Origin of the sequence: Achromobacter sp. GD03932 (genome assembly GCF_029839485.1) — a bacterium.
Lineage (GTDB): Bacteria > Pseudomonadota > Gammaproteobacteria > Burkholderiales > Burkholderiaceae_B > Achromobacter > Achromobacter bronchisepticus_A.
The window spans coordinates 222,467-280,137 of the sequence record NZ_JAOCAT010000003.1; the positions used below are offsets into that span (position 1 = coordinate 222,467).

At 66.0% G+C, this 57,671-nt stretch carries 48 protein-coding genes (2 of these 48 running past the window's edge); 32 read left to right on the forward strand and 16 right to left on the reverse strand.

What is annotated here, in order from left to right; translation table 11 throughout:
• On the reverse strand, positions 1-787 hold the 5' portion of the coding sequence (locus N5C88_RS04390) for an HlyD family efflux transporter periplasmic adaptor subunit (RefSeq protein WP_280014749.1). 713 nt of this gene lie to the left of the window's left edge; 787 of the gene's 1,500 nt are visible here — the first part of the coding sequence; it begins with the start codon at positions 785-787; the stop codon falls past the left edge of the window.
• A gap of 7 nt (positions 788-794) precedes the next feature.
• On the reverse strand, positions 795-2,369 hold the full coding sequence (locus tag N5C88_RS04395; RefSeq protein ID WP_124260357.1) for a TolC family protein: 1,575 nt from the start codon (positions 2,367-2,369) through the stop codon (positions 795-797).
• A 124-nt stretch (positions 2,370-2,493) separates the two neighbouring features.
• Here N5C88_RS04395 and N5C88_RS04400 point away from each other — a divergent pair, with 124 nt between their 5' ends.
• The gene (locus tag N5C88_RS04400; protein WP_118932237.1) at positions 2,494-3,084 is read left to right on the forward strand and encodes a hypothetical protein; all 591 of its coding nucleotides are present in this window, start codon (positions 2,494-2,496) and stop codon (positions 3,082-3,084) included.
• A 63-nt stretch (positions 3,085-3,147) separates the two neighbouring features.
• Here N5C88_RS04400 and N5C88_RS04405 read toward each other — a convergent pair whose 3' ends face one another.
• From N5C88_RS04405 to N5C88_RS04420, 4 genes are all read right to left on the reverse strand, one after another.
• Positions 3,148-3,588 carry a flagellar protein FlhE gene (locus N5C88_RS04405; RefSeq protein ID WP_165867815.1) on the reverse strand — a complete coding sequence of 147 codons (441 nt, stop codon included), beginning with the start codon at positions 3,586-3,588 and terminating at the stop codon, positions 3,148-3,150.
• A gap of 1,064 nt (positions 3,589-4,652) precedes the next feature.
• Positions 4,653-5,930 (reverse strand): TRAP transporter large permease, encoded by a 1,278-nt coding sequence (locus tag N5C88_RS04410; RefSeq protein WP_118932239.1) that lies wholly within the window; start codon positions 5,928-5,930, stop codon positions 4,653-4,655.
• A 34-nt stretch (positions 5,931-5,964) separates the two neighbouring features.
• On the reverse strand, positions 5,965-6,465 hold the full coding sequence (locus tag N5C88_RS04415; RefSeq protein ID WP_059380439.1) for a TRAP transporter small permease: 501 nt from the start codon (positions 6,463-6,465) through the stop codon (positions 5,965-5,967).
• Positions 6,466-6,568: 103 nt separating this feature from the next.
• A complete protein-coding gene (locus N5C88_RS04420; RefSeq protein ID WP_059380438.1) occupies positions 6,569-7,543 on the reverse strand; it encodes a TRAP transporter substrate-binding protein in 975 nt (324 codons plus the stop codon).
• A gap of 103 nt (positions 7,544-7,646) precedes the next feature.
• On the opposite strand from N5C88_RS04420, the gene N5C88_RS04425 reads away from it, so the two are divergent.
• The 9 genes from N5C88_RS04425 (at position 7,647) to N5C88_RS04465 (ending at position 16,512) form a co-directional block, all read left to right on the forward strand.
• A complete protein-coding gene (locus N5C88_RS04425; protein ID WP_118932240.1) occupies positions 7,647-10,178 on the forward strand; it encodes an FtsX-like permease family protein in 2,532 nt (843 codons plus the stop codon).
• Positions 10,178-10,600 carry a group II truncated hemoglobin gene (locus N5C88_RS04430; RefSeq protein ID WP_059380436.1) on the forward strand — a complete coding sequence of 141 codons (423 nt, stop codon included), beginning with the start codon at positions 10,178-10,180 and terminating at the stop codon, positions 10,598-10,600. The genes N5C88_RS04425 and N5C88_RS04430 overlap by 1 nt, the downstream gene beginning before the upstream one ends.
• Positions 10,590-11,327, forward strand: coding sequence for a 3-deoxy-D-manno-octulosonic acid kinase (locus N5C88_RS04435; RefSeq protein ID WP_118932241.1), 738 nt, complete (start codon positions 10,590-10,592; stop codon positions 11,325-11,327). Before N5C88_RS04430 ends, N5C88_RS04435 begins: the two co-directional genes overlap by 11 nt.
• 144 nt (positions 11,328-11,471) lie before the next feature.
• Positions 11,472-12,575: a polyamine ABC transporter substrate-binding protein gene (locus tag N5C88_RS04440; protein WP_059380435.1), complete on the forward strand. Its 1,104-nt coding sequence runs from the start codon at positions 11,472-11,474 to the stop codon at positions 12,573-12,575.
• Between the two features lie 6 nt (positions 12,576-12,581).
• Positions 12,582-13,709 (forward strand): polyamine ABC transporter ATP-binding protein, encoded by a 1,128-nt coding sequence (gene potA, locus N5C88_RS04445; RefSeq protein ID WP_059380434.1) that lies wholly within the window; start codon positions 12,582-12,584, stop codon positions 13,707-13,709.
• Positions 13,706-14,626: an ABC transporter permease subunit gene (locus N5C88_RS04450; RefSeq protein ID WP_059380433.1), complete on the forward strand. Its 921-nt coding sequence runs from the start codon at positions 13,706-13,708 to the stop codon at positions 14,624-14,626. The genes potA and N5C88_RS04450 overlap by 4 nt, the downstream gene beginning before the upstream one ends.
• Positions 14,623-15,432 (forward strand): ABC transporter permease subunit, encoded by an 810-nt coding sequence (locus tag N5C88_RS04455; RefSeq protein WP_042792726.1) that lies wholly within the window; start codon positions 14,623-14,625, stop codon positions 15,430-15,432. The genes N5C88_RS04450 and N5C88_RS04455 overlap by 4 nt, the downstream gene beginning before the upstream one ends.
• Positions 15,429-15,785: an arsenate reductase gene (locus tag N5C88_RS04460; protein ID WP_059380432.1), complete on the forward strand. Its 357-nt coding sequence runs from the start codon at positions 15,429-15,431 to the stop codon at positions 15,783-15,785. Before N5C88_RS04455 ends, N5C88_RS04460 begins: the two co-directional genes overlap by 4 nt.
• Positions 15,786-15,798: 13 nt before the next feature.
• Positions 15,799-16,512, forward strand: a complete 714-nt coding sequence (locus N5C88_RS04465) for a DNA-3-methyladenine glycosylase (protein ID WP_118932262.1) — start codon at positions 15,799-15,801, stop codon at positions 16,510-16,512.
• Positions 16,513-16,552: 40 nt separating this feature from the next.
• Here N5C88_RS04465 and N5C88_RS04470 read toward each other — a convergent pair whose 3' ends face one another.
• Entirely contained in the window at positions 16,553-17,251 is a 699-nt protein-coding gene (locus tag N5C88_RS04470) for a PhoP regulatory network YrbL family protein (RefSeq protein WP_118932242.1), read from the reverse strand.
• 131 nt (positions 17,252-17,382) lie between these two features.
• Between N5C88_RS04470 and rmuC the strand changes: the two genes are divergently transcribed.
• From rmuC to phoU, 5 genes are all read left to right on the forward strand, one after another.
• Positions 17,383-18,762: a DNA recombination protein RmuC gene (rmuC, locus tag N5C88_RS04475; RefSeq protein WP_059380430.1), complete on the forward strand. Its 1,380-nt coding sequence runs from the start codon at positions 17,383-17,385 to the stop codon at positions 18,760-18,762.
• Positions 18,763-18,868: 106 nt separating this feature from the next.
• A complete protein-coding gene (locus N5C88_RS04480; protein WP_280014750.1) occupies positions 18,869-20,398 on the forward strand; it encodes an amidase in 1,530 nt (509 codons plus the stop codon).
• 64 nt (positions 20,399-20,462) lie between these two features.
• On the forward strand, positions 20,463-22,124 hold the full coding sequence (locus tag N5C88_RS04485) for an isovaleryl-CoA dehydrogenase (protein ID WP_280014751.1): 1,662 nt from the start codon (positions 20,463-20,465) through the stop codon (positions 22,122-22,124).
• Between the two features lie 37 nt (positions 22,125-22,161).
• Positions 22,162-22,842 carry a ribose-5-phosphate isomerase RpiA gene (gene rpiA / locus N5C88_RS04490; RefSeq protein WP_059380427.1) on the forward strand — a complete coding sequence of 227 codons (681 nt, stop codon included), beginning with the start codon at positions 22,162-22,164 and terminating at the stop codon, positions 22,840-22,842.
• Positions 22,843-23,015: 173 nt separating this feature from the next.
• On the forward strand, positions 23,016-23,735 hold the full coding sequence (gene phoU / locus N5C88_RS04495; RefSeq protein WP_054451167.1) for a phosphate signaling complex protein PhoU: 720 nt from the start codon (positions 23,016-23,018) through the stop codon (positions 23,733-23,735).
• 37 nt (positions 23,736-23,772) lie between these two features.
• On the opposite strand, the gene N5C88_RS04500 is transcribed toward phoU, so the two are convergent.
• The 3 genes from N5C88_RS04500 to argA form a co-directional block, all read right to left on the reverse strand.
• Entirely contained in the window at positions 23,773-25,713 is a 1,941-nt protein-coding gene (locus N5C88_RS04500) for a phospholipase C, phosphocholine-specific (protein ID WP_280014752.1), read from the reverse strand.
• A gap of 146 nt (positions 25,714-25,859) precedes the next feature.
• On the reverse strand, positions 25,860-26,132 hold the full coding sequence (locus tag N5C88_RS04505; RefSeq protein ID WP_059380425.1) for an oxidative damage protection protein: 273 nt from the start codon (positions 26,130-26,132) through the stop codon (positions 25,860-25,862).
• Positions 26,133-26,228: 96 nt separating this feature from the next.
• A complete protein-coding gene (gene argA, locus N5C88_RS04510; RefSeq protein ID WP_054451170.1) occupies positions 26,229-27,587 on the reverse strand; it encodes an amino-acid N-acetyltransferase in 1,359 nt (452 codons plus the stop codon).
• Positions 27,588-27,803: 216 nt separating this feature from the next.
• Between argA and hrpA the strand changes: the two genes are divergently transcribed.
• The 3 genes from hrpA (at position 27,804) to N5C88_RS04525 (ending at position 34,905) form a co-directional block, all read left to right on the forward strand.
• Positions 27,804-31,733 (forward strand): ATP-dependent RNA helicase HrpA, encoded by a 3,930-nt coding sequence (gene hrpA / locus N5C88_RS04515; protein WP_280014753.1) that lies wholly within the window; start codon positions 27,804-27,806, stop codon positions 31,731-31,733.
• Positions 31,734-31,863: 130 nt separating this feature from the next.
• Positions 31,864-33,597, forward strand: a complete 1,734-nt coding sequence (locus N5C88_RS04520; protein ID WP_280014754.1) for an ABC transporter permease subunit — start codon at positions 31,864-31,866, stop codon at positions 33,595-33,597.
• A 12-nt stretch (positions 33,598-33,609) separates the two neighbouring features.
• The gene (locus N5C88_RS04525) at positions 33,610-34,905 is read left to right on the forward strand and encodes an AAA-associated domain-containing protein (protein ID WP_251877109.1); all 1,296 of its coding nucleotides are present in this window, start codon (positions 33,610-33,612) and stop codon (positions 34,903-34,905) included.
• A gap of 51 nt (positions 34,906-34,956) precedes the next feature.
• On the opposite strand, the gene lpxO is transcribed toward N5C88_RS04525, so the two are convergent.
• The gene (gene lpxO, locus N5C88_RS04530) at positions 34,957-35,856 is read right to left on the reverse strand and encodes a lipid A hydroxylase LpxO (protein WP_059380421.1); all 900 of its coding nucleotides are present in this window, start codon (positions 35,854-35,856) and stop codon (positions 34,957-34,959) included.
• 140 nt (positions 35,857-35,996) lie between these two features.
• Here lpxO and dnaE point away from each other — a divergent pair, with 140 nt between their 5' ends.
• From dnaE to N5C88_RS04565, 7 genes are read left to right on the forward strand one after another with little or no spacing between them, the layout of a single operon-like run.
• On the forward strand, positions 35,997-39,491 hold the full coding sequence (dnaE, locus tag N5C88_RS04535) for a DNA polymerase III subunit alpha (protein WP_059380420.1): 3,495 nt from the start codon (positions 35,997-35,999) through the stop codon (positions 39,489-39,491).
• Positions 39,491-40,591, forward strand: a complete 1,101-nt coding sequence (locus tag N5C88_RS04540; RefSeq protein WP_059380419.1) for a glycosyltransferase family 4 protein — start codon at positions 39,491-39,493, stop codon at positions 40,589-40,591. Before dnaE ends, N5C88_RS04540 begins: the two co-directional genes overlap by 1 nt.
• Positions 40,588-41,436 (forward strand): polysaccharide deacetylase family protein, encoded by an 849-nt coding sequence (locus N5C88_RS04545; RefSeq protein ID WP_118932248.1) that lies wholly within the window; start codon positions 40,588-40,590, stop codon positions 41,434-41,436. The genes N5C88_RS04540 and N5C88_RS04545 overlap by 4 nt, the downstream gene beginning before the upstream one ends.
• A complete protein-coding gene (locus tag N5C88_RS04550; RefSeq protein ID WP_059380417.1) occupies positions 41,433-42,185 on the forward strand; it encodes a glycosyltransferase family 2 protein in 753 nt (250 codons plus the stop codon). Before N5C88_RS04545 ends, N5C88_RS04550 begins: the two co-directional genes overlap by 4 nt.
• Positions 42,182-43,291 carry a glycosyltransferase family 4 protein gene (locus tag N5C88_RS04555; RefSeq protein ID WP_059380416.1) on the forward strand — a complete coding sequence of 370 codons (1,110 nt, stop codon included), beginning with the start codon at positions 42,182-42,184 and terminating at the stop codon, positions 43,289-43,291. Before N5C88_RS04550 ends, N5C88_RS04555 begins: the two co-directional genes overlap by 4 nt.
• Positions 43,292-43,315: 24 nt before the next feature.
• On the forward strand, positions 43,316-44,041 hold the full coding sequence (locus tag N5C88_RS04560) for a polysaccharide deacetylase family protein (RefSeq protein ID WP_280014755.1): 726 nt from the start codon (positions 43,316-43,318) through the stop codon (positions 44,039-44,041).
• Positions 44,016-45,164, forward strand: a complete 1,149-nt coding sequence (locus N5C88_RS04565; protein WP_280014756.1) for a glycosyltransferase family 4 protein — start codon at positions 44,016-44,018, stop codon at positions 45,162-45,164. The genes N5C88_RS04560 and N5C88_RS04565 overlap by 26 nt, the downstream gene beginning before the upstream one ends.
• Positions 45,165-45,194: 30 nt before the next feature.
• Here N5C88_RS04565 and N5C88_RS04570 read toward each other — a convergent pair whose 3' ends face one another.
• From N5C88_RS04570 to N5C88_RS04580, 3 genes are read right to left on the reverse strand one after another with little or no spacing between them, the layout of a single operon-like run.
• Positions 45,195-45,485: a YkgJ family cysteine cluster protein gene (locus N5C88_RS04570; protein WP_059380414.1), complete on the reverse strand. Its 291-nt coding sequence runs from the start codon at positions 45,483-45,485 to the stop codon at positions 45,195-45,197.
• Positions 45,476-46,240: a YdcF family protein gene (locus tag N5C88_RS04575; RefSeq protein WP_059380413.1), complete on the reverse strand. Its 765-nt coding sequence runs from the start codon at positions 46,238-46,240 to the stop codon at positions 45,476-45,478. The genes N5C88_RS04570 and N5C88_RS04575 overlap by 10 nt, the downstream gene beginning before the upstream one ends.
• A gap of 20 nt (positions 46,241-46,260) precedes the next feature.
• Complete coding sequence (locus N5C88_RS04580) at positions 46,261-47,229, reverse strand: glycosyltransferase family 9 protein (RefSeq protein ID WP_118932251.1); 969 nt, start codon at positions 47,227-47,229, stop codon at positions 46,261-46,263.
• A 107-nt stretch (positions 47,230-47,336) separates the two neighbouring features.
• Between N5C88_RS04580 and msbA the strand changes: the two genes are divergently transcribed.
• The 4 genes from msbA to N5C88_RS04600 all read left to right on the forward strand — a co-directional run bounded on the left by msbA (position 47,337) and on the right by N5C88_RS04600 (position 53,045).
• The gene (gene msbA / locus N5C88_RS04585; protein WP_059380411.1) at positions 47,337-49,112 is read left to right on the forward strand and encodes a lipid A export permease/ATP-binding protein MsbA; all 1,776 of its coding nucleotides are present in this window, start codon (positions 47,337-47,339) and stop codon (positions 49,110-49,112) included.
• Between the two features lie 171 nt (positions 49,113-49,283).
• Complete coding sequence (locus N5C88_RS04590; protein ID WP_118932252.1) at positions 49,284-51,089, forward strand: monovalent cation:proton antiporter-2 (CPA2) family protein; 1,806 nt, start codon at positions 49,284-49,286, stop codon at positions 51,087-51,089.
• A gap of 223 nt (positions 51,090-51,312) precedes the next feature.
• Positions 51,313-51,441, forward strand: a complete 129-nt coding sequence (locus N5C88_RS04595) for a hypothetical protein (RefSeq protein ID WP_262422092.1) — start codon at positions 51,313-51,315, stop codon at positions 51,439-51,441.
• Positions 51,442-51,572: 131 nt separating this feature from the next.
• Complete coding sequence (locus tag N5C88_RS04600) at positions 51,573-53,045, forward strand: sensor domain-containing diguanylate cyclase (RefSeq protein ID WP_165867816.1); 1,473 nt, start codon at positions 51,573-51,575, stop codon at positions 53,043-53,045.
• A 67-nt stretch (positions 53,046-53,112) separates the two neighbouring features.
• On the opposite strand, the gene N5C88_RS04605 is transcribed toward N5C88_RS04600, so the two are convergent.
• Together N5C88_RS04605 and N5C88_RS04610 are read right to left on the reverse strand one after the other, a co-directional pair.
• Positions 53,113-53,814 carry a DUF3053 domain-containing protein gene (locus N5C88_RS04605; protein ID WP_118932254.1) on the reverse strand — a complete coding sequence of 234 codons (702 nt, stop codon included), beginning with the start codon at positions 53,812-53,814 and terminating at the stop codon, positions 53,113-53,115.
• Positions 53,815-54,007: 193 nt separating this feature from the next.
• Positions 54,008-54,901 (reverse strand): LysR family transcriptional regulator, encoded by an 894-nt coding sequence (locus tag N5C88_RS04610; protein ID WP_118932255.1) that lies wholly within the window; start codon positions 54,899-54,901, stop codon positions 54,008-54,010.
• Between the two features lie 219 nt (positions 54,902-55,120).
• Between N5C88_RS04610 and N5C88_RS04615 the strand changes: the two genes are divergently transcribed.
• The 3 genes in view from N5C88_RS04615 to N5C88_RS04625 are tightly spaced (at most 56 nt apart) and all read left to right on the forward strand, a layout consistent with a single transcriptional unit that may run on beyond the window.
• Positions 55,121-55,660, forward strand: a complete 540-nt coding sequence (locus tag N5C88_RS04615) for a TRAP transporter small permease (RefSeq protein ID WP_280014758.1) — start codon at positions 55,121-55,123, stop codon at positions 55,658-55,660.
• Positions 55,657-56,928 carry a TRAP transporter large permease gene (locus tag N5C88_RS04620; RefSeq protein ID WP_118932257.1) on the forward strand — a complete coding sequence of 424 codons (1,272 nt, stop codon included), beginning with the start codon at positions 55,657-55,659 and terminating at the stop codon, positions 56,926-56,928. The genes N5C88_RS04615 and N5C88_RS04620 overlap by 4 nt, the downstream gene beginning before the upstream one ends.
• Before the next feature lie 56 nt (positions 56,929-56,984).
• Positions 56,985-57,671 carry the 5' portion of a TRAP transporter substrate-binding protein gene (locus N5C88_RS04625; protein WP_059380407.1) on the forward strand. Its footprint extends 306 nt past the window's final position, so the window shows 687 of its 993 coding nt (coding positions 1-687); the start codon lies at positions 56,985-56,987; the stop codon falls past the right edge of the window.

The following is a 57,671-nucleotide window of genomic DNA, read 5'->3' on the forward strand; positions in this document are numbered from 1 at the left end:
GAGCCACCACGAACGTGCGTCTCGCCCGCGAGACTTCGGCGCCACTGTCCCAGTGCTCAAGTTCCTGCATGGTCTTGGCGGCCTTGAGCATCGTCACCCTGGCTTCTTGGACGCGTTGGTTCAAGTCGGTTGGGTCCAGTATCAGCAGCAACTGATCTTGCTCGACTTCCGTGTCGAACGAGAAGTGCCTTTCCTTGATGACGCCATCGAAGGGGGCCGAAACGCCGAGCGTTTCGTTGGCCTCGATGGTGCCGATGACGGAAATGTAGGCCCGGGTGGTGGGTGCCATGATTGGCGTCATCGAAGCCGACGCGGCTGCACTCGCTCCAGATGAGGCCGTCGGCGGAGCCGCGCCGGGGCCAAACGTTTTCCCAAGCAGCACAGCGACCAAGAGGGCCGCCGAGCTACCGGCGGCCAGCCTGGGAATTTTGGTGCGCCCCGCGCGCCGCGCTGCGGCTGCGGGTGCGACCGAGGGGAGCGGGGTATCGAGCAGAATCAACCAACGGCCATCAGCTTCGGGGCCGGGAAGCCGTTCGCATTGCACGTACAGCCGTGTGGCGTGATGGTGTCTTTCTCGAGCACTGCCGCCGCGCGGCGGTGTGCCGAACCGTGAGATCAACGTGCTCGCGGACGTTTCGTCAGCGATATCGAGCAATGCCGTAACGGCCGGCTGGCCGATGAGCGATACACTCGGTAGCCGCAGAAGCACCTCCGCCTCGGTGTTGAGTGATTCGATGATGCCGACGGCGCTCACGACTACGAGGCCGACCTGCCGGGCTGACGGCATGGACTCTTCAGTTCTCATAACCATTGGTCTGGATGATGGGGATGCTCCAGACGTCGAGGGTCTTGCCCATGCGTTCGTCCAGTTCGGTGAGCGTGTTCAGGTACGTGATCTGCGCATTGAGGCGGGCGCTCTCGGCATTGCGCAGGTCGTTCTCGAAGGACAGCACCTGGAAGTTCGACGATTGGCCGACCTGTAGCTTTTCCTTCTCCGCCTCAAGCTTCTGCCGGGACAAGTTGCGGGCCTTGATCGAGAGTTCCAGCTGGCGCCATCGGGTTTGGACATTGCGCGTGGCATCGCGGATGCGGTGCTCCACCGTTTGACGCGTTTCAAGCAACTTGAGTTCTTGGGTGTGCAGATCCACGGAGGCGCGCACCTCGGATTGCTTGATGGAGCGGTCCCCTAAGGGGATGGTGAGCTGCAGGCCCGCGTAGCTGCCGTCGGTCCGGGCGCCGGACGCCTGAATGTCCATGGCTCCCAACGACGCGCCGCTGCTCCGGGCCTGGGTTCTGGTGGCCACCAGCGACAAATCCCACAGCTGCTGGTTCTTGGCATAGTCCAGACTGATCTTGGCCCGTTCGACCAGGATTTTCATGGAGAGGTAGTCGGGCTGAAGCGTGAGCGCCGTTTCCAGGGCGCGCGTCGGGTCGGTAGGACGCCAGTCCACGCTGGTTGGAGCGGTCGCGTATAGAGGTGTGCGCGGCTCCAGAGCAAGCAACGCTACAAGGGCCAGCCGGGCCGTGTCGATCTGGTTCTCCGCTTCTTCCAGCGCTACTTCTCGATTCGCGACTTCGGCCTGCGTTTGCAGGATCTCCACCTTGGCCATGCGTCCTGCCGCAATCAGCGCGCGGTTGACCTCGTACAGGTCTTTGTTGCGTGCCAGGGCTGCTTCGGCGATCACCTTCTGTTCCTGGGCGCGCAGGAGCTCGCGGTAGGCGTAGATCACCTGCGCGACGGTTTGGGAGAGCGTTGCCTTGAGTGCTAGTCGGCTGATTTCATCATCGAGGCGCGCGATGCGGACTGATGCCGTGTTCGCATCGATTCCTGCGTTTTTCAGCAGGGGCTGGCTCAGCGTGACCGATGTAGACGAAGGTGTGCCCGCGGTGCTCCTGCCCTGGACATTGGCGATAGATACGGTCGCCCCGGTCGGCAAGGTGAGCGATGCGTTGGTGTTCAGGTCTTTCGCGTTGCTGGAGGTACCGTTGACTTTGCTCGTCAATGCGGACGTGGTGAGCAGCAGTTTCGGGTAGAACTTCCCTTCGCTGACGTAGAGGTCGAATTTCTGGCTGATGCGCTGGACGTAGGCGCTTTTCACCAACCTGTTGTCCCTCACCGCCAGCGCGATGGCTTCTTCCAGCGGAAACGCGAACGCACTTTGCCGCTGTTTGGCTTGGTACTCGGAATAAAGAACATCCGCACCGAACGCGGCGTCGCACGTCAAAAGAAGCAATCCGGTCAGCGCGGCCGTGAGGTAACGCCGAGGGTTCAGTGGCTTGCTCTGAGAACGCGTGTGCGTAGGATGGAAAAAGTCAGAAAAGTCCCATTTTTCGCTCGCTTTTTGGACTAAAGGCTCGCGATCCTTCAATCTAGCATCAGGCGATAAGTTAAGACGCTGTTCTATCAACGTAGCTTTCCGTGGCGTAGGCGCCAAGAAGATTAGGAAAAAATACTTCAAGGCTCGCCACTTTCTGTATTGATTGGAGATGTGAATGAATATTCAGTCTGGCTTTAGCGTTCTTTCGTTCCAAGGCGCAGATCGAGTGGGCTTTTCGAAGCTGAGTTCCACTACGACGAAATCAACGCCGGTGGACGTGGCGGGGTTTCAGGGACTCTTTCAGGGATTCAATTCTTCGACCACACAAGTGGGCATTTCCGATGCGGCTCGAAAGCGCTCGAGCCAGGAGGGAGCCGCGACGCAGGGCCGCACGGCGATTCAGGAAAAGTGGTTGAATTCCGCAGCTTCCGACCCGCAATACGCTGAACAGTTCGCGTATGACATGGTGAACATACCCAGCACGATCTGGTACGACATACGCGACCAGCTTGCACCGGGAAGAGGGGGGGAGCCGCTGAATAAGCTCTCTTCCGGGCGCATCATCGACGAAGCCTTCAAGGAGAATTTTTCCAAGGAGGCTGCCGTGATCGACGCGCAGCGCAAGGCGATATACGACTCCGAGAAGGCAAAGGGTACTCCTGCGGCTCAGATTCTTGCCAAGCTCTTTGACCATACGAACTCGCAATCCGAAGACTACCTTGAGGCTAGTGGCTGGCTCACACCGGCGGGCCGAAAGGCCGCGTAGTTGCAGATTCATCATTCACGGCGAGCCGGGGTGAGACCCATTGCCCGCTCGCCGATTACCGGATCAGTCGTCGTACATCACCGACACGTTGGCGGTGCCATCACCCATCAGGGGTGACATCGTGCCATTGCCACCGACGCGTGCATGGAAGCGGACCGGCGTGTTGGCCTTGACGCCTTTGCCTTTGAAGCTGACCGAGCCCGAGCCCCTGGAGGTCACGTCAGTGCAGTTGGTGCCGTTGTTGTCGCACAGCAGCACTTGAAAGCCGGTCGGGCGCGGAAAGCGATAGCCGTAGCTGTAGTACACCGTGGTGATGGTTGCAGTGCTCGGAGGGCTCCCGACCACGGGCGGTGCCACGGTGTACCAGTGGTTCTTGCTGTAGATGGTCGGCATGACCGCGGAACTCGAGTAGGCGCCCGCGGCCATGGCGTTCTGGGCGAACGCCGCGAGTGTCAGGGAGGCGACAGCCAGCAGTGCTGGCGCAGCACGTTTCTTGAATCTCATAAGACGACTCCAGTGCTTGATACTGAGTTGATGGAACAGGTGTGAGCAGATCTGGACGAATCTCTCCCGCAACCCGGCCATGTCAATTCGTGAATTCTTTCTCGTGCGAAAGATGACATGGCGAACGCAGGCTATCTGATAGACATCAGCTGCACATCTCCAAAAAAGACTAGGTGCATGACCGGCGACGCCGTGAGTCGGGGTTTCAGAGCGGCTAACACGGGCTTCGTCAGAGCTTTCTGCAGAACAGTTTTGCTTACTGCCCAATGGCACGACGACCCGCCAGTTAGCAAAGAGCTTTGGTGACAGCTACGCGAGCTGACGACTGAGAGCGCAAGCTCCGGCCGGAATGCACTTTGTCGCGTTGGTCCGAGCAGACCTGGAAGGCGTTGGACGGGGCGTCGCTCTCAGTGCCACGCGGCCAATATCGTCGCCGAATCGATCACGAGGCTGGGTCTGAGGGCCACTCCGGCCAAGGCGCGGCGCTGAGTCGACGAGCTGCTGGAACTGGTGAGCCTGTCCACCAGCGACGGCGCATCTCGGTCTTCAAGCGCCAAGACGGAGTTGGCCAAGAATCGTCATTTCAACTTCGCCGCCGGATGGGTGGCGCGCGCGAACGGATCTTGATGCGTAAACGGCTGCTTGCCGCGCGCCACCCATCACCGCCCACCCACCAGATGCTGGTGACATTAGCAAACAGCTCTCCGCATTCGCGCAAGCGCAGACAGCCACGACGCCCACCAACACGTATGCTGCTTGCGGCCGCCCGCGCGGCCGCAAGCAGCGGGTGACGCAAGACTCGCCACCAACCACAGCTCTAGCAGCGCAACAGGCCAAGAATCCGGTAGCTCGCCGGTGCGGGCGCCTGAGGGGCAAGCAACCTCGATGCGCCCGACGGAATCCGAAGGAGTCGCCGAAGGCGAGGACGAGGATGAGGCAGGGGCAGTCCGGAGCGAACGCTCCGGACCGCAATCGTGGGCGCTCGCCCCTCAGGCGTCCGCGCCGGCGAGCGGCCTACGAAGAAGCCCTGACGCCCGCCACTACAACAGAACCTGCAAACAGACTTACTTCGCGTAGACCAGATCCCGCAATCCCAGCGACAACCCCGGCCAATAAGTAATGATCATCAGGCAAACAATCACCACCCCCACAAACGGAATCAACGGCTTGATCAACCTCTCCAACGGCAACTTCGCCACCGCGCAAGCCGCGAAGAGATTCACCCCGAATGGCGGCGTAATCATCCCGAGCGCCAGGTTCACCACCATGATGATCCCGAAGTGCACCGGCTCCACGCCGAACTTCAGCGCCACCGGCAGCAGCAAGGGCGCCAGCACCACGATGGAGGCCGAGGTTTCGATGAACATGCCGATTATGAACAGCGCCGCGTTCACGCCCATCAGGAAGGTGAACTTGGTGTCGAAGATCTGCGCCAGCCACACGCCCAGCGCGTCCGGAATGCCCGCGCGGTTGAGCAGGAAGCTGAAGATGCCGGCGTTGGCGATCACGAACATGATCACCGCCGTCGACACCACCGACTTGTGCAGCGTGGCGGACAGCTGCTTGAAGCTTAGGCGGCGGTAGATGAACTTGCCCACCACCACGGCGTACATTACGGCCACCACCGACGCTTCGGTCGGCGTGAAGATGCCGCCGTAAATGCCGCCCAGGATGATGACCGGCATCATCAGCGCCAGCCAGGCGTTCTTGAACGCGGGCCACAGCGGCAGGCGGCCTTCGCCGTCGCGCTTGCCCAGGTTGTTGCGCTTGGCGTAGAACCAGACGTAGAACATCAGCGCCACGCCGATCAGGATGCCAGGCATGACGCCGGCGATGAACAGTTCGCCGGTCGAGGTGTCGGTGGACACCGCGAACAGGATCATCGGGATGGACGGCGGGATGATCACGCCCAGTTCCGCCGCGCTGGCCTGCAATGAGGCGGCGAAGGGCGCCGGGTAACCGTGCCGGATCATGGCGGGAATCAGGATCGCGCCCACCGCGAAGGTGGTGGCCACGCTGGAGCCGGCCACTGCGGCGAAGATCATGCAGGTCAACACGCAGGTGCAGGCCAGGCCGCCCTGGATGCCGCCCACCACGCTCTTGGCGAACTCCACCATGCGTTCGGAGATGCCGCCCGCTTCCATCAGGTTGCCGGCCAGGATGAAGAAGGGAATGGCGACCAGCGGGTACTTGTCCAGCGCGGCGAAGAGTTGCTGCGCCACCACCACCCAGGGCAGGCCGGCAGCGCCGACTCCCGCCAGGCTGGCCAGGCCGATCGACACGGCGACCGGCACGGACAGCCCGAAGAAAATCAGCATCGAGACAATCATTAATTGGGACATGGCGATATCTGCTGCGTATGTTCGATGGGGGGGCTCAGCCTTGCGCGTCGTTGCGCACCGGCACCTCGTCTTCCTCGCCGGCGCACCAGCGGGCCAGCACGGCGATGGCGGCGAGGGTGGCGCCCACGGGGATGGCCAGGTAGATCCAGGAAATCGAAATGTCCAGGCTCGGCACGGTCTGGAAGCGCACGCGGTAGGTCATGTTGCCGCCGATCCAGGCCAGAAAGCCGAGGAATCCGGCGCAGATCAGGCCGATCACCGCTTCGAGCACGCGGCGGCGCGTGCCGCCCAGCAGGTTGCGCAGCAGCTCCACGCTGATCATGGCGCCGTGACGGAAGGCCAGGGCCACGCCCAGCAGCACGGTCCAGATCAGGAGGGCGCGGGTCAGCACCTCGCTCCAGTCGGCGGGGGAGTGCAGCACGAAGCGCGCGATGACTTGGTAGAAGGCGGCGGCTGCGGCGGCCACCAGCAGCAATTGGGCAAGGACCGAGACCAGTTTGAACAGGCCGCGGTCGAAGGCGCAGAGCAAACGCATGATGAATCCCGTTGGCGTTGTACGCAAAGGATGGGAACGAAAGCGGCGGGACCGGGATCCCGCCGCCATGGGCGCTTCGCCCCGGATCGGGGCGGGGGCCCGCTTACTTGGTGTCGCGGATCGCGTCGATCAGCTTCTTGTCGAACTTCTTGTAGTACTCGGGGTAGGCGGGCTCGACGGCGGCGGCGAAGGCGGCGCGGTCCACTTCGGACACCTGCATGCCTTCCTTCTTCAGCTGTTCGACACCCGTCTTCTCGATGTTGTCCACGTAGGCGCGCATGGCCTGGGCGGATTCCTTGCCGGCCTTGTCGAAGTTGGCCTTGTCCGCGGCCGACAGGCCCTCGTACACGTTGGCCGACATCAGCACCAGGGCCGGGCCATAGACGTGGCCGGTCAAGGACAGGTACTTCTGCATCTGCGACAGCTTGGCGGAGGTGATCACCGACAGCGGGTTTTCCTGGCCGTCGATGGTGCCTTGCTGCAGGGCGGTGGCGACTTCAGGCCAGGCCATGGGGGTCGGCAGAATGCCGATCTGGCGGAAGGCGGTGATGTGGATCGGGTTTTCCGTGGTGCGGATCTTCAGGCCCTTGGCGTCGGCCGGAGTCTTGACCGGGCGGACGTTGTTGGTCAGGTGGCGAAAGCCCTGTTCGCCCCAGGCCAGGGCGATGATGCCGCGGCTGGGGAACTTTGCCAGCATATCTTGTCCGATCTTGCTGTCGAGCACGTTGCGGGCGTGCGGCAAGTCGCGCAGCAGGAAGGGGATGTCGAAGACACCCGTTTCAGGCACGAAGTTCAGCGTGGCGCCGGTGGACACGATGGCCAGGTCGATGGTGCCGATCTGCAGGCCTTCGATCACTTCGCGTTCGCCGCCCAGCGCGCTGTTGGCGAATTGCTGTACTTTGTATTTCCCGCCGGTGGACGCTTCGATGGACTTGGCCAGCGCGTCGGCGCCAGCGCCGTAGTGCGAGGACGTGGACAGCGCGTAGGCCATCTTCAGAGTGTTCTGCGCCACGGCGGGCAGGGCGGTTGCGGCCGTGCAGGCGGCCAGAATCGTGGCGGCAAGCCAGGATTTACGCATCGTCTTCTCCAGGTTTTGAGTATCTTTATGGGTGGCTTCGCCTCCCGCCCCGGGATGATATCGGGATTCGGCCCCGATCTAGGCCGTTGGTTAACATTGTGGAATGATGGATTTCCCTGATACGTCACGGGCCAGGCGCCCAGGTTTTTGGTCCACCTTGCGCCAGGGCGCCAGGATGATGATGCGCGACGCCCGCGCCGGGGAACTGCGGCTGCTGGTGCTGGCGCTGGTCGTGGCGGTGGCCGCGGTGACCAGCGTCGGCTTCCTGGCGGACCGGGTCGGCCGGGCGCTGGAGCGCGACGCCGGGCAGATGCTGGGCGCCGACCTGGTGCTGGACGCCGACGAGCCGGTGCCTGCCGCCTTCATGGACCAGGCCCGCGAACGCGGGCTGGCCGTGTCCAGCACCTGGCAGTTCCCGTCCATGGTCGGGGCCGGCGACGGCGCCCAGCTGGCCGCGCTGAAAGCGGTGGAGCCGGGCTATCCGCTGCGCGGCGCCCTGCGCGTGGCGGGCGCGCCGTTCGAACCCGACGCCCCGACGCGCGACATTCCGCCTGAAGGGGCGGTCTGGGTGGACGCCCAATTGCTGTCCCTGCTGAACCTGAAGGTGGGCGGCACGCTCAACGTGGGCGACGCCCACCTGCGGGTGGACCGCGTCATCACCTATGAGCCGGACCGCGGCATGCAATTCGTCAACGTGGCGCCGCGGGTGCTGCTGCGCGCCAGCGATCTGCCCGCCACCGGCCTGATCGCGCCGGGCAGCCGCATCGGCTACGCCATGCTCGTTGCGGGCCAGCCCGACGCCGTGGCCGGCTACGCGACGTGGCTCAAGCAGAACCTGAAGCGCGGCCAGAAGGTTGCCACCCTGGAGTCCGGCCGGCCCGAAGTGCGCCGCACGCTGGACCGGGCGCAGCGCTTCCTGTCCCTGGTCGCGCTGCTGGCGGTGCTGATATCGGCCGTGGCCGTGGCCCTGGCCGCCGGCCGCTACATGACGCGCCACCGTGACGGCATCGCCGTCATGCGCTGCCTGGGGGCGGTGCAGTCGCAAGTGTCGCGCATGCTGACGCTGGAGTTCACCCTGGTCGGCCTGTTCTCGTCGGCCGCGGGCTGCCTGCTGGGTTATGCGGTGCACCAGGTGCTGGTGATGCTGCTGGGTTCGCTGATCGATACCAGCCTGCCCGCGCCTTCGGCCATCCCGGCCTTGCAGGGGCTGCTGACCGGCCTCTTGCTGTTGCTGGGTTTTGCCCTGCCGGCGCTGGCCCAGCTGCGCCATGTGCCGCCGGCCCGGGTGCTGCGCCGCGACGCCGACGCGCTCAGCGCGCGCAGCGCCCTGGGCTATGTGCTGGGGGCCGCGGGCTTCGCGCTGCTGATCTGGTGGTTTGCCGGCGACGCCAAGCTGGGCGGCGTGGTGGCGGGCGGCTTTTTAGGAGCCTTCGCCGTATTCGCGCTGGTGGCCTGGCTCTGCATCCTGGGCCTGGCGCGGGTGCGCCGGCTGGCTGCCGGCCTGCCGGCGCTGCGTTTCGCGCTGGCTGGCGTGGTGCGCCGGCGCGCCGCCACCATCACCCAGGTGTGCGCCCTGGCGGTGGGCCTGATGGCGCTGCTGTTGCTGACCATGACGCGCACCGATCTGATCCAGGGCTGGCAGCGGACCCTGCCGCCGGATGCGCCCAACCGTTTCCTCATCAACGTGCAGCCGGACCAGCGCCAGGCCGTGACCGACGCGCTTACCCGAGAAGGCCTGGGCCGCGTCACGCTGGCGCCGATGGTGCGCGGGCGGCTGATTGCCATCAACGGCAAGCCCGTGGGGCCGGACGACTACGAGGAGCCCCGCGCCAAGCGACTGGTGGACCGCGAGTTCAACCTGTCCTATGGCGATGAATTGCCGTCCTCCAACCGCATCGAGCAGGGCCGCTGGCTGGAACCCGGCGCGGCCGAGGTGTCGCTGGAGTCGGGCCTGGCCAAGACGCTGGGCCTGGCGCTGGGCGACAAGATGACCTTCGACGTGGCGGGCCAGCAGGTCGAAGTGGCCGTCACCAGCACCCGCCGGGTCGATTGGGATACGATGCGCGTCAATTTTTTCGCCATCCTGACGCCCGCCGCGTTGGCCGACATGCCCCAGAGCTGGATCACTTCGTTCTATCTGCCGCCCGAAAAGGCCTCGGTCCTGCCCGCGCTGGTGCGTGAGTTCCCGAACCTGACGGTGTTCGACGTGGGCGCCATCCTGCAGCAGCTGCAGTCCGTGCTGAACGAGGTGGGCAAGGCCGTGCAGCTGCTGTTCCTGTTCACCCTGGCCGCCGGCGTGCTGGTGCTGTCCGCGGCGCTGACGGCCACACGCGACGAGCGCATGCGCGAAGCCGCGGTGCTGCGTGCGCTGGGCGCAACCCGCAGCCAGCTTGCGCGCTCCCAGCGCATCGAGCTGTGGGCCGTGGGCGGCCTGGCGGGCCTGCTGGCGGCGGCGGGCGCCACCGCGATCGCTTGGGCTTTGTCAACGCAGGTATTTGATTTCACGATTACTCTCAGCCTCTGGCCCTGGCTGGCGGGCATCGCCGCGGGCATGCTGGGCGCATGGGCCGGCGGCGCCCTGGCCCTGCGCGGCGTGTTGCGCACCCCGCCCCTGGTCACCCTACGAGAAACCTGATGCCGACGCGCGTCCATACGATTACCGAACCCGTGGAAAACTCCAGCAGCATTTTTGACCTACTTGGCGGCGAGCCGGGCGTGCGCGCCCTGGTGGACCGCTTTTATGACCTCATGGACATGGAGCCCGACCTGAAGGAGCTGCGGGCCGCCCATGGCCCCAGCCTGGACCAGGCGCGCGACAAGCTGTTCTGGTTTCTTTGCGGCTACTTCGGCGGTCCGGACCACTATATAGAACGTTTCGGCCATCCGCGGCTGCGCGCCAGGCACCTGCCGTTCTCGATCGGCGAGGTCGAGCGCGACCAGTGGGTCATCTGCATCGGCCGGGCCATGGAAGACCAGGGGATCGAACCGGCCCTGGTCGAACGCCTGCTGCAGTCCTTCTACGGCGTGGCCGACTGGATGCGCAACCGTGAAGGCTGAAGGCGATTCCCGATCCGGCGAACGGCGCCTGGCCTGGTCCGGCCCCCTGGGCGGCGCCATGCTGAGCGATCCCTCGCGGCTGGCCGAGGCCGGCCCGGACCTGTTCAACCCGGCGCACTACGGCGACCGGGCGCGGCCGGTGGATGCCGGCGGGCGCCAGGCGGCGTGGTTCGTGCAGGGGGCGGGCTGGCAGGGCGTGCTGCGCCGCTACCGCCGCGGCGGGATGATCGCGCGCATCAGCCGCGACGCCTATCTCTGGAATGGCGAGGCCCGCACCCGCAGCTTCCGCGAATACCGCCTGCTGGCCGCCATGCGCGCCCAAGGCCTGGCGGTGCCCGCGCCGCTGGCCGCCGCCTACTGGCGGCAAGGCCCGATCTACCGCGCCGCCATCGTGGTCGAGCGCATCCCCGGCGTGCGGCCGCTGGCCCACATGCTGGCCGAGCCGGTCTGGCAGGCGGCGGCCGAGGCCATCGTGCGCATGCACCGGGCCGGCGTCTGGCATGCCGACCTCAATGCCTTCAACATCCTGGTGGGGGGCGACGGCCGCGTCTGGCTGATCGATTTCGATCGCGGCACGCAAGGTTCCCTGTCGGACCGCCAGCGCGAGGCCAACCTGGAACGCCTGCGCCGTTCGCTGCGCAAGGTGGCTGGGGAAGAGGGCGAGCGCTTCTGGCTGCGCCTGCGCGACAGCTACTGGACGGCCTGGGGCGTGGGAATCCAGCCCTGATCCGGGCGGCGGCGGCCAATTGCCGCCATCGGGCCCAAATCGCGCCAATTACCCGGCAAAGTTGGGCAGGTGATCGCTAAAAAGCTTTATCATTTCGCCTTTTGGTACTCCTGTCACATACGGCATAACGCAAGGGGGCTGGTGATGAAACTACGGGCGGGTATGCGCTTGGCGCTTGGAACGATGCTGGTCATGGCGGCCTCGTCGGCGGCGGTGGCGCAGAACAAGGTCGTCAACGTCTACAACTGGGCTGAATACACGGCTCCGGACACGATTCCCGGTTTTGAAAAGGAAACCGGCATCAAGGTCCGCTATGACGTCTACGACAGCAACGACACCCTGCAGGCCAAGCTGTTGGCCGGCAAGTCGGGTTACGACGTCGTTGTCCCGTCCACGCATTACGCCTCGCGCCAGATCGAAGCCGGCCTGTTCCAGAAGCTGGACAAGTCCAAGATCCCGAACTGGAAGTACCTGGATCCCGAAATCATGGCGCTGGTCGCCACCGTCGATCCCGGCAACGAATACGCCATTCCCTGGGGCTACGGCACCAACGGCCTGGGCTACAACGTCACCAAGGTCAAGCAGATCATGGGCGACGGCGTGGACCTGGCCAACTGGGACATGATCTTCAAGCCCGAGAACGCCGCCAAGCTGAAAGAGTGCGGCATCTCCATGCTGGACGAAGCCGCGCAGGTGTTCCCCGCCGTGCTCAAGTACCTGGGCAAGGACCCCAACAGCACCAACGCGGACGACTACAAGGCCGCGCTGGACGTGCTGATGAAGATCCGCCCGTACATCCGCCAGTTCAGCTCGTCGGGCTATATCGACGAGCTGGCCGTGGGCGACCTGTGCATGGTCTACGGCTTTTCCGGCGACGTGATGATCGCCCGCAAGCGCGCCCAGGACGCCAAGAAGTCCTACGAAGTGAACTACTTCATTCCGAAGGGCGGCGCGCCCGCGTGGTTCGACCTGATGGTCATCCCCAAGGATGCGCCGCATCCCGAAGAGGCGCTGGCCTTCATCAACTACATCGAAACGCCCAAGGTGCACGCGGCCATCACCAACACCATGTTCTACCCCAACGCCAACAAAGAGGCGCGGCAGTACGTGGTCAAGGACGTGGCCGACAACCCCATGATCTACCCGCCGGCGGACGTCTCCAAGACCCTGTATGTGATCAAGGCGCTGCCCTTGAACATCCAACGCCTGCAAAACCGGATGTGGTCCGAGCTGAAGTCTGGAAGATAAGTCATCATGAGCGATAGCCGTTACTCGGCGCAGCATTCGGCCGATCCGGACGAGTTCGTCCGGATCTCCGATGTCGTAAAGATCTTCGGCGATGTGGTCGCCGTCCGTTCCGTCAATCTCTCGGTCAAGCGCAACGAGATCTTCGCCCTGCTCGGCAGTTCGGGCAGCGGCAAGTCCACCTTGCTGCGCATGCTGGCGGGCTTCGAGGAAGCCACCTCGGGCCAGATCTTCCTGGATGGCGAGGACATCACGCACGTGCCGCCGTACCGCCGGCCCGTGAACATGATGTTCCAGTCCTACGCGCTGTTCCCGCACATGACGGTCGAGGCCAACGTGGCCTTCGGCCTGAAGCAGGAAGGCGTGGATCGGGCCGAGATCCACGACCGCGTGTTCGAAGCCCTGGACCTGGTCCAGATGGCCGGCTATTCGCGCCGCAAGCCCAACCAGCTGTCGGGCGGCCAGCAGCAGCGCGTGGCGCTGGCGCGCAGCCTGGTCAAGCGGCCCAAGCTGCTGCTGCTGGACGAGCCCATGTCCGCGTTGGACAAGCAGATCCGCCAGAAGACCCAGATCGAACTCGTGAAGATCCTGGAGCAGGTCGGCGTGACCTGCATCATGGTCACGCACGACCAGGAAGAAGCCATGACCATGGCCCATCGCCTGGCCGTCATGACCGAAGGCCAGATCGTCCAATGCGGCACGCCGCAGGACGTCTACGCCTTCCCGAATTCCCGCTTCGTCGCCAGCTTCATCGGTTCGACCAACATGTTCACCGGCACCATCGTGGTTGATGAACCCGACCATGTCGCCATCGAGTGCGGCGAGCTGACCCGTCCGCTCTTCGTCAACCACGGCGTGAGCGAACCGCTCGGCATGGAAGTGCACGTCTCCATCCGCCCTGAACGGTTGGTGGTGTCGCGCGAGCAGCCCGAAGCCGAGTACAACTGGGCCCACGGCATGGTCAGCCACATGGCCTGGATGGGCAGCTACGCGCTCTATCAGATCCGCCTGGATTCCGGCAAGACGGTCGAGGCCAGCGTGCCCAGCCAGCTGCTGGCCGCGATGGACGCGCCCGGCATCGACGAAGAGATCTTCGTCAGCTGGGACGCCGACAGCGCCACGGTGCTGGCGTCATGATCCGCTTTTCGCCCCGCGACTGGTTGCCGTCGGGCCGGGCGCTGGCGGTGGTGCCGCCGTTCGCCTGGCTGGTGCTGTTCCTGCTGGTGCCGTTCCTGCTGGTCCTGAAGATCAGTTTCGCCGAGCTGAAGTTCGGCATTCCGCCGTATACGTCGCTGGCGGAATTCAAGGACGAGGCGGTGCAGTTCAGCCTGCATCTGCGCGGCTACATCCTGCTGTTCACGGACAGCCTGTACTTCGCCACGTATCTGAATTCGGTGAAGATTGCCGCCATCACCACGCTCTTCTGCGTGCTGATCGGCTATCCCATCGCCTATTACATCGCGCGTTCGTCGCCGGCGGTGCGCAACCTGCTGCTCCTGGGCGTGATCCTGCCGTTCTGGACCTCGCTGCTGCTGCGCGTATACGCCTGGGTCGGCATCCTGCGCAACGACGGGCTGCTCAACAACCTGCTGCAGAGCCTGGGCATCATTTCCAGTCCGCTGGAAATCTACCGCACCGACGTCGCCGTCTACATCGGCATGGTTTACGCCTACCTGCCGTTCTTCATCCTGCCGCTGTATGCCACGCTGGTGAAGATGGACCTGCGCCTGCTCGAAGCCGCCTACGACCTGGGCGCCAAGCCCTGGCAGGCGTTCTGGCAGATCACCGTGCCGCTGTCGCGCCAGGGCGTGATCGCGGGCGCCATGCTGGTGTTCATCCCGGCGGTGGGCGAGTACGTGATCCCCGAAATGCTGGGCGGCGCCAACACGCTCATGATGGGCCGCGTGATGTGGAATGAATTCTTCAACAACGCCGACTGGCCCATGGCCTCGGCCGTGACCTGCGTGATGGTGCTGTTGCTGCTGGTGCCCCTGGTGTATTTCCAATACAACCAGGTCAAGCAGCAGGAACAGGCGAGCGGAGGCCGCAAATGAACGGGCCCAACAAGACTTTGCGCGCCGTCGTGCTGGGGCTGGGGTACTTCTTCCTGTACGTGCCCATCATCAGCCTGATGGTGTTCTCGTTCAACGAGTCGCCCACCGTCACGTCCTGGACCGGCTTCTCGTTCCGCTGGTATCACTCGCTGTTCAACGACGACGCGCTGCTGCGCGCGGCCTGGCTGTCGTTCCGCATCGCCGCCATGACCGCCACCGCCGCCGTCATCATCGGCACCTGGGCCGGCTATGTGCTGGGCCGCATGGGGCGCTTCCGCGGCTTCGCCCTGTATGTGGGCATGCTGAGCGCGCCGCTGGTCATCCCCGAAGTGGTGCTGGGCATCTCGCTCCTGCTGATGTTCGTGGAACTGCGCGGCAGCCTGGGCTGGCCCGCCGAAAACGGCATCTTCACGATCTGGGTCGGCCACGTGACCCTGTGCATGGCCTTCGTCGCGGTCGTCATCCAGACCCGCATCCGCGACCTGGACCGCTCGCTGGAAGAGGCCGCGCTGGACCTGGGCGCCACGCCCATGACCGTGTTCTTCAAGATCACGCTGCCGCTGATCGCGCCGGCGCTGGCCTCGGCCTGGCTGTTGTCCTTCACCCTGTCGCTGGACGACGTGGTGCTGGCTTCGTTCCTGTCCGGCCCCAGCTCCAGCACGCTGCCCATGGAAGTTTTCTCGCGCGTGCGCCTGGGCTTGAAACCCGAAATCAATGCGCTGGCGACGCTCTTCATCCTGGCGGTCGGCACTTGCGTGATCCTGGCCAACCGCATGCAATGGCGCAAGGAGTCCGAACCCAAATGAAGCAAACCACCCTGTACGGCCTGACGAAGTGCAGCACCTGCGTCAAGGCGCGCGACTGGCTGACCGCGCATGGCGTTGCCCATGCGTTCGTGGACTACCGCGACAATCCGGTGCCGGCCGCCACGCTGAAGTCCTGGGCTGACCAGGTCGGCGGCTGGGAAAAGCTGGTCAACCGCACGTCCATGACCTGGCGCAACCTGCCGGAAGAGCGCAAGACGGCGCACACCGATGCGCAGTGGAGCCAGTTGATCGCCGAGTATCCGGCGCTGGTGCGCCGCCCGGTTACGGTCACGCCCGATGGCGAGGTGAGCGTTGGCTTCAGCGAAAAGCGCTACGGCGAACGTTTCGCCTGAGGTCCAGGCCGGCCTGGCGCCGGGCGCGCCCGGCCGGGCCTTGCCCGACGCCTTCTTCGACCGCGACGCCGCGCAGCTGGCGCGCGAGTTGCCGGGCAAGGTGATCCGCCACCGCGTGGGCGACCTGTGGCTGTCGGCCCGCATCATCGAGACCGAGGCCTATTACCTGGAAGAGAAGGGCAGTCATGCGTCGCTGGGCTACACCCACAAGCGGCGCGCCCTGTTCATGGACGGCGGCACGGTCTACATGTATTACGCCCGCGGCGGGGATTCGCTGAACTTCAGCGCCGGCGGGCCGGGCAACGCCGTGCTGATCAAATCCGCCTATCCCTGGACGGACGCGCTGTCCGGTCCGCAGGCGCTGGCCCGCATGCTGCAGTTGAACCCGGATGCACAGGGGCGGCCGCGGCCGGTCTCGGGCCTGTGCGCCGGCCAGACGCTGCTGTGCCGGGCGTTGGGCCTGAAGGTGCCGGATTGGGATGCACGCGGTTTCGACCCGCAGGCGCTGTACGTGGAGGATGTGGGCGAGTCGCCCGAGGCCCTGATCTGCACCACGCGCCTGGGCATTCCGCTAGGGCGGGACGAACACTTGCACTACCGTTTTGTGGATCCTGCTTATGCGGCCTTCTGCACGCGCAATCCCTTGCGCCGCGGACAGCGCGCCGGCCACGACTACGTATGGGTAGACCGCCAGGGCGTGGTGTTGCCGCAGGCGCCGCAGGCGTAGCCGACCAGCCCGCGCCCCGGCCGCGCTTGCGTAAGGCGCCTCAGAACCCGCCAGTGGCGATGCGTTCGGCCAGGGCCGCGCGCATGCGCGTGTACTTGCGGTGGATGCGCCGGCTGTTCAGGCGCTTGCTCCAGGCATAGATCGGAATCAGGGGCAGCCCGCCGAAGCCGTCGATCAGGTACAGGCCTTGCTTGCCGTCGGCATTCAGGCCACAGGCGATGTTGCTGGCGGAGATGTCGTGCAGGACCACGTGGGCATCGGCCAAGTCCTGGAAGAATTCGTCCAGCTGCGCGCTGAGGGCGTCGTCCAGCTTGCCCTGCTTGGCCAGATCCGTCACGGTGGGAGCAATATTGCCGTTGGTATCGCAGATTTTCTCGACGACCAGCCCCAAGCCCAGCGTGGTTTGGGCCACGCCGAGTATGCGCGCCATGGGCACCTGCCAGACGCCGGAGGGGCGGGTGGTGGTGGTGACGTACTCGGAAATTTCGGTCAGGTAGACGCGGTACGCGCTTTCACGCTGGTACTGCTTGTACCAGCGCTTGAACGGGCGCGATTCCAGGTACACCGCGCGGGCGCGCATATCCATGACCTTGACGAGCAAGGACGGCATGTTGGGGTGCTGGAATATGTGCCTGTCGTGTCCCGAGGCGAGCGGCGTGGCGGCGTTCAGGTCCAGCGGGCCGAAGACGGACTGGAATGAAGCCGCGGCGAGACAGGGGGTGGGATCTGGGGGGGTCAAGGGGGAGCAAACCTGTTTGAATGCCCCAAAGTTTAATCCCTTGTTTCCGTTTTACTTGCCCGGCAGTGGTCGATCCTAGCGGGATTCGCCCTGAACGACGGGGGCCGCATCCTACAATCCCGGCTTTGGAGATGCATCTTTTGAACGACATACATCTGCTTTGGATCGCCGCAGGCGGCGCCGTTCTGGCCTTTCTGGCGGCGTTGCTGGCCTGGCTGCGCCCGCCCGCGCAGGACGCCCGGCTCGATGCGCTGCTGGAAAGCCTGGAACGCACCGAGCGCGCGCTGCGCTCCGACATCGCTGAAGGCCAGCGCGGCCTGCGCAGCGAATTCGCGGACTCCACGCGCGCCCTGCGGGTGGAGCTGTCGCAGTCGCATGGCGACCTGCGCGCCGGCTTGTCGCGCGATGCCCAGGCCGCGCGCGCCGAGTCGGCGGAATCCCTGACGCGCTTTGCAGCGGGCTTCTCCGAGCAACTGCAAGGCCTCATCCAGATCAACGAGCGGCGCCTGATGGAAGTGCGCGCCACGGTGGATCAGCGGCTGCAATCGTTGCAAACCGACAACAGCGCCAAGCTCGACGAAATGCGCCGCACCGTGGATGAAAAACTCCACGCCACGCTGGAGCAGCGCCTGGGCGAGTCCTTCAAGCTGGTGTCGGACCGCCTGGAGGCCGTGCACAAGGGCCTGGGGGAAATGCAGGCGCTGGCGGCGGGCGTGGGCGACCTGAAGCGGGTGCTGACCAACGTGAAGTCGCGCGGCACCTGGGGCGAGGTGCAGCTGGCCAGGCTGATCGAGGACAACATGACGCCGGACCAGTACGCCAGCAACATCAAGCCCGTGCCGGGCAGCGATGCGGTGGTGGAGTTCGCCATCCGCCTGCCGGGGCGCGGCGATGGCGGCGAACCCGTCTGGCTGCCGATCGACGCCAAGTTCCCCAAGGAAGAGTACGAGCGCCTCATGGACGCGCAGGAAGCCGCCGACATCGAAGGCGTGAAGAACGCCGGTGCCGCGCTGGGCCGGGCCGTCGAGCTGCAGGCGCGCCTGATCGCAGGCAAGTACGTCGCGCCGCCGCACACCACCGACTTCGCCATCATGTTCCTGCCCACCGAAAGCCTGTACGCCGAGGTGCTGCGCCGCCCGGGCCTGCTGGACAAGCTGCATGACCTGCGCGTCAACGTGGCCGGTCCCAGCAACCTGGCGGCGCTGCTGAACAGCCTGCAGATGGGGTTCCGCACGCTGGCGATCGAACAGCGCTCGTCCGAGGTCTGGCAGGTGCTGCGCGCGGTCAAGACGGAGTTCGGCAAGTTCGGCGAATCCCTGGCCAGCGTCAAGAAGACGCTGGACACCGCCAGCAACAAGATCGGGCAGACGGAAGTGCGCACCCGCGCCATGCTCAAGAACCTGAAGGCCGTCGAGGCGCTCCCCGAAGCCGACGCCCGGCTGCTGCTGGGCGCGGCGGACGAGGGCGGCCCCGGGGATGACGACGAAGACCAGGCTGCGGGCCAGAACTGATCCGGCCGCGGCGGCATCGCAGGGGCGTGAGCTTGTTGCCCGCTGCGACTGCCGATATCCTGGCGCTAGCGGCAATCCGCCGTCAGCTACCTGGAGCATTGCAAGCATGAGCACCGCTGAACGCCATGATTCCTCCACCCTGGACGCGACGGCGCTGGGCGCCGATATCGCACAAGGGGCCACCACTGCGCTTGCTGCGATGCAGCAGGCGGTGGATCGGGTGGCGGCCCGCAATCCCTCGATCAACGCGGCCTGCGGCATGCAGGCGGAAATCGGCCTGCGCCTGGCGCAGTCGCTGGACGAGGAGCTGGGCGGCCTGTCGCAGGAACAGCGCTTGACGCAATTGCAGAAGCGGCCGTTCCTGGGCGTGCCCACCTTGCTCAAGGATCTGGGTACCGCGGCGTTGGGCCTGCCCAGCGCCATGGGGTCGGTGCTGTATGGCCAGGTGGAATGGAACGTCGACGCCGAGATCGTCAAGCGCTACCGTCGTGCCGGCCTGATTCCGTTCGGCCGCACGACCAGCGCGGAACTGGGCCTGAGCCCCACAACCGAATCGCCGGTCTACGGACCAGCCACGCAGAATCCCTGGAAGGCGGGCCATAGCGCGGGCGGGTCCAGCGGCGGCGCGGGCGCCGCGCTGGCCAGCGGTATGGTGCGCATCGCCCATGGCAGCGACGGCGGCGGGTCCATCCGCATTCCCTCGTCCTGCTGCGGCGTGCTGGGCCTGAAACCTTCGCGCGGCCTGATGCCGCTGGGTCCGCTGAAGGGCGAAGGCTGGGGCGGCCTGGCCACCGAACACATGATGACCCTGTCGGTGCGCGACTGCGCCGCGTCGCTGGATATCAGCGCCGGCGCCGACGTGGGCGCGCCATATGCCGCGCCGGCGCTGCCGAAGGATTCCTATCGCGCCGTGGTGGCGCGCGTGGCCGCCGATCCGCAATCGGCTGCGCGGCGCCGCATCGCCTTCGTCAACACCACCTACGAGGGCGAGGCCATCCATCCTGAAGTGGCGGCCGTCGTGGACGAGGCCGCGCGCCTCTTCGCCTCGCTGGGCCATGAGTTGGCGCCTGCCGCGCCGCCGGTGGGATCCGAGGAGGTGCTGTCGCCCATGCTGCCGCTGATCGCGAGCGCGGCGGCCAACGCCATCGATGCCTTCGTGGCCGCGCGCGGCCGCCGCCTGGCCGCCGACGAACTGCAGCCGACCACGCTGGGCGCGCGCGAGTACGCCCGCGCCATCTCCGGCGCGCAGTACGTGGCCTGCGTCGATACCTGCCACGAGATCACGCGCCGGGTCGGCCGCTTCCTGGAGCGCGACGGCACGCAAGGCTACGACCTGTTCCTCAGCCCTGTGCTGGCGCAGCCGCCGGCGGCCATCGGCCGCTACGCCATGGACAACGCCGACTACCTGGCCTACCGTTTGGGCAAGAAGGGCGTCATCGGCTATTCGCCTTTTGCGCCTTTGGCCAATCTGACGGGCATGCCCGCCATCTCCATCCCCTTCGGCATGTCGTCCGATGGCCTGCCCATCGGCATCCAGCTGATGGGGCCGCTAGGCAGCGAGGTGCTGTTGCTGGAACTGGCAGCGCAGGTCGAAGCGCTGCGGCCCTGGGCCCTGGTGGCGCCAATGGCCAGATAGGGCGGAAGGGGCAGACCGCGCCGCGGGCGGGCGGCGCATCAGTGGACCGATCCAGGGAGCAGCCATGTCATCGTTCGCGACGCATACCGTATCCAACCAGGTGCCGCCCCTGGAGGACTACTCCTTGTACGAGACCGATCCGGCCTTGCGCGAGGCGGTGCGGCGCGAAGGCGCGCAAGCCTGGGAGCCGGAACTGGCGGCGCACGGCGCCTGGCTGGGCCGCGCGCAGACGCTGGAAGCCGGCGCGCAGGCCAACCGCTGCACGCCGCGCCTGGTCAGCTACGACCGCGGCGGCCATCGCATCGACCGCGTCGAGTTCCATCCGTCCTGGAATCTGCTGATGGGCGGCATCATGGCGCGCGGCCTGCACAGCCGCGCCTGGGCCCAACCCGAGCCGGGCGCGCAGGTGGCGCGGGCCGCGGCCTATGTCATGCAGGGGCAGGTCGAGGCGGGCAGCTTGTGTCCCACCACCATGACTTTTGCCGCCGTGCCGCTGTTGCAGCGCGAGCCTGCGGGCGTCGTGGACTTTGGCGGGCAGTGGCTGAACGCCTTGTATTCCCGCGAGTTCGACGGCGCCGACGCGCCGCTGGCCGCCAAGCGCTCGGCCCTGATAGGCATGGGCCTGACCGAAAAACAAGGCGGTTCTGACCTGCGCGCCGTCACCACGCGCGCCACGCCGCTGGGCGCGCCCGGCCGCGGCCGCGCCTATTTGCTGGTCGGCCATAAATGGTTTTTCTCGGTGCCGCAGGCCGACGCGCATCTGGTGCTGGCGCAGACCGACGAAGGGCTCAGCTGCTTTTTCGTGCCGCGCTGGATACCGGACGGGCCGCGCAATGCCGTGCGCGTGCGCCGGCTGAAGGACAAGCTCGGCAATCGCAGCAACGCCAGCGCCGAGGTCGAATTCGAGGATGCCTGGGGCGTCATGGTGGGCGAACCGGGCCGCGGCCTGGCCGTGTTGCTGGAGATGGCCGCCACCACCCGGCTGGATTGCGTGCTGGGCAGCGCGGCGCTGCTGCGGCAGGCGCTGGTGCAGTCGGCGCATCATGCGCGCCATCGCCACGCCTTCGGCAAGCCCCTGATCGGGCAGCCGCTGATGCGCAACGTGCTGGCCGACCTGGCGCTTGAAAGCGAGGCGGCCATGATGCTGGGGCTGCGGCTGGCGCGCGCCGTGGACGAGCGGGCCGACGCCGAGGCGCGCGCCCTGGTCCGCGTGGGCACGCCCGCCGCCAAGCTTTGGGTCTGCAAGCGCGCCATCGCCGCGGTGGCCGAATGCATGGAGGTCTGGGGCGGCAACGGCTACGTGGACGACGGCCCCATGCCCCGGCTTTACCGCGAAACGCCGGTCAACTCCATCTGGGAGGGATCCGGCAACGTCATGGCGCTGGACGTGTTGCGCGCCTTGCAGCGCGAGGCCGGGGCGCTGCCCGCGCTGGAGCGCGAGTTCGCGCAGGCGGCGGGCCAGTACCAGGATTTCGACGACGCGCTGGCGCGCTGGCGGACCCTGCTGGCCGACGGCGCCCAGGCCGAGTTCCAGGCGCGCCGCATCGCCGCCGGCCTGGCGCGGCTGTGGCAGGCTGCCTTGCTGATCCAGCATGCGCCCGCGCCGGTGGCGCAGGCTTTCGTCGCCAGCCGCCTGATCGCGGGTGGCGGCGTGTTCGGCGAACTGGCCGCGGGCGCGGATGCGCAGGCCATCCTGGCGCGGGCGTGGCCCGCCGCCGCGTGCTAAATTTCCTGGCTCGACAAACCTTCCCGCATTTCTCGCCATGCTTTCCCAGCAAGAACTCAAGCAGCAAGCCGCAGACGCGGCCCTGGAATTCGTTGAACAGGTCGCAGGACCCGACGCCATCATCGGCGTAGGCACGGGCTCCACGGCTGATCTTTTCATCGACGGCCTGGCCCGTTTCAAGGGCCGGATCGGCGGCACGGTGGCCAGTTCCGAGCGCAGCGCCGCCCGGCTTGCCGGACACGGGCTGAAGGTGCTGGACCTGAACGACATCACCAGCATGCCGATCTACGTGGACGGCGCCGACGAGATCGACGCCAACCTGCACATGATCAAGGGCGGCGGCGGCGCGCTGACGCGCGAGAAGATCGTGGCTTCGGTGGCCGAGCGCTTCATCTGCATCGCCGACGAGTCCAAGCTGGTGCAGACCATGGGCAAGTTCCCGCTGCCTGTCGAAGTCATCCCGATGGCGCGCGCATCCGTGGCGCGCGCCCTGGCGGCGCTGGGCGGCCAGCCCAAGCTGCGCGAGGGATTCGTCACCGATAACGGCAACGTCATCCTGGACGTGTCCGGCCTGTCCATCACCGACGCTCCGGGCCTGGAAGCCCGGGTCAACAATCTGGCGGGCGTGGTGACCTGCGGCCTGTTCGCGATCGCGGGCGCCGACGTGGCCCTGCTGGCCACGCAAAACGGCATCCGCCGCCTGGACCGCCGCGCCTGAGTCCGCTGCCGACGCTTCCCGGCGTCGCCCCGGCCGGCCCGCCTTGTGGCGGCCGGGGTCCGTGTTCATAATCCTGTCACACTTGGGTCATAACCTTGCGGGTTGTGCAGGCCCAACTCGTAATATCCTTTTTTCAGGGCAGTGCAATGAGACCAAACACGCAGGGAGCCCGGATGTCGGAGCATACAAACAAGCAGTTCGATGCGGACCTGGAGAGTGTCCGTTCGCAGTTCCTGCAAATGGGCGGCCTGGTGGAAGCCATGATCCAGGAGGCCATCGACGCGCTCGCCAGCGGCGACATTTCGCTGGTCGAGAAAGTCCGTGAGCGGGAGAAGGAAGTCAACCGCCACGAAGTCGAAATCGACGAGAGCATCAGCCGCATCCTGGCGCGCCACCAGCCTACCGCCATCGACCTGCGCATGCTGATGGCCGTGTCCAAGATGCTGACCGACATGGAGCGTTCGGGCGATGAGGCCGAGAAGGTCGCCACCGTCGCGCGTCGCATCCACGAAGCCGAACTGCGCCATATCCCGGTGATCGAACTGCGCCACATGGCCGCCAATGTGCGCACCATGCTGCATCAGGCGCTGGACGCGTTCGCCCGCCTTGACCCCATCCAGGCCGCCGCCGTGGTGCGCAGCGACAAGGAAGTGGACAAGGAATGGAAGGGCGCGCTGCGCCACCTGATCACTTACATGATCGAAGATCCGCGCACCATTTCGCGCGCCATCGACATGATCTTCATCGCCCGCGCGCTGGAGCGCATCGGCGACCATGCCAAGAACATGTCCGAGCGCGTGATCTACATGGTCAAGGGCGCCGACGTGCGCCACACCGGCGTGAAGAACACCGAGCGCCTGGCGCGCGGCGAAGAAGAAGACACGGAAGAGTAACTACCGGATGCCCGGCGGCCCCCCCGGTCGCCAGGCCTCATTCCAGGGGCAGCGACGCCCCTGCTTCCAGCCGCGGGTCCGGCAGGCCGGCTTTGCCGGCATCGATGCGGCCCGCCAGCCTGCGGCCGAAGGCCGGCATGGCGGGCGCGCTGATCTCCAGGTCGTACCATCCCTGGCAACCGCCATAGGCAAGCTCCAGCGAGCCGTCCGCCTGCACGTGCGCCATGGCGCACCAGCCGTCGCCCATGCGCGACTCCACTTTCACTGGCTGCGGTATTCCCGCGCGATTGACGAGACGCAGGCTCAGGCCCGTCGCCGTCGCCGCCACTTGCGCTTCCAGCGTTCCGGCATCGCGCGCATCGCCGCGGAACCGCCGGTGCAGACCGTCGGGGCCCAACAGCCACAAGTCATAGGCGCCGCCTGCGTGCAGGCGCCAGCCGTCGTCCAGCCGCGCGCCCGCGCTCACGGTGTAGCGGCGCGGCGCGTGTTCCAGCGCGTGGCGGTCGTAGACATGCAGCACCGCGGCCGCGGCGCCGGGGTTGCGCAGGGTCAGCCGGTAATGCCCGCCGTCGGCGGCCATGCGCCCCTGCACGTCCAGCGCATAGGGCAGGGCGCAAGCCTGGCGCCGGCCTTCGGCGTGCGCACCGCGGGCGGCAGTGAAGTCGAAGGCCGAAGTCAGGTCGCCGGCGATCTCGCGCCGCCATGCGCTGATGTTGGGTTCAAGCACGCCGAAGCGCGCTTCCAGGAAACGGATCACCGAAGTGTGGTCGAACACCTGGGAATTGACCCAGCCGCCGCGGCTCCAGGGCGATACCACCAGCATCGGCACGCGCGGCCCCAAGCCGAACCCGCGGCCGTGCAGGCCGGCAGGGTCGTCAGGCGTGGCGGCGCTGGGGCCGTGGCGAGTATCGTGGTATTCGCCGTCCAGCTCGACCGTGGACAGGCCGCCCGACTGGCCGTCGGGCGCGCGGGCGGGCGGCGCGGGCGGCGGCATGTGGTCGAAGAAGCAGTCGTTCTCGTCGTACGTGACGAAGAACACGCAGCGGCTCCATACCTCCGGATTGCGCGTCAGGATCTCCAGCACGCGTTCCGTGTAGGCGCCGCCCCGCACGGGGGAGGAGACCTCGGGATGCTCGGAGTCGGCCGTGGGCGCGATGATCCACGACACCTGCGGCAGCGTGCCGCGGGCGACGTCGCGCGCCAGCTCGTCCAGCGTGCAGGTCGACAGGCCGCGGTCGCGCAGGGGCGCGTCGCCGGCGGCGTCGGCATGCTGCCGGCGGTATTGCTGGAAGCCGGCCAGCGGATTGTCGTGGTAGTTGTCCGCCATGTCCTGGTAGATGCGCCAGTCCACGCCGGCATGCTGCAGGCGTTCGGGGTAGGTGGTCCAGGCGTAGCCTTCGCCGGCCGGTCCCAGGCGGTCGTAGGTGTTGACCAGGGCCGGGCCGCCGGCCTGGCCTTGCGGATCATTGGTGCCGGTCCACAGGAACAGGCGGTTGGGATTGGTGCCTGCGTGGATCGAGCAGTGATACGCGTCGCACAGGGTGAAAGCGTTTGCCAGCGCGGTCTGGAACGGTATTTCCGCGCCGCGATAGGCGCCCATGCCGAGCCGGCTCTTGGCGGGCAGCCATTGATCCATGCGGCCGTCGTTCCAGGCGCGCTGCGCGTCGTCCCAGGTATGCGGCGTGATGTAGCCCACCCGCGCATCGCTGGCGTATTCCGCTTGCAGCGCATAGGGACGGACCCGGGCCGCGCCGTCGGCCTGCGTCAGCACGTCGCCCGCCAGCGTGGGCGCGGGATGCGGATCGGCGAACCCGCGCACGCCCGGCAAGGTACCGAAATAATGGTCGAAGGACCGGTTTTCCTGCATCAGGATCACCACGTGCTGCACGTCCTGCAGCGTACCCGTGCGGCGGTCGGGCGCGATGCCGAGCGCGCGTTCGATGGGCGAGGAGGGGGACAGGCGCGATTCTTCTTTCATGACAGCGATGATACGGCCAGCAATACTTGAATCTTAAGGCCGGCGCCAAGGCGGACGCTGGCGCCGGAAATGAACAGCCCCTCGCGGGCGAGGGGCTGTATCGGGTCGGCCGCCATCTGGTGGCGGCCGGAAAGGGCGCGACCGGATCAGGCCGAGGGCGGAACGTAACCCTGGGCTTCGACGGCGCCGTCTTCGAACAGGAAGCGCTCCATCTGTTCTTTCAGGTACTTGCGCGCACGGGCGTCCGCCAGGTTCAGGCGGTTTTCATTGACCAGGCGCGTTTGGATGCCCTTCCATTCTTCCCAAGCTTCCTTGGAAATGCTCTGCCAGATCTTGGTGCCGAGTTCGCCGGGGTAGGGGGGGAAATCCAGCCCTTCGGCTTCACGCTTCAGTTTTACACAGTTGACGATACGGGCCATGGTTCGCTGCCGGAAGAAATGAGTAATCCCGCATTTTAACGGGCTTGGCGCCGTGACGGCGACTAAGCCCTGCGGACCCTGCGGGTAGCCCGGTTGTTACAGCTTCTTGATGAAGACCAGGCTGTTGCGTGAACGGTTGTAATTGTGCTGCTTTTCGCGCGGCAGGTCGGCGATGCCGCCCTGCACGAAACCGCGCTTCATGAACCAGTGCGAGGTTCGCGTCGTCAGCACGAACAGGCGCTTGGCGCCGACGGCGCGTGCGCGCGATTCCATGTGGCGCAGCAGGATCTCGCCTTCGCCCGAACCTTGCCATTCCGGATGCACGATCAGGCAGGCCATTTCGGCCATCTGCTCTTCGGGGAAACTGTGCAGGGCCGCGCAGCCGTAGATGACGCCGTCGTGCTCCAGCACGGTGAAGTTTTCCACGTCGCGCTCGACCACGCTGCGCGGGCGCGGCACCAGGGTGCCGTCCGCTTCCAGCGGTTCGATCAGGCTGAGGATGGCGCCCACGTCGTCGATGGTGGCGGCGCGCAGATCGTCCAGCGTGTCTTCCACCACCATGGTGCCCACGCCGTCGTGGGTGAAGATTTCCAGCAGCACGCTGCCGTCCAGGGCGAACGGCAGCAGGTGGGCGCGGGCCACGCCGCGTTTGACCGCCAGCGAGGCGTACTGCAGGAAGGCGTGGGTCTCTTCGTCGAGTTCGCCGCCGGCCAGCAGCGCGTCGGCATCCACGCGGGCCAGTTCGGTGTCCAGCGTGCCGTCGTCGTTCAGCACGCCCTGCGAGCTGGACAGGAAGATCAGTTTTTCAGCGCGCAGCGCCACGGCGACGCTGGTGGCCAGGTCTTCCATGGCCAGGTTGAAGGCGTCGCCGGTGGGCGAGAAGCCGAGCGGCGACAGCAGCACCACGGACGAGCCCTTCTCGATGGCGAACTTGAGCGCGTCGATGTCGATCTTGCGCACCTGGCCGGTGTGCTTGTAGTCCACCCCATCCAGCACGCCGGTCGGGCGGGCGGTGACGAAGTTGCCGGAGATCACGCGGATATGGGCGTGCGACATGGGCGTGTTGGGCAGCCCCTGGCTGAAGGCGGCCTCGATGTCCAGGCGGATCTCGCCGGCGGCTTCCTTGGCGCATTCCAGCGCGGCGGCGTCGGTGGGCGACAGGCCGCGGTCGAATTGCTGGGTAAAGCCCTTCAGGCGCAGCTGCTCATTGACCTGCGGACGCGAGCCGTGCACCAGCACCAGGCGGATGCCCAGCGAGGACAGCAGCGACAGGTCTTGCACCAGCGCGTTCAGCGCGCCGGCCTGCACCAGTTCACCGCCGAACGCCACCACGAACGTCTTGCCTCGGAACGCATGCACATAAGGCGCCACTTCTCGGAACCATCGGACGAACTGGGCGGGTGCGAATTCTGGGGCTTCGAGGGCGGAGACGGTGTCTGGTTCCAGGTCGGGCATGATGGGTGGAAGGATTCCTGAGAGTAAGCAAAAACGCGGCGCAGTGCCGCGCCATAGCGCCGTCGGGCGACGGCGTGGCGAAATTATATGACCGTCGCGCCCCGGCGCAGGCGGAAAAGAGTGCCAATTTGGTGCCGGATTTTCCGGTTTGCGCCCGCGGCGCCAGCAGGAGACCCGCGGAAATTTATAATGCCGGGCTAACCGGACTAATCGTACATGCCTGAATCCTCCAGCCCGCGTGCGCCCAAGGCCGCGGACGCGGCGGCTCCAGCGGCAGCGGCGGACGCGCAGAACGCGCGCCGCGCGCCGCGTCCCGAGCGGCCCATACCCGTGGTCACCTACCCCGAAGACCTGCCCGTCAGTGCGCGGCGCCAGGAGATCGCGCGCGCCATCGCCAGCCACCAGGTGGTGATCGTCAGCGGCGAAACCGGCTCGGGCAAGACCACCCAGCTGCCCAAGATCTGCCTGGAACTGGGCCGCGGCCGCCAGAAGATGATCGGCCACACCCAGCCGCGCCGCCTGGCCGCGACCTCGGTGGCCAAGCGCATCGCGGAAGAGCTGAACACGCCCATGGGCGAGGTGGTGGGCTACCAGGTGCGCTTCAACGACCGCACCGGCCCCAACGCGTCCATCAAGCTGATGACGGACGGCATCCTGCTGGCCGAGTCGCAGCGCGATCCGCTCTTGCGCCGCTACGACACCATCATCATCGACGAGGCGCACGAGCGCAGCCTGAACATCGATTTCCTGCTGGGCTACCTGAAGCAGCTGCTGCCGCGCCGCCCGGATCTGAAAATCATCATCACCTCGGCCACCATCGACGCCGAGCGTTTCGCCCGGCACTTTGCCGCGTCCGAGGACAAGCTGGCGCCCGTCATCGAGGTGTCCGGCCGGCTGTATCCCGTCGAGGTCCGCTACCGCCCCGTGCGCGAGGAACTGGCGGAAGACGAAGCCGCGCCGGCCAAGCCCGGCCGCGACCGCGAGCGCATGTCCGGCGATGAAGAGCGCGACCTGATCGACGCCATCGTGGACGCCGTGGACGAATGCGCGCGGCACGGCCCCGGTGATGTGCTGGTGTTCCTGCCCGGCGAGCGCGAGATCCGCGAATCCGCCGAGGCGCTGCGCAAGCGCCATCCGGCCGGCACCGAGGTCTTGCCGCTGTACGCGCGCCTGTCGCAGGCCGAGCAGGAGCAGATCTTTCATCCGCGCACCAATGCGCGGCGCATCGTGCTGGCCACCAACGTGGCGGAAACCTCGCTGACCGTGCCGGGCATCCGCTTCGTGGTCGACAGCGGGCTGGCGCGCATCAAGCGCTATTCCTGGCGCAACAAGGTCGAGCAGCTGCGCATCGAGCCGATCAGCCGCGCCTCGGCCAACCAGCGCGCCGGCCGTTGCGGCCGGGTGGGGCCGGGCGTCTGCATCCGGCTCTACGACGAGCTGGACTTCAACAACCGGGCGCCGTTCACGGATCCGGAAGTGCTGCGCTCGTCGCTGGCCTCGGTCATCCTGCGGATGAAGTCGCTGAAGCTGGACGACATCGAGCAGTTCCCCTTCGTCGAGGCGCCGCCGGGCCGCGCGGTGGCCGACGGCTACCACCTGCTGCAGGAGCTGGGCGCGATCGAACTGGCGTCGGCCTCGGACGACGACACGGATGCTTCGCGCACCGGCTCGTCCTTCGTGCTGACGCGCACGGGCCACGAGCTGGCCAAGCTGCCGGTGGACCCGCGCATCGGCCGCATGATCCTGGCCGCGCGTGAACACCAGTGCCTGGCCGAGATGCTGATCATTGCCTCGGCCCTGTCGGTGCAGGACGCGCGCGACCGGCCCATGCAGGAGCGCGAGGCCGCCGAGGCGGCGCACGCCAAGTTCGCCGACGACAAGTCCGAGTTCATCTCCTTCTTGAAGCTGTGGCGCTGGTATGGCGAGCAGGTGCAGCACAAGGCCTCGCAGCGCAAGCTGGTGGCCCTGCTGCGCCAGAATTTCCTGTCGCCGATCCGGCTGCGCGAATGGCACGACGTGCACACCCAGCTGGCCGCGCTGGTCGGTGAGCAGGGCTGGCGCCTGAACCAGACCGAGGCCACCTACGAGCAGCTGCACATGGCGCTGCTGTCGGGCCTGTTGGGCAATATCGGCTTCAAGAGCGACGAAGGCGGCCACTACCAGGGCGCGCGCGAGATCCGTTTCCATATCCACCCGGGTTCGCGGCTGGTGAAAAAGGCGGGGCGCTGGATCGTGGCGGCCGAACTGGTCGAGACCACCCGCCTGTACGCGCGCTGCGTGGCGCGCATCGATCCGGTGTGGCTGGAAAAGGTCGGCGCGCATCTGATCCGCAAGAACTGGTCCGATCCGCGATGGGAAAAGAAGGCCGGGCAAGTGGTGGCCAATGAACGGGCCACGCTGTACGGGCTGACCATTTACACCGGCCGGCGCATTCAGTACGGCCGGGTCAATCCGACCCAGGCGCGCGAGCTGTTCATCCGCCAGGCTTTGGTGCCGGGCGAGATCGACACGCGGCTGGCTTTCGTGGCGCACAACCGCAAGCTGATCGCGGGCATCGAAAAGCTGGAACATCAGACCCGCCGCCCGGACATCCTGGTCGACGACGAGCTGATCCACGCCTTCTACGACCGCCAGCTGCCGGCCGACATTTCGCAGACGGCGACGCTGGAAAAGTGGGTGTCGGGGCTGGACAAGGCGGCCGCCGCCAAGCTGCTGCTGACGCGCGACGAGCTGATGCGCCACGAAGCCGCGGGCGTCACGACCGACGTCTTCCCCAAGAAGGTGGAATGGCAGGGCGTGTCGATGGCGCTGGATTACCACTTCGAACCGGGTTCGCCGCGCGACGGCGTGACCCTGTCGGTGCCGCTGTTCGCGCTCAATCAGATCGATCCGGCGCGCTGCGAATGGCTGGTGCCTGGCATGCTCAAGGAAAAGGTGCACCTGCTCTTGAAGTCGCTGCCGCAGAAGCTGCGCCGCCATTGCGTGCCGCTGCCGGATTACGCCGCGGGCTTCTACGACCGCTGGTTCGAACGCCAGGCCGATCCCCAGCAGGGGCTGGTGGAGGCGATCATCGCCGACATGTGGGACCAGGTGCAGATCCGCCCCGCCGCGGCGGACTTCAAGCTGGAGACCCTGCCAGCCCACCTGTTCATGAATTTCCGCGTGGTGGACGAGCACGGCCGCATGCTGGCGGCGGGACGCAACCTGGCGCATCTGCGCGCCGAATTCGGCAAGCAGGCGCAGGCCACGTTCCAGCAGTTGGCGGCCAGCGACACCCAGGTGGCCCAGGCGCTGGCGCATGAGAACCTGACTGCCTGGTCTTTCGGCCCCTTGCCGGAGATCATGGAGATCAAGCGGCGCGGGCAGTCGGTGATCGGCTATCCGGCGCTGGTGGACCGCGGCGCGCATTGCGACCTGGACGTGTTCGACGATCCGGACGAAGCGCGCAAGCACCATCGCGCGGGCTTGCTCAGGCTGTTCCGGCTGGGGCTGCGCGAACAGGTGAAATTCCTGGAAAAGAACCTGGCGGACCTGACCAAGATCAGCATGCTCTACATGACGCTGGGGACGCAGGAAGAGCTGCGCGACCAGATCATCGATTGCGCGCTGGGGCAGGCCTGCCTGGCCGACCCCTGGCCGGTCAACGAGCAGCAGTTCGAAGCCCGGCGGGCCGAGGGCAAGGGCCGGCTGGGCCTCCTGGCGCAGGAAGTGGCGCGCTTGGCGGGGGCGGTGCTGACGGAGTGGGCTGCGGTGCAGCGCAAGCTGCCGCAGGCCAAGCCGCACGCTTCGGCCTATGCGGACCTGCAGGCCCAGTTGGGGGCGCTGATGCCGAAGTGGTTCATCCGCGACACCCCGTACGCCCAGCTGGCGCATTTCCCGCGCTACCTGAAGGCGGTGCTGGCGCGCATCGACAAGCTGCGCGCCGATCCGGCGCGCGACGCCAAACTGGTGGCCGAGATGGCGCCGCTGCTGACGCAGTACCAGCGGGCCAGATCCGCGCTGAAGGGGGCGCCCGACCCCCGCCTGGACGAGTTCCGCTGGCTGCTGGAGGAACTGCGCGTGGCGCTGTTCGCGCAGGAGCTGCGCACGCCCATGCCGGTCTCGGTGAAGCGGCTGATGAAAAGCTGGGAATCCCTGAAGCGTTGACCGCGGCGGGACGGCGCGAGCCGTCCCGTATTACTGCAGGATTTCAGGTCGTTTTCCGTTCAGAGACGCGTCATCTGGTTATGCTTCAATGCGCGGGCCTTCCCTCGCCGCTCCCAGGAGCATAGCCGCCATGTTCGAGCTCTTCAGCACGCGTACCCGCCCGGGCGCGTCGTCCCGGTCGACCCCGAACCGCTGGGACTGGGCTTTGCTGCCCCTGGTGCTGGCCGTGCTGGCGCTGATGGCCTATGGCGCCTCCCAGATGAGCCGCCCCTTCGCCGTCGGGGAAGATCTCCCGATCTCGCTAGACCCGGTCTACCTGCCGTATTACCTGTTGCGCACCATCCTGCGGATGTTCACGGCGCTGGCCTTCTCGCTGCTGTTCAGCTTCGTCTTCGCCGCCATCGCCGCCAAGTACCGGGCGGCGGAGAAGGCGATGATTCCGATGCTGGACATACTGCAATCCGTCCCCATCCTGGGCTTCCAGGCCATCGCGATCGCCCCGTTCATCGCCCTGTTCCCGGGCAATCTGCTTGGGGTCGAATGCGCGGCCATCTTTGCCATCTTCACCTCCCAGGCCTGGAACATGGCGTTCAGCCTGTACCAATCCATGCGCACGGTGCCCTCCGAGCTGAGCGAGGCGGCGCGCATTTTCCGCTTGTCCGGCTGGCAGCGGTTCTGGCGGCTGGAGCTGCCATACGCCACGCCCGGCCTGCTTTGGAACATGATGATGTCGATGTCCGGCGGCTGGTTCTTCCTGGTTGCCGCCGAGGCCATTTCGGTGGCGGGGCAGGACATCAAGCTGCCCGGCATCGGTTCCTATATCGCGGTGGCGATCGACGCGGAAAACGGCCGCGCCATCGCCTGGGCCATCGGCGCCATGATGGCGGGCATCCTGCTGTACGACCAGTTGTTCTTCCGGCCGCTGCTGGCCTGGGCCGACAAGTTCCGCTTCGAGGAGTCGCAGGGCGATGCCGCCCAGCAGTCCTGGCTGCTGGACTGGACCCGCCGCAGCCGCTGGATGAAGGCGCTGTCCAACGCCTTCTGGGCGCGCATGCGGCGCGCGCTGGGCTGGTTCAGCGTGCCGTACGACGGCACCTCGATCCGCGCCCGCGCCAAGACGCCCGATCCGCGCTGGACGCGGGCCTGGGATGCGCTGCTGGCGGCCGGCGCGCTGCTGGCCACGTACAAACTGGTGCGCTTCGTCCACGAGGACGTGGGTTGGGGCGAAGTGCTGCACGTGCTCGGGCTGGGAGGCATCACCCTGGTGCGCGTCATGCTGCTGATCACGCTGGCCTCGGCGGTCTGGGTGCCGATCGCCGTCTGGATCGGGCTGCGGCCCAAATACTCGCAGCGGGTCCAGGCGGTGGCGCAGTTCCTGGCCGCCTTTCCGGTGAACCTGCTGTTTCCGGCGGTGGTGTTCGTGATGTTGGCGTTGAAGCTCAACCCCAACATCTGGCTGAGTCCGCTGATCATCTTCGGCACCCAGTGGTACATCCTGTTCAATGTGGTGGCCGGGGCCTCGACCATCCCCAACGAACTGCGGTTGGCGGCGGGCAACCTGGGGCTCAAGGGCTGGCTGTTGTGGCGCCGGGTCTACCTGCCCGCGGTCTTTCCCAGCTTCATCACGGGAGCCATCACCGCCAGCGGCGGCTCCTGGAACGCCAGCATCGTGGCCGAGTACGTGACCTGGGGCAATACCTCGCTGGTCGCGGATGGCCTGGGCAGCTACATCAAACAGATGACGGAGCTGGGCGATTTCCACCGCATCGCGCTGGGCATCGGCGTCATGAGCATTTTCGTGATGCTGTTGAACCGCTTTTTCTGGCGCAAACTGTATTTGCTGGCCGAAGACCGCGGCCGCTAGGAGTCTCTCGTCATGGATCCCATTTCCCTGATCGATCTGCATGACGTCGGCAAGTCCTTCCGGGCCGCCGACGGCACCCAGCGGCATGTGCTGGAACACGTGGACTTCACGCTGAAAGAGGGCGAAATCGTCGCCCTGCTGGGCAAGTCCGGTTCGGGCAAGTCCACCCTGCTGCGCATCATGGCGGGCCTGGTCAACGCCGACCAGGGCACGGTCACCTACCGCGGCCAGCCGGTGTACGGCCCGGCCTCGGGCATCGCCATGGTGTTCCAGTCGTTCGCGCTGTTTCCCTGGCTGACCGCGCAGCAGAACGTCGAGCTGGGCCTGGAGGCGCAGGGCGTGGCGCCGGCCGAGCGCGCCAGGCGCGCGGACGCGGTACTGGACCTGATGGGCCTGGGCGGTTTCGGCGGCGCCCTGCCGCGCGAGCTTTCCGGCGGCATGCGGCAGCGGGTCGGCATCGCCCGCGCCCTGGTCATGAATCCCGACGTGCTGCTGATGGACGAGGCATTCTCGGCGCTGGACGTCCTGACCGGCGAGACGCTGCGCGACGACATGCTGGAGTTGTGGGAGGAAAGCCGCATTTCCACCAAGGGCATCCTGATCGTGTCGCACAACATCGAGGAAGCCGTGATGATGGCCGACCGCATCATCGTGTTTTCCAGCGACCCGGGACGTATCCGCAGCCAGGTCATGGTGGGCCTGCCGCGGCCGCGCGACGTGGATTCGGCGCCGGTGCGCGCGCTGATCGACGAGGTCTATGCGCTGATGACCATGCGGCCCGCGCACGACGTGCCGACGCCCTTGCAGCAAGGCCTGGGCTACCGTTTCCCGCAAACCGAAGTCGAGCGCATGGAAGGCGTGCTGGACGTGTTGGCGGAAGCGCCGTTCAACGGCCGGGCCGACCTGCCCAAGCTGGCCGAGGAGGCCGAGATCTCGGACGACGACCTGCTGCCGGCCTGCGAAGCGCTGGGTCTGTTCGGTTTAGCCCGGATCGACCGCGGCGACATCTTCCTGACGCCGCTGGGCCAGCGCTACGTGCTGGCCGAGCAGGCCCAGAAGCAAGCGATTTTCGGGCGCCAGCTGCTGGCGCACGTGCCGTTGGCCGCGCATATCCGCCACAGCCTGGAACAGGAACCCACCGGCGCGCTGCCCGAAAAAGACTTCCTGGACTCGCTGGAAGAATTCCTCAAGCCCGACGAGGCGGAACGGGTGCTGAAGATCGCGGTGGAGTGGGGGCGCTACGGCGAGATCTATGGCTATGACTACCATACCGGGCTGCTGACGCTGCCCGCGCCCGACCCCGTCTGAGGGGCCGCCGCGCAAGAAAGCAGGGCGCCCGGGCCTGCCGGGCGCCGTTGGCTACAGGGCCAGGAATCCCGCGACGACCAGAATGATCAGGCCGTACTTGGTGGCCTTGTAGACCTTGCGGTTCCAGGCCTTGAAGGCCTTGCGCTTCTGGTCGATGACCCAGTGGGCGTGGGTCAGCTTGTTGATCGCGCCGGTCTGGTCGCCGCCGTCGTTGGGCGAACTGGCGGCGGACATCACGACGCGGCCGAACCAGCGGTTGAAGGCTTCGGCCCAGCGCCACTTCAGCGGGCGCTCCACGTCGCAGAACAGGATGATGCGGTTCTGGTCGGTGTGGTTGTAGGCTTCGTGCACGTAGGTTTCGTCGAACACCACGCTTTCGCCGTCGCGCCAGCTGTAGTGTTCGCCGTCGACGATGATGTGGCAGCCGTCATCGTTGGGGGTGACCAGGCCCAGGTGGTAGCGCAGCGACCCGGCGAACGGGTCGCGGTGGGGGTTCAGCTGGCCGCCGGGCGGGAGTTCGGCGAACATCGCGGCCTTGACCTTGGGCAGGGTCTTCAGGATGGCGACGGTCTTGGGGCAGAGTTCCTCGGCGGACGGGTGGCGCGCGTCATACCACTTCAGGTAGAAACGCTTCCAGCCGTACTTGAAGAAGGAATTGAAGCCGATGTCGTTATGGGTGTCGGCGGCCTTGATGCGGCGCAGCTCGGCCATCTGCATCGCCTCTTCGCGGATCGTCTCCCAGTTGTCGTCCAGCACCTTGAGTTCGGCGATTTCGCTGGTCGTCAGGTAGGGCGTGGTCGGAACCCGCGAGGTCAGCACCATGAAGGCGTTGACGGGGGCGAGCAGCACTGAATGGTCCAGCAATTGGCGGCCCAGTGGCAGCTTGACGCGGCCGCGGAAGTGCGCAAACAGGATGGCGCTCAGCCAGATCCCGGGAATTAGCCATTTCATAGGTGAATCTCGTGCGTAAATCTCATGTCAACAATGGAGGATGACGTGCAACGTGTATTGTTACACAGGCGCCCGCGTAGTCCTTTGCGCAACCGCATGGGCCTCGGCTTGGACCGCGTTGACTAGGTACAATTCCCTTTATGTCCGAAGAAGCCGTAACAACCCCGTCCCCATTTGTTCACCTGCGCGTACACTCCGAATTTTCGGTCGTGGACGGCATCGTGCGCATCCCCGACCTCATCAAGCGCGTGGCCAAGCTGGGCCAGCCCGCCGTCGCCTTGACGGATCTGTCGAACCTGTTCGGCCTGATCAAGTTCTACAAGGGCGCGCGCGGCGCCGGCATCAAGCCGATTGCCGGCTGCGATGTCTGGCTGTCCAACGACGACGACCCCGCCAAGCCTTTCCGCCTGCTGCTGCTGGTGCGCAACCACCAGGGCTACCTCAATCTCTGCGAACTGCTGACCAAAGCCTTCCTGACGAACCAGGGCAAGGGCCGCGCCGAGATCCGCCGCGAATGGCTGCAGGGGCAGGAGGGTCTGATCGCCCTGTCGGGCGGGCGCGGCGGCGACGTGGGCCAGGCGCTGGACGCGGGCAACGCCGTGTCGGCGCTGGCGCTGGCGCGCCAGTGGGCGCACCTGTTCCCGGGCAGCTACTACATCGAGTTGCAGCGCGCCGGCATGGACGGCGACGAAGCCTACACCCAGGCCGCCATGCGCCTGGCCAGCGAGGCCGGCTTGCCGGTGGTGGCGACGCATCCGGTGCAGTTCCTGGACGAGTTCGAATTCCAGGCGCACGAGGCCCGCGTCTGCATCGCCGAAGGCGAAATCCTGGCCAACCCGCGCCGCGTGCGCCGGTTCAGCAAGGAGCAATACCTGCTCAGCTCCGAGGAAATGGCCCGGCGCTTCGCCGACGTGCCCTCGGCGCTGGCCAACACGGTGGAAATCGCCAAGCGCTGCAACCTCAGCCTGGTGCTGGGCAAGCCGCGCCTGCCCAACTTCCCCACGCCGGATGGCGTGAGCCTGGACGACTACCTGGTCCAGCTGTCGGAAGAGGGCCTGGAAAAGCGCATGGAGTTCCTGTTCCCGGACGAGGCCGAACGCGCCTCCAAGCGCGAGCAGTACTACGAACGCCTGCGCTGGGAATGCAAGACCATCATCCAGATGGGCTTCCCCGGCTACTTCCTGATCGTGCAGGACTTCATCAACTGGGGCAAGAACAACGGCGTGCCGGTGGGGCCGGGCCGGGGTTCCGGCGCGGGCTCTCTGGTGGCCTATGCCCTGGGCATTACCGACCTGGATCCGATCCGCTACGACTTGCTGTTCGAGCGCTTCTTGAATCCCGAGCGGGTTTCCATGCCCGACTTCGATATCGACTTCTGCCAGGACAACCGCGAACGGGTCATCGACTACGTCAAGGAAAAGTACGGCCGCGCCGCCGTGAGCCAGATCGCCACCTTCGGCACGCTGGGCGCCAAGGCCGTGGTGCGCGACGCCGGCCGCGTGCTGGACATGCCCTATATGTTCTGCGACGGCCTGTCCAAGCTGATCCCGTTCAATCCGATGGATCCCTGGTCGCTCGAACGCACCCTGAAGGACGAGCCTGCCTTCAAAGACCGCTACGAACAGGAAGAGGAAGTGCGCGCGCTGGTGGACCTGGCGCAGCCGCTGGAAGGCCTGACCCGCAACATCGGCATGCACGCCGGCGGCGTGCTGATTGCGCCGGGCAAGCTGACGGACTTCTGCCCGCTGTATTGCCAGCCCGGCCAGGAAAACAGCGCGGTCTCGCAGTTCGACAAGGACGACGTCGAGGCCGCCGGCCTGGTGAAGTTCGACTTCCTGGGCCTGCGCAACCTGACGATCCTGGACTGGGCCGTGCGCTACGTGCGCCAGTTCAACGAGGACAAGCGCGACTTCGACGTCATGGCCCTGGCGCTGGACGATCCGGCCGCCTACAAGATCCTGTGCGACGCCAACACGACCGCCGTGTTCCAGCTGGAATCGCGCGGCATGAAGGAACTGCTGAAGAAGCTGCGGCCCAACACCTTCGAAGACATCATCGCCATGCTGGCCCTGTACCGTCCGGGGCCGCTGGAATCGGGCATGGTGGACGACTTCGTCAACCGCAAGCACGGCCGCGCCGCGGTGGATTATTTCCACGACGACCTGGAGAACACCCTCAAGAGCACCTACGGGGTCATCGTCTACCAGGAACAGGTGATGCTGATCTCGCAGATCATCGGCGGCTATTCGCTGGGCGGCGCCGACCTGCTGCGGCGCGCCATGGGCAAGAAAAAGCCCGAGGAAATGGCCAAGCACCGGGAACTGTTCGAGCAGGGCGCCAAGGAAAAGGGCCACGATCCGGACCTGGCGGTCAAGCTGTTCGACCTGATGGAGAAGTTCGCGGGCTACGGCTTCAACAAGTCGCACTCGGCCGCGTACGCGCTGATCTCTTACCAGACGGCATGGCTCAAAGCCTACCATCCGACCGAGTTCCTGGCCGCGACCATGTCCTCGGACATGGACGACACGGACAAGGTCCAGATCTTCTGCCGCGACGCCCAGGACAACGGCGTCGAGGTGCTGCCGCCCGACGTCAATTTCTCGGGCTACCGCTTCGAGCCGGTCGCCGACAAGCACACCAAGAACGGCAAGCCGCCGCGCACCATGCGCTACGGCCTGGGGGCGGTCAAGGGCACGGGGCAGGGCGCGGTCGAGGACATCCTGCGCGCGCGCAAGGAAGGCGGCCCGTTCCAGAACCTGTTCGACTTCTGCCGCCGCGTCAGCAAGCAGGCGGTCAACCGCCGCACCATCGAAGCCCTGATCAAGGCCGGCGCCTTCGACACCATCGAGCCCAACCGGGCGGCGATGCTGGCTTCGGTGCCCACCGCCATGGAAGCCGCCGAGCAGGCGGCCCGCAGCGCCAACCAGGCCTCGCTGTTCGGCGACGACAGCGGCGACGTGGTGGCGGGCGAACTCGCCAAGGTTGCACCCTGGGATCTGCACAAGAAGCTGACCGAAGAAAAGTCCGCGCTGGGCTATTACTACAGCGGCCACCTGTTCGACGCCTGGCGCGACGAAGTGCGCCGTATCGTGCCCATGCAGCTGGTGCGGGTCGAACCGCAGCGCGACCTGCAATGGATGTGCGGCGTGCTGGCCAGCGTGCGCGTCATGATGACCCGCCGCGGCAAGATGGTCTTCGCGGTGCTGGACGACGGCACCGCGCAGGTCGAAATCTCGGTCTTCAACGAGCTCTACGAAAAGCACCGCAACCGCTTGCGCGAAGACCAGCTGGTGATCGTCCAGGGCAAGGTCAGCAATGACGACTACTCCGGCGGCATGCGCATCGTGGCCGAGCAGCTCTACGACCTGCAGCTGGCGCGCGAAGCCCGCGCCAAGTCCCTGCGCGTCAAGCTCAACGGCAGCGCCGACGCGGCGCGCCTGCGGCAGATGCTGAATCCGTTCCGGGCCGAGCCCGAGAACGGCATTCCAGGCGTGCCGGTCGATATCGTCTATACCAAGAACAATTTCCTGTGCACCGTCCGCCTGGGCGAAGAGTGGCGCGTCCGCATGGCCGACACGCTGCTCGCCAACTTGAATGAATGGACCAAACCCGATGGCGTGGAGGTCACGTATTGATGCCTAGCCTGCGTATTGTTCACTCGGAAGCCGCAACCAGCTTCGGCGGCCAGGAAGGCCGGATCTTCAAGGAGATGACCGCCATGCGCGCGCGCGGCCATCACATGGAAGCCATCTGCCAACCCAAGGCGCAATTGGCCGAACGTCTGTCGGACGCCGGTTTTCCCGTGCACACCCTGGAAATGGATGGCGCGGTGAATTACCTGAAGGGCATCGCCACCATCCGCGGCATCCTGCGCGAAGGCCGCTTCGACGTGCTCAATACCCACAGCCGGCGCGATACGGTCATCGCGGCCGCCGCCGGCCGGCTGGCGGGGACGCCGCTCATCGTGCGGACCCGGCACCTGTCGAACAAGGTGGGATCGCTATGGTCCTACACCTGTCTGCCGCACAGGGTCACGACGGTCAGTGATCATGTGCGACAACACCTCATCGACCGTGGCGTGCCTGCTGGCAAGGTAGCCACCGTCTATTCCCCCATCGTGCTGCCGCCGCCCGTGGAACGCTCCACGCTGCGGGCAGAACTCGGCCTGGCCGATGACGACATCGTGGTCGGCTGCGTGGCCGTCATGCGCGCCACCAAGGGCCACAAGGACCTGATCGACGCGATCGCGCCGCTGATGGCCAGCCGGCCCAAGCTGCATCTGGTGTTCGTCGGCGGCGGTTCGCCGGTGTTCGAGCAGACCCAGGCCTATGTGGCCGAACTGGGGCTGCAGGACCGCATCCACCTGATGGGCATGCGGCGCGACGTACCCAATCTGCTGGCGGGTTTCGATCTGTTCGCCCTGGCCACGCAGCAGGAAGCGTCCGGCACCGTCTACGTCGAGGCGCAGGCCAGCGGCCTGCCCGTGATCGGCACGGACGTCGGCGGCGTGTCCGAAATGTTCCGCGACGGCGAAACCGGCATCCTGGTGCCGCCCAAGGACCCCGAGGCGCTCACCGCCGCGCTGGTGCGCTTGATCGACGACGCTGATCTGCGGCGGCGCATGGGCGAGGCCGGCCGCAAGATGGTCTGGGACGAGGGCGTGTTCTCGCCCGCCCGCCTGGCGGAAACCACCGAAGCCGTCTATGCCAAATGGCTGGCGGAGCGCGCGGGATGAACGCGCCCAACGTTCCGGTGCTGATGTATCACCACGTCACGCCGGCTGGCGGCATGATCGCCGCCACGCCCGACGTGTTCGAGGCGCAGATCTCGCGCCTGGCCCGCGCCGGCTACCAGTCCTTGTCCGCCGATCAGTTCGCGGCCTACCTGGCCGGCGGCGCCGCGCCCGAGCGCTCGGTGCTGATCACCTTCGACGATGGCTACCTGAACAACTGGGTGCATGCGCACCCGGTGCTGGCGCGCCACGGCATGCGCGCGGTGCTGTTCACCATCACCGGCTGGATCGGCGACGGGCCGGTGCGCCCGCATGCGGGCCAGGCCGGTCCCTTGCCCGCCACGCCCGACCACGACGCCTGCAAGCAGCTCGTGGCCGCGGGCCGGACCGACGAGGCCATGCTGCGCTGGAGCGAGATCGAGGCGATGCAGGCGGCGGGCACCTTTGAGTTCCATTCCCACACGCACTCCCATACCCGCTGGGACAAGGTCTGCGGCGCCGATGTCGACGCCAAGCGCGGCCATATTGCCCAGGAATTGCAGGAGTCCCGCGACACGCTGACGCGCCGCCTCGGCTCCGTCAGCGACCACCTCTGCTGGCCGCAAGGCTATTTCGACGCGGACTACGTGGCCGCGGCGCGGGCCGCCGGATTCCGGCACTTGTACACTACCGACCCTTTCGGCCAGAACACCCCCGGCGCGGATCCCGAACACATCTATCGTTTCGCGGTGCGCAACCAGGGCGGATCCTGGCTGAACCGGCGCATCTGGCTGTCGCGCGATCCCTTCTGGGGGCCGCGCTTTCATGCCTGGAAGGCCTGGAAAAAGCGTCTCAGGAATCGCGGATGAAGCTATCTGTCATCATCATTACCAAGAACGAGGTGGAGAACATCGCCGCCTGCATCAAGTCCGTGGCCTTCGCCGATGAATTCATCGTGGTGGACTCGGGCAGCACCGACGGCACCGTCGAAGTCGCGCGCGCCCTGGGCGCCCGGGTGGAAGTGACCCCGGACTGGCCCGGCTTCGGACCGCAAAAGAACCGCGCGCTGGACCTGGCGACGGGCGACTGGGTGCTGTCGATCGATGCCGACGAGCGCGTCACGCCGGAACTGGCCCAGGAAATCCAGGAAGCGCTGCGCGCGCCGCGCGCCGACGCCTACGAAATCGCGCGCCTGTCGAATTTCTGCGGCCGCGACATTCGCCACAGCGGCTGGTGGCCCGATTACGTGCTGCGCCTGTTCAAGCGCGGCACGGCGCGGTTCAACGACGTGGCCGTGCATGAGCGCGTGGTGCCGGCCAATGGCAAGCCGCTGCAGATGCGCGGCTACTTCCACCACTATCCCTACGACAACCTGGACGCGCTGATCACCAAGGTCAACCGCTACTCGTCCGACGCGGCCGCCATGATGTACGCCAAGGGCCGGCGCACCTCGATCTTCGGCGCGCTGGGCCACGGCTTCTGGACCTTTGTGCGGATCTACCTGATCCGGCGCGGCTTCCTGGACGGCAAGCACGGTCTGGTGCTGGCCGTGGTCGCCTCGGCCGGCAGCTTCTTCCGCTATTCGAAGCTGATGTTCCTGGCCGAGAAGAAGAAGTGAAGATCCTCTACACCAACTTCCACGCCGGCAACGGCGGCGGGCACGTCACCTACATCATCAATCTGGCCAAGGCCCTGTCCAAGGACCACCAGATCACGATCGCGGCGCCGGCCACCAGCCGCCTGTACCGTTACGCCAAGGCGATTCCGGGCGTGGCGGTGGAGGACATGCAGTACACGACGCGGCCCTCGTCCTGGTTCAAGGACCGTGCGCAACTGCGCCGCCTGATCAAGGCCGGCGGCTTCGACATCATCCACGCCAACGGCTCGGCCGACCACAAGCAGGTCATGCTGGCGACGCTGGGCATGCGCCACCGCCCGCGCATCGTTTTCACCAAGCACAACGACCATCCGCTGGCGAGCTTCGGCCATAAGTTGCGGGTGGCGCTGGCCACCGACCATGCCATCGCGGTCAGCGACTACGTCCATGGCCTGATGCAGCAGTCGCCCTACGGCAAGCGTCCCATCACCACCATCCGTCACGGCATCGACACCAATTTCTTCGCGCCGCCGCCGCCGGAAAGCCTGGACAAGCTGCGCGCCATCTTCTTCGGACCCGACTGGCACGGCAAGCTGCTGCTGGGCAGCGCCGGCGGCACAGACTACGACAAGGGCTGGCTGGACCTGGTGGCCGCGGTCGCCGCGTTGCCGCCGGAAGACCGCAAGCGCGTGCTGCTGATGGTGGCGGGCGACCCGCCCAACGAGGCCAAGCTCGCCCGGGTGCGCGAGTTGGGCATGATCGACCAGGTCCGCTTCCCAGGCTTGCTCGATGACGTGCGGGCGGCGCTGGCGTCCTGCCATGCGGGTTTCGTGCTGTCCTACCGCGAAGCCCTGTCGTTCGCCTGCCGCGAGATCATGGGGTTGGGGCTGCCCGCCTTGGTCAGCGACGCGGGCGGGCTGCCGGAGAATGTCACCGATGGGGTCGATGGCTGGATCGTGCCCGCGCGCGACGTGCCCGCCATCACGGCCAAGCTGCGTTTCATGCTGGACCATCCCGACGCCGTGCGCGCCATGGGCGTCCAGGCACGGGCAACCAGCCTGCGGGACTTCAATCTGGAACGTTTCGCCGCCGCCACACTGGACGTATACCGACGCACGCTGGGATAGGGCCGGGCTTTATAATCTGTCCCTATGTCTATCCCCATACTCATGTACCACCAGATCGGCGAGCCCAATCCCAAGGGCACGCCGTTCCGCGGGCTGACGGTGCACCCCGACAGCTTTGCCCGGCAGATGCGCTGGATGCGCAGGCTGGGCTATCGCGGCTTGTCCATGCGCGACGTCATGCCCTATGTGCGCGGAGAGCGCCAGGGCAAGGTGTTCGGTCTCACGTTCGACGACGGCTACCGCAATGTGCACCATAACGCCATGCCGGTGCTGAGCGAACTGGGCTTCACCGCCACCAACTATTTCGTGGCGCACCAGTTCGATGGCGGCAATGTGTGGGACCTGGAAAAAGGCATACCCTTCTCGGCCCTGATGACCGTGAACGAGATGCGGGAATGGGCGCAGGCTGGCAACGAGGTCGGCTCGCACACGCTGGACCACGTTCATCTGCCGGAAATGACGCCCGACGAAGCCCGCCGCCAGATCGTCCAGTCCAAGGACGAACTGGAGCAGGCGCTGGGCGCGCCGGTCACGGCCTTCTGCTATCCCTATGGCGACCACGGCCCGGAGCATCGGGTCATGGCGCGCGAGGCTGGCTACGACAACGCCACGCTGACCCAGCGCGGCTTGGCGGCGGCCTCCGACGATCCCTTCGGACTGCCGCGGGTGACGGTGTCGCGTTCCACCAACATCATCCGTTTCCTGCAGAAGTGCCTGACCCGGTATGAAGACTCCCGCCGGCTCGCTTGAGCGGCGCCTGCGCATCGCGCTGCTGGTCGATCGCTTCGGCAATCGTTTCGGCGGCGCTGAAGCTTATGGCGTGGAGTTGATGCGGGTGCTGGGGCAGCGCCACGACGTCTCCGTGGTGGCGCGCGATTTCGACAGCGACCTGCCGTTCCCCTTCTTGCCCGTGCGCTTTCCAGGCTGGCTGCCCAGCTGGATGCGCGTGCTGTATTTCGCCTGGCGCGCCGACCGCCTGACCCGCGGCCGCTACGACATCGTGCATTCGCACATGAACGGCTGGGCGGGCGAGATCCAGGTCATGCACGTGACGCCGGTGCGCTACAACCGGCTGACCCGCGTCAAGCCGCTGCAACGCCTGACGGCCTGGCTCAGCCCGCGCCTGGCCACGTATCTGCTGCTGGAAAAGCTGCGCGTGCGCCCGGCGCCCGCGCGACGCGTGGTGGCGGTGTCCGGCCTCATCATGGACCAGCTGCACCGCAGCTACGGTCCGCAGCTGCCGGTGGACATCATCGCGCCCGGGGTCAAGCTGCCGACCGCGGCGCAAATGGAAGGCCGCGAGGCCACGCGCGCCAGCCTGGGGTGGGACGCCGACACCATCGGCTGCCTGCTGGTCGCTCGCAATCCCTTGCGCAAGGGATTGCCGGCGCTATTGGATGCGCTGGCGCAATTGCCGCCGCAATACCGGCTGTTGGTCGTGGGCGCGGACGAGCCGACTCGTGAACGCGTGCGCGCGGCGGGCGCCATCGCCAGCCGCGTCACGCTGATCGACCCCACGCCCGACGTCGCCCGCTACTTCAGCGCCGCCGACATCTACGCGCATCCGACGCTGAACGACAGCTACGGCATGGCGCCGCTGGAAGCCATGTCGCACGGACTGCCGGTCGTGGTGAGTTCGCCCGCTTACTGCGGCTTCGCGCAATACCTGGCGGCGGGCAAGGACGCGCTCATCCTGCAGGATCCGCGCGACGGCGCCCAATTGGCGCAGGCGCTGGAGCGGTTGGGCTCCGAACCCGCGTTGCGGGCGGCCCTGGCCGAACGGGGTCTTGAGATCGCGCGCGAGCAAAGCTGGGAAACGGTGGCGGCGCGCTACGAGGCGCTGTACGACCAGGTGCTGCAAGAACGCCGCTGAGGCAGGTCCAGGCGGCGTTGCGGCCTGGCGTCAATGGCCGGGCGCCGTCGCCCGTTCCAGTTCGCCCAGCCAGCGGATCGCATGTTCGCGGTCGGCGCCGCACATCTCGGCCTGAGGCTGCAGCCCGCCGCAGAAATCCGGGCGCGACGGCTGGCCGAAAATCGCGCAGCGCATGTCAGGCAGCAGCTGGATACAGGGCACGCCGGCGGGTTTGCCTTGCGGCATGCCGGGTATTGGCCGGGTGATCGACGGCGCGATGCAACAGGCGCCGCAGCCGGGCCGGCATTCCAGCGCGGCGGGCGCCTGCAGGTTCAGACCCATCCGCGCAGCCAGTAGATGAACAGGCCCGCGTATTCCTTGAGAATGGAGCGGCTGGCGTCATAGGCGCGCTGATTCGGGAGCCACAGGGGCACGGAGCCATCGGCGGGTTCCACGATCTGCGGCGGCGCGGGGGCGGCGATCGCCTCCACGCCCTGCTTGGAAAAGGCCGCCATCGCACGCGGCATATGCAACGCGGAAGTCACCAGCAGCACCTTGCCGATGCCGCGCGCCTTGAGCTGATCCTCGGTCAAGGCCGCGTTTTCATATGTGGTGCGGCTGGAGTTTTCCAGGATGAGCGCCGTGTCTGGCACGCCCTGCTGGCGGATGGCGTGCGCCATGCCGCGGGCTTCGCTGACGTCGCCTTCCAGCGCGCCGCCCGACAGCAGCACCTTGGGCGCGCGTCCGGCCAGATAAAGTTGCGCTGCCGTGTCGATCCGGACCACGGCGGTTTCCTTGTCATACGGCAGGAACCAGTTGGCGCGCCCGTTGGCGGTGTTGCCGCCCAGCACCACGATGGCGTCGGCGGTCGGGGATTGCGCTGGCGGCAGATGCGGATAGCGGTGTTCCAGCGCGCCGCCGGCCCAGATCGACGTCGCGGGCAGAGACCAAGCCAGCGACCACAAAAGGCCGGCGACGATGAGCGAACCGCCGGTCTTGCGGAGCCGGAACAGACCCAGCACCAGTCCGACGGCAACCAGGGTCAGGCTCAAGTTGTAAGGAATGATCAGATTTGTGAGATAGCTGGACAAGGGCATCTTGAAAAAAATCCTGATTACTACGTCTCGTCCAGCAGAAGGTTGGCTTGCTGTTCAACCTCTTCGCCAGACGGCCATGCATGCTCCGAGCCTACGCAGACGGCGCGCGGCGACCACGGACCGGTGCGTCCCGGACGCGTGACGCCGAACAGCGTCAGTTCGCTGGCGTTGGCGGCTGCGGCGACGTGCGAGACACCAGAATCGTTACAAATCACCAGCGCCGCCCGCGCCGTCAACGCTGCAAATGCGCCCAGGGACAGGGGAGGCAGCAGCATCGCCGTAGGGGCATTGCGCCGCGCTTCCTCGGTTTCGGCCGGAGGAGGGCACATTACCACGGTATGACCGCGGGCCTGCAAGGCCCTGGTAAGTGTATCGAATCCCGGCCAGACCTTGATCTTGCCCTTGTGCAGACCCGTGGCCGTGGGCGCGATCAGCACGAAACGCTGGCCTGCCAGCCCGGCGGCTTCCAGCGCCAGATCGGCGGCGCTCTGGTGGGCGGACGTCAGCGGCAGGTCCAGGGTCGGACCGGGTTCGGCCGGGCCGCTGGGCAGGCCCCAGCGGGTCAGGGCTTCGCGGGTCAGGTGATGCCAGGACTGGACCGCGTGCAGCGAGTCGCCGGGTTTGGCAACGGGCCAGCGCAACAGGAAGCTGCGGCCGTCGTCGCGATAGCCGGCCGAGGGCAGTCCCGCCAGCCGGAACACCAGCGCGCTGGACAGCGAGTCCGGCAGCAGCAGTCCGCGGGCGCGGCGCCCCTGGGCGCCCAGGCTGCGGCGGTGGGCGCTGACCGCTGCCCGGTCCGGGCCGACCTTGCCGCGCATGGGGATGAAATCCTGCTTGGCCACGCCGTCCAGCAGGTCGCGGGCCCAGGGGCGGGCGCAAATCACCAGGGGCAGGCCGCTGGCGTGCAGGGCGCGCAGGCTGGGCAGGCTCATGCAAACATCGCCCACCCAATTGGGCAAGCGGACGTACAGGCAGCTGATATCGGACATGGAAGGGCGCTGGGCGCGTTAAGGCTGAAGGGGACATGGCCCGGGCGGCGACTTGTCGCGCAGCCGGTACAATTCTGGCCACAATTGTATAAAAGCGAGTGATTCCTTTGAATTCTGCCGCACGCAACGCGCCCGCGAGTTCCCAACCCGTCAAAGCCGAACTCTGGAGTCGGATCTACAGCCGCGTGGGCTCCTACTGGAAGGGATTGTTGCTTGCCGTCCTGCTGATGGCCGGCGCGGCCGCCACGCAGCCCGTCCTGGCAGTCATCATGAAGCCCTTGCTGGACGGCGGCTTTTCGGGCGCCAAGCCGTATTACGTCTGGGCGCTGCCGCTGGCAGTGGTTGGCCTGATCCTGCTGCGCGGCATCTGCAACTTCTTCAGCGATTACCTGCTGGCCTGGGTGGCCAACAACGTGCTGCTGGGCATGCGCAAGGATATGTTCGAGCGCCTCCTGGGCCTGCCCGACGCCGACTTCAAGCAGGGCGATACCGGCCGCCTGCTCAACCGCTTCACCATCGATGCCGGCAACGTCACGGGCTACGCCACCGACGTCATCACGGTGCTGGTGCGCGAAACCCTGGTCGTCGTCGCGCTGATCTGCGTGCTGCTGTACATGTCCTGGGTGCTGACGCTGATCATCCTGATCATGCTGCCGGTGTCGGTGCTGATCTCGCGCTTCTTCATCAAGCGCCTGCGCCGCATCAACCGCGAAACCGTCAACATGAACGCCGAACTGACCCGCGTGGTCGGCGAAGGCATCGACGGCCAGCGCGTCATCAAGCTGTTCGACGGCTATGAAGTCGAACGCGGCCGCTTCGATTTCGTCAGCCGCCGCCTGCGCCGCTTCGCCATGCGCACGGCCACGGCCGATGCCGCCCTGACGCCGCTGACCCAGGTCTGCATTTCCATCTCGGTTGGCGCGGTCATCGCCGTGGCGCTCAGCCAGGCCAACCACGGCGCCCTGACCGTGGGCAGCTTCGCCTCCTTCATGGCGGCGCTGGCTCAGATTTTCGACCCCATCAAGCGCCTGACCAACGTCGCCGCCCGCATGCAGAAGATGCTGGTGTCGGCCGAAAGCGTGTTCACGCTGATCGACCAGGTACCCGAAAAAGATACCGGCACCAAGGAACTGGCCGAGCCCGTGCGCGGCAAGGTCGAATTCCGCAGCGTCTCCCATCGTTTCCCCGATGCCGACCGCGATACCGTCAACGGCATTTCCTTCACTGTGGAGCCCGGCCAGACCGTGGCCCTGGTAGGACGTTCGGGCAGCGGCAAGACCACCCTGGTCAACATGCTGCCGCGCTTTGTGCTGGCCGATAGCGGTTCCATCCTGGTGGACGACACGCCGATCGACGAGCTGACGCTGCGCAGCCTGCGCTCGCATCTGTCGCTGGTGAGCCAGGACGTGGTGCTGTTCGACGACACCATCGCAGCCAACGTCGGCTACGGCGCGTTGGGCAAGTCGAGCGAGCAGAAGGTGCGCGATGCGCTGGCGGCCGCCAATCTGCTGGAATTCGTCGAGGGTCTGCCGCAGGGACTCAATACGCCGGTGGGCGAGAACGCCGCCCGCCTGTCCGGCGGCCAGCGCCAGCGCCTGGCGATCGCCCGCGCGCTGATCAAGAACGCGCCCATCCTGATCCTGGACGAAGCCACTTCCGCGCTCGATAACGAATCCGAGCGCCAGGTCCAGGCCTCGCTGGAGCGCCTGATGAAGGGCCGGACCACGCTGGTCATCGCCCACCGCCTGTCCACCGTGCAGAATGCCGACCGCATCATCGTGCTGGATGCCGGCAAGATCGTCGAGCAAGGCCCGCACGCCGAGCTGCTGGCCGCCAACGGCCTGTACGCCTCGCTCTACAAGATGCAATTCCGCGACGACTGACCGGCCAGCCGCCTGGCCTGGCGGTTGTTCGTTCCTGTCGCATTTCCGGATTGCCAAGCGTCCGGATTGCCGGAAAATGGAGCCGGGCCTGCCGGCAGGCCCGGTCCCCGTCCGCTGCGGGCGGGGCGGCGCCCCGAGGCGCTTTGGTCCGCCGTGCATCTGGAGCGCCCCATGTCCCTGCCTGCCGAAGGCAATCAGCTAGTCAATGTCGTCGTCCTGCTGGGGGCTGCGGTCGTCGCGGTTCCCCTGTTCAAGCGCCTGGGGTTGGGATCCGTCCTGGGATACCTGGCCGCCGGCCTGGTGATCGGCCCCTTCGGCCTGGGCCTGTTCTCCGATCCCAAATCCATCCTGCACGTGGCCGAACTGGGCGTGGTGATGTTCCTGTTCATCATCGGCCTGGAAATGCAGCCCTCCCGGCTGTGGAAGCTGCGCGGCGAGATCTTCGGCCTGGGCGTCGCACAGGTGCTGGCCTGCGGCGGCCTGCTGACGGTGGTCGGCCTGCTGGCGGGGCTGTCGGGTCCGGCGGCTTTCATGGCCGCGATGGGTTTCGTGCTGTCGTCCACCGCCATCGTCATGCAGATACTGGGCGAACGCGGCGACACCGCCAGCGCGCAGGGCCAGCGCATCGTCTCGATCCTGCTGCTGGAAGACCTGGCCATCGTGCCGCTGCTGGCCCTGGCGACCCTGCTGGCGCCGGCTGGCAATTCCAGCCATGGCGATCCGTGGATACAGTCGGCCATCGCGGTGGCGTGCATCCTGGCATTGCTGGCCGCCGGCCGCTGGCTGCTCAACCCGCTGTTTCGCCTGCTGGCCGCCGCGCATGCGCGCGAGGTCATGACGGCAGCCGCCTTGCTGGTGGTGTTGGGCGCGGCGCTGCTGATGGAATTGGGCGGCCTGTCGATGGCGATGGGCGCCTTCCTGGCAGGCGTGCTGCTGTCCGAATCCACCTTCCGCCATCAGCTGGAGGCCGAAGTCGAGCCGTTCCGCGGCATATTGCTGGGCCTGTTCTTCCTGGGCGTGGGCATGTCGCTGGACCTGTCGGCGGTGGCCCGCGAATGGCCGCTGATCCTGGCCGCGGTGGCGGTGTTCATGCTGGTGAAATCGGTGGGCGTGTACGTGGTGGCGCGGGTGCTGCGCGCGACGCATGCCGAGGCCATGACCCGCGCGGCCCTGCTGGCGCAGGGCGGTGAATTCGCTTTCGTGCTGTACGGGGCGGCAGCCGCCGCCGGCATCTTCGATGCCCACACCGGCGCCGTGCTGACTGCAGTCGTTATCATTTCCATGGCGCTCACGCCGCTGTGCGTGCTGGCGTTGCGCTGGCTTCTGCCCAAGCCGCAGCCTTCGATGGAAGACGTGGATGTGGCCAAGGATCTGGAGGGCTGCGCCCTCATCGTGGGCTTCGGGCGTTTTGGCCAGATCGTGACCCAGGCGATGCTGGCTCGCGACCTGACGGTCTCCATCCTGGATACCGACACCGACGCGATCCGGGCAGCGGCCAAATGGGGCGTCAAGGTCTATTACGGCGACGGCACGCGCATCGACATGCTGCGCACCGCCGGCGCGGAAAATGCCTGCGCCATCCTGATCTGCATCGACGACCCCAAGGCGGTCAACCACATGGTCAAGCTGATCAAGGCCGAATTCCCGCTGATACGGGTGGTGGTGCGCGCATACGACCGTATCCATTCGTTGGCGCTGGCCAAGGAAGGGGTCGACTACCAGGTGCGCGAAACCCTGGAATCGGCGCTGGCCTTTGGCGAGGCCGCGCTGCGCGTGATCGGCGTGCCACCCGATGAAGCCGCCGAGGTGGTGCAGGATGTGCGCAGGCGCGACACCGAGCGTTTCGACCTGGAGGTGGCCGGCGGGCTGTTCGCCGGCCGCTCGCTGCTTTACGGCAATATGACCAGCGCCCCGGACGGCCGCAACGACCAGCCCGACCGGGAAGCCGAGAGCGCCGCGCCCAGCCCGTCGGTGTAATAGACTATTTCCTGATCGTTGCATTACTTTTCGCATCATTTCACGCGCAGGCGCTGGTGGCTGAGGTAGATTTATCCGCACTGACTCGTCATCCATGACGAGCATTTGCCAGGGGGCTGCCATGCTGCAATCGGATCGGATTTCCACGACACCGCACGCTGTTGGAGTAGAACTGGCCCGGCGGCAGGCCCGGGCCTTGCGATGCGGATTTTCGGCGGGCTCCATGCGCCAATTGGTGTCGCACACGGGCGGAACCGGCCCGGCATGGTCGATCGGCGCGCACCGCGAAACCGACAGGGCCAAGGGCGCCAAGGCCTTTCCCTTCCGCATCGCGGCGGTCGCGGCGACCTGAGGAAGCTGCGGCGCTGGGGTTTTTTAGGGGCGGATCTTGCGCGGCTTGTCCGGCGGCGGCATCATCTGCGGCGTAAATCTCTGCCGGAATGATCCGCGTCCCCCGGACGTCCCCGGCGTAGGAGCGCCGTATTGAAGTCTCGCGGGTTTGTGCAACGCGCCCTGTATGCGTTGGCGGTGCTCGTCGCAATCGGCATCTGCGCGGCCGCGGTCGCGCTGCTCTGGATCGACCGCCGCGCCACCTGGGACGCCGCCCACGCTTCGGCGCGCAACATCACCGGCGTGCTGTCCGCGGACATCAGCCGCACCCTGCATGTCTACGACCTGTCGCTGCAGGGCATGGCCGAACGCCTGCGCGAACCGGGCCTGGCTCAGCTGGCGCCTGAAACCCAGCATCGCTTCCTGTTCGACCGGCCATCCACCGCCGAATACCTGGGCGCCGTCGTGGTGCTGGATAAGGACGGCAATATCCGTTACCACTCCGGGGATCTGGATGCGCCGGATGTGAGTTTCGCCGACCGGGATTTCTTCCAGGTGCATCGCGATGCCGACGACGTCGGCATGTATGTCAGCAAACCCTACCGCAGCCGCCTGCGCGGTGGCGACGAGAGCATCGCCATCAGCCGGCGCCTGTCCAATCCGGACGGCAGCTTCGCCGGCGTGGTGGGCGGTTCGCTGCGCCTGGCCTATTTCCGCGACCGCTTTGCCGCGCTGTCGATCGGCGAGCGCGACGAAATAAGCGTCTTCCGCAACGATGGCCTGGTGTTGTTGCGCGCCCCATATTCCCTGAACGACCTGGGCAGCGACATCGGCATGGCGCTGGATTTCCAGCAATTCCTGATCCGCCGCGAAGGCTCGTTCGTCGGCGCGCTGTCTCCAGACGGCGTGAACCGCTACTACACCTTCGCCAGCATCGAGGACACGCCGCTCATCATCGACGTGGCCATGGACGTGGACGAGCTGATGGAGCCCTGGGACCGCCGCGCGCTCTTCATCATCCTGGTCACTACGGCGCTGCTGCTGTCGGTCGTGGCGCTGATCGTGCTGTTCAGGCGCGAGATGATCCTGCGCAAGGCGGTCGAGACGCAGCTGGCGATACAGGCGCGCACGGACGGGCTCACCGGCCTGGCCAACCGGCGCGCGTTCGACGAAACGCTGGAGCGCGAATGGCAGAATGCGCGCCGCGAGCGCGTGCCGCTATCGCTGCTGTTCCTGGATGCCGACCATTTCAAGCGCTACAACGACCGCTACGGCCACCAGCAGGGAGACCAACTGCTGGCGACGCTGGCGCGCGTGCTCAAGAAAAAGGCCCGGCGTCCACGCGACCTGGCGGCGCGCTATGGCGGCGAGGAATTCGTCGTGCTGCTGCCCAATACCAGCCGCCAGCGCGCCGCGGAGATCGCGGAGAGCATCCGGCGGGCGGTTGCCGGCCTGAAGGTGCCGCACGCGGACGCCGCCGCCGGCATCGTCACCATCAGCGTCGGGGTCGCGACCGCTGTGCCGCAGGGCGACGATACGGTCGCCGGCCTGGTGGAGGCGGCCGACGAGGCCGTCTACCAGGCCAAGGAGTCAGGCCGCAATCGCGTGGCAATGGCCGGGTCTTGATCCGGCGCTGAATGAAAAAGCCCCGCCGCGCTCATCGCGCGGCGGGGCTTTTTCGATCCTGCGTGGCTTAGCGGCCGACCATGACGGCCTGCATGCGCGTTTGCGCCTGTTGCACGTTCTTGGCTTGCGCGTTCAGGTCCTGCAGCAGCTTGTTCAGCTCGGCTTGCACGGCCGGATCCTGTACCTTGACGATGGGACCGGAAATGTCGATCTGCGCGGCATGCGCGGCAACGTAGTCGGCGATCTTCAGGCTGCTGTCGAAGGTTGCGTTCAGCTGCGGCAGCACGTCGCGGAAGGTGTCGGCTGGCAGGCTCACGGTCTTCTCGTAGGCCTTGTCGTACACCGCCTTCAGGTCTTCCGGCTGCTTGAGCTGAGCGCGCGCGGCGTCGGCCTTGGCCTGCTGTTCCTTCAACGCCGCGCCCATTTCATTGAGCGAGGTTTGCACGGTCTTGAGGTCGTCGCGACGCGTCACGATATCGTTCAGCGAACGCATGGAGCCTTTCTGCATGATGCCCGACAAGGGCTTCACCGAAGCATCCATGCCCGCATTGAAGTCGGTGATCACCGCATATTGCGCGGCGTAGTCGCCGAAGGACTTCTTCTCTTCATCCGTCAACTGCGGGACGCGCACGCCGGGCTTGTCGACGATGCGGGTCTGCAGGAACTGCGTGAACGCGGCACGCTGTTCGGGTTCCTTGTTGCCGCAAGCGGCCAGCATCAACGGCAGCGCTGCGGCCAAGACGAGGAACGGACGGAATAGGGACTTCATCGCATCGAACTCCTAAAAGCGAAAGAAAGAAATTTTCAGGGTATACCCTGAAGGCGCCCGCAGCTTATCGGGTCGCCTTCCTTGCCGCCATCGCTTTCAGAATTGTTTGCAATCGAATCTTTAAGACACAAAATCCACACATAATGAAGTGAAGTCGCGCCCGCTACCTGTTACGCGTGCGCGCGTGTTCCAGTTATTCCTGGACGGCGATTTCCCGCAATGCCGCGGTCAGCAGTTCCGCCGACCGCGACAGCGAGCGGCCCGCGCGCCGCAGGATGCCGATGTGCCGATATAACGGCGGACTGCTGATGGAAACGCAACGCAGGCGGTTGGTATCGCCTTCGCGGGCAGCCAGTTCAGAAAGAATGGCGACGCCCAATCCTTGCGCCGCCATCGCCAGCACGGTCGAGTTGTAGACGACCTCATAGGCCGCCGGCAGCGAGATTTTCAATTTGTCGGCTGCCGCCTCGATATGCGTGCGGATGCTGCTCTCCCGCACCGGCAATATCAACGGATGCTCGGCCAGATCCTTGAGCGTCACGGTGTCCGGCGCGGCCCAGGGATAGTCATGCGCCATGTAGGCGCAAAAGCGGTCGGTCACCAGTTGCTCCCAGACCAGCTCCTGATCGCGCTTGATCGGACTGCCGATACCAAAATCGACCTCGCCGCTGCGCGTCATGTCGTTGACGCGGGAGGCCACGGTGTCCCGCACGCAGACGGTGATCCGCGGGTAGTCGCGGTTCAGCCTGTGGATCGCCTGCGGCAAGAGGCCGGCGGCCAGGGAGGGCAGCACGGCAACGGTCACCGTGCCGCGTTCCCGGTCGCTGGTGTCGCGGGCCTGGGTCACCAGGTCTTCGATTTCAACCACCAGTTTTTCGATCCTCGGATAGAGCTCCTGGCCCCGCGGCGTCAGGCTGACGCTGCGGTGGTTGCGGTCGAACAGCCGCGTGCGCAGATGGGACTCGAGCTGCTGGATCTGTATGGTCAGCGCCGACTGCGAAATATTCAGTTCGTGAGCCGTCCTGGTGAAGTTGCCTAAACGCGCGATCGTGAGGAAAGCGCGTAACTGCTTGAGATCACTCAACATTATCGAAACTCCGAATCAAGACGCGAGGGCACTACGATCGTTTTTTTTGAAAAGAATGTTCCGTTATTTGAATTTTACGAATCGCATGCCGCTGAGTATATTTCCTATCGAACGCCTGGCTCAAAAAGGCGGCGAATAAATAAATGAGACAAAGAGGGAGGGCTCAGCATGGCCGGGTATTGTGCCTCACACCAGAGGCTTCAAACGCTGCAGCGAATAATGGATTCGATAAATGCCGCGGCTGAAAAGTGCGCCGGACTGTTTCTTATAGGAATGGTCCTGGCGATTTCAATTTCTGTATTTGTACGGCTGCTTTACACCTATACCGGCATTCCATTTTCCACGCCCTGGGCGGAAGAATTGGGCCGTTTCATGATGGTCGGCAGCGTCTTCATTGGCGGCGCGGTCGCCACCTACCGCCTGCGCCTGATCGGCGTCGATGCCTTCATCGGCATGGTGCCTGAGTCGGTCGCGCGCTGGCTGCGCGTTGTCGCCCATATCCTGACCTTGATGCTGGCCGTGCTGCTGGCCTGGAAGTCGATCAGATTGATCGAGCTTGGCATGAGGCAGACGTCGCCCGCGATGGAAATGCCCATGGCGTACATCTATGTGTTCATGTTCATCGGTTGTGTGCTGATGAGCCTGAATACCTTCGCGCATGTCGTCAAGGAATTGATGAGTGTCGAAGCATCGCAGCCGGTCGGAGAGACGGAAAGAGCCGCCGCCGCCATGCAAAATAGTGAAGGAGGGGCGCTGTGATCCCGGTTCTGTTCTTATCGTTTACGGCGATCCTGATAATCGGCGCGCCCATCGTCACCGCCTTGGGCATGTCCGCCGCGTTTGCCCTGCAGGCGGGCGACCGCTCGCTGCTGATCGTGGCCCAGATGGCGTTTCAGTCGCTCGATTCGTTCAGCCTGATGGCCGTTCCATTCTTCATCCTGGCCGGGCATCTGATGTCCTCGGGCGGTGTCGCTGCCCGGCTGGTGCAACTGGCCAATGCCTTCGTCGGCTGGATCCGCGGCGGGCTGGGTGCGGTCGCGGTGCTGACCTCGCTGCTGTTTGCGACGGTTTCGGGTTCCTCGTCCGCAACTACCGCCGCGATCGGCTCCGTGCTGATCCCGGAAATGGAAAAGAAGGGCTACCCCAGGTCGTTCGCGGCTTCCATTGCCGCATCCTCCGGCGAGCTGGGGGCGATCATCCCGCCCTCGATCCCCATGATCGTGTATGCGCTGACGGCGAACGTGTCGGTCGGCTCGCTATTTCTCGCGGGCATCCTGCCGGGTCTGCTGATCACCGTGTCGCTGATCCTTACGGTCTGCCTGGTTGCCCGTTTCCAGGGCTTTGACGCAGTCACCGCGGTGAGCTTCACCGGATGGCTCAAGGGTGTCCTGGTCGCCCTGAAGGATGCGACGCTGGCGTTGATGATGCCGGTCATCATCCTGGGCGGGATCTACGGCGGGTTGTTTACCGCGACGGAAGCCTCCTGCATCGCCGTGTTGTACGGCCTCGCGCTTGGGCTGTTCGTCTACAAGGAAATAACGGTCAAGGATCTGCTCGGTATTTTCGCGCGCTCCGCGGTGATGTCCTCCATCATCCTGCTGATCGTGGCGTTCGCGGCCGTGTTCGCCTACCTGCTGACGATCAATCAGGTGCCGCAGCAGGTCGCTGCGATGCTCGGGTCGGTGACGACCAATCCGATCGTGTTCCTGCTGCTGGTGAACGTCATGCTGTTCCTGGTCGGCATGTTCATCGAGGCATTGGCGGCGATCCTCATCATCGTGCCCATCCTGGCGCCCATCAGCGTCACCTTCGGCATCGATCCCATCCACTTCGGCATGATCGTCATCACCAACCTGGCGGTCGGCATGGTGACGCCTCCGGTCGGCGTGAACCTGTTCGTGGTGTGCGAAGTCGCCCAGTTGAAAATGCACCAGTTGGCGAAGTATCTGGTCATTTTCCTCGCCGTCCTGGTGCTCGATGTCCTGATTATTTCTTACGTGCCCGCCATTAGTACCTTTTTCTTATAAGAACTAAATCGGCTGCCCGAGGACAGCGTCCTGTGGGTGGCTGGAAAACCGAGGAGATGGAAGTGAAGCTATTCAAGAAGATGTTTGGCGCCGGCGTCCTGAGCGCACTCATGTTTGCCACGCCGTCGCATGCGCTGAACATGGACGTCGGGCATACGCTCACGACGGACAGCCCGTTCCACGTAGGCGCGCAGAAATTCGCCGAAGTGCTGAAGGCGAAGTCGAACGGGAAAATCACGATTTCCGTGTTTCCGCATTCGCAGCTGGGCGGCGAACTGACCATGATCCAGGGCGCGGTGGCCGGGGCTACCGACCTGGTCATCACGGGCCAACCGACCTTGAACGGTATCGTCAAGGAATTCCTGGTCTTTGACTCGCCGTTCCTGTTCGACAGCGTCGACCAGGCCAACCAGATCCTCAACGGGCCGGCTGGCGACAAATTCATGGAAGTCCTGCCCAAGTACGGCCTGGTTGGCCTGGGCTGGTTTTCGGCGATCGAACGCAACGTTTTCGGCAACCGGCCCGTCAATTCGGCCGAAGACCTGAAAGGCATGAAGATCCGCGTCATCCAGTCGCCGGGCTATGTCGAAAGCTACAAGGCCCTGGGGGCGCAAGCCACTCCCATGGCCTATTCGGAACTGTATCTGGCCCTGCAGCAGAAGGTGCTCGATGGCGGCGAGACGACGCCGGACCAGTTCGTCTCGGATAAATTCATCGAAGTCTCCAAGTACTTCAACATGACG

Bases quoted from the DNA above. Each gene is read 5' to 3' on its own strand.
- N5C88_RS04400 (WP_118932237.1), top strand. From the start codon at position 2,494: ATGAATATTCAGTCTGGCTTTAGCGTTCTTTCGTTCCAAGGCGCAGAT.
- N5C88_RS04405 (WP_165867815.1), bottom strand. From the start codon at position 3,588: ATGAGATTCAAGAAACGTGCTGCGCCAGCACTGCTGGCTGTCGCCTCC.
- N5C88_RS04410 (WP_118932239.1), bottom strand. From the start codon at position 5,930: ATGTCCCAATTAATGATTGTCTCGATGCTGATTTTCTTCGGGCTGTCC.
- N5C88_RS04415 (WP_059380439.1), bottom strand. From the start codon at position 6,465: ATGCGTTTGCTCTGCGCCTTCGACCGCGGCCTGTTCAAACTGGTCTCG.
- N5C88_RS04420 (WP_059380438.1), bottom strand. From the start codon at position 7,543: ATGCGTAAATCCTGGCTTGCCGCCACGATTCTGGCCGCCTGCACGGCC.
- N5C88_RS04425 (WP_118932240.1), top strand. From the start codon at position 7,647: ATGATGGATTTCCCTGATACGTCACGGGCCAGGCGCCCAGGTTTTTGG.
- N5C88_RS04430 (WP_059380436.1), top strand. From the start codon at position 10,178: ATGCCGACGCGCGTCCATACGATTACCGAACCCGTGGAAAACTCCAGC.
- N5C88_RS04440 (WP_059380435.1), top strand. From the start codon at position 11,472: ATGAAACTACGGGCGGGTATGCGCTTGGCGCTTGGAACGATGCTGGTC.
- potA (WP_059380434.1), top strand. From the start codon at position 12,582: ATGAGCGATAGCCGTTACTCGGCGCAGCATTCGGCCGATCCGGACGAG.
- N5C88_RS04450 (WP_059380433.1), top strand. From the start codon at position 13,706: ATGATCCGCTTTTCGCCCCGCGACTGGTTGCCGTCGGGCCGGGCGCTG.
- N5C88_RS04455 (WP_042792726.1), top strand. From the start codon at position 14,623: ATGAACGGGCCCAACAAGACTTTGCGCGCCGTCGTGCTGGGGCTGGGG.
- N5C88_RS04460 (WP_059380432.1), top strand. From the start codon at position 15,429: ATGAAGCAAACCACCCTGTACGGCCTGACGAAGTGCAGCACCTGCGTC.
- rmuC (WP_059380430.1), top strand. From the start codon at position 17,383: ATGCATCTTTTGAACGACATACATCTGCTTTGGATCGCCGCAGGCGGC.
- N5C88_RS04480 (WP_280014750.1), top strand. From the start codon at position 18,869: ATGAGCACCGCTGAACGCCATGATTCCTCCACCCTGGACGCGACGGCG.
- N5C88_RS04485 (WP_280014751.1), top strand. From the start codon at position 20,463: ATGTCATCGTTCGCGACGCATACCGTATCCAACCAGGTGCCGCCCCTG.
- rpiA (WP_059380427.1), top strand. From the start codon at position 22,162: ATGCTTTCCCAGCAAGAACTCAAGCAGCAAGCCGCAGACGCGGCCCTG.
- phoU (WP_054451167.1), top strand. From the start codon at position 23,016: ATGTCGGAGCATACAAACAAGCAGTTCGATGCGGACCTGGAGAGTGTC.
- N5C88_RS04500 (WP_280014752.1), bottom strand. From the start codon at position 25,713: ATGAAAGAAGAATCGCGCCTGTCCCCCTCCTCGCCCATCGAACGCGCG.
- N5C88_RS04505 (WP_059380425.1), bottom strand. From the start codon at position 26,132: ATGGCCCGTATCGTCAACTGTGTAAAACTGAAGCGTGAAGCCGAAGGG.
- argA (WP_054451170.1), bottom strand. From the start codon at position 27,587: ATGCCCGACCTGGAACCAGACACCGTCTCCGCCCTCGAAGCCCCAGAA.
- hrpA (WP_280014753.1), top strand. From the start codon at position 27,804: ATGCCTGAATCCTCCAGCCCGCGTGCGCCCAAGGCCGCGGACGCGGCG.
- N5C88_RS04520 (WP_280014754.1), top strand. From the start codon at position 31,864: ATGTTCGAGCTCTTCAGCACGCGTACCCGCCCGGGCGCGTCGTCCCGG.
- N5C88_RS04525 (WP_251877109.1), top strand. From the start codon at position 33,610: ATGGATCCCATTTCCCTGATCGATCTGCATGACGTCGGCAAGTCCTTC.
- lpxO (WP_059380421.1), bottom strand. From the start codon at position 35,856: ATGAAATGGCTAATTCCCGGGATCTGGCTGAGCGCCATCCTGTTTGCG.
- dnaE (WP_059380420.1), top strand. From the start codon at position 35,997: ATGTCCGAAGAAGCCGTAACAACCCCGTCCCCATTTGTTCACCTGCGC.
- N5C88_RS04540 (WP_059380419.1), top strand. From the start codon at position 39,491: ATGCCTAGCCTGCGTATTGTTCACTCGGAAGCCGCAACCAGCTTCGGC.
- N5C88_RS04545 (WP_118932248.1), top strand. From the start codon at position 40,588: ATGAACGCGCCCAACGTTCCGGTGCTGATGTATCACCACGTCACGCCG.
- N5C88_RS04550 (WP_059380417.1), top strand. From the start codon at position 41,433: ATGAAGCTATCTGTCATCATCATTACCAAGAACGAGGTGGAGAACATC.
- N5C88_RS04560 (WP_280014755.1), top strand. From the start codon at position 43,316: ATGTCTATCCCCATACTCATGTACCACCAGATCGGCGAGCCCAATCCC.
- N5C88_RS04565 (WP_280014756.1), top strand. From the start codon at position 44,016: ATGAAGACTCCCGCCGGCTCGCTTGAGCGGCGCCTGCGCATCGCGCTG.
- N5C88_RS04570 (WP_059380414.1), bottom strand. From the start codon at position 45,485: ATGGGTCTGAACCTGCAGGCGCCCGCCGCGCTGGAATGCCGGCCCGGC.
- N5C88_RS04575 (WP_059380413.1), bottom strand. From the start codon at position 46,240: ATGCCCTTGTCCAGCTATCTCACAAATCTGATCATTCCTTACAACTTG.
- N5C88_RS04580 (WP_118932251.1), bottom strand. From the start codon at position 47,229: ATGTCCGATATCAGCTGCCTGTACGTCCGCTTGCCCAATTGGGTGGGC.
- N5C88_RS04590 (WP_118932252.1), top strand. From the start codon at position 49,284: ATGTCCCTGCCTGCCGAAGGCAATCAGCTAGTCAATGTCGTCGTCCTG.
- N5C88_RS04595 (WP_262422092.1), top strand. From the start codon at position 51,313: ATGCGCCAATTGGTGTCGCACACGGGCGGAACCGGCCCGGCATGGTCG.
- N5C88_RS04605 (WP_118932254.1), bottom strand. From the start codon at position 53,814: ATGAAGTCCCTATTCCGTCCGTTCCTCGTCTTGGCCGCAGCGCTGCCG.
- N5C88_RS04610 (WP_118932255.1), bottom strand. From the start codon at position 54,901: ATGTTGAGTGATCTCAAGCAGTTACGCGCTTTCCTCACGATCGCGCGT.
- N5C88_RS04615 (WP_280014758.1), top strand. From the start codon at position 55,121: ATGGATTCGATAAATGCCGCGGCTGAAAAGTGCGCCGGACTGTTTCTT.